The following is a 56,012-nucleotide window of genomic DNA, read 5'->3' on the forward strand; positions in this document are numbered from 1 at the left end:
AATATTCCCGACGCCCCCACCCTTTGAATAATCCGACACCTGGAATGATTGATCGGCATCGACCTGTACTTCCAGCTGAGGGAAGTTGCCCAGTACTTATCGCTTGGAGACACGGAAATATCGGCTGCTGAAGTTTATCGAGACTTTTTAGAAGCGAGTTGAAGATAGGATTGGTTGACCAGATTCGGGCTACCACTAATGGGTACTTGGCGGCTCCCGATTTGCTGCCGAAATTGAAGCCATGATTGGGCGCCGAGCTCGGCGGGGACGCCCGGGCAGGCCGAAAAAGAATTCTACTTCTTAGATAGAAAACGTGGTTTTCCCCATTTTTACTAGGGGTTTTACTTGTCGTTAAGCCTTGTTCCTACGCACTTCCCTGGTTTTTCCAGCGATTCCCTTAGTGAACAAATTTCCTATGCGATTGTCGGGCGCAAGACGCAAAAACTGTGTATGGTTCGCGCCAAAATCTGTAGGACATTTCGCTATGTCCGTTACTCTCACTTAAAGGAATTAAGTATGCGATTTTTTCGCGTGGCTTCAGTGTTGTCGTTGTGGGCGGCGGCGTTTTCGGTGCAGGCTGAACAACTGCCGATCGAAGTGCTGAGTGCGGTGGTCAAGGACCAGAAGATCGCCGACGCCGAGCTGCTGTTGCAGCGCAACGGCGCGCAAAACGTGGTGGGTCGCACCAATGCTCAGGGCCAGGTCAGCCTGACCACCGAGTTTGCCGATGATGCCGGCAACCTGCTGATCATCAAGAAGCCCGGCTACTCCAATCTGGTGGTCAAGTGCCCGTGCAAGGGCATGACCTATGCCATCAGTCCGGTGATGCAGAACCTCGACGGTCTGCGTGTGGTGCTGACCTGGGGTGCGACCCCGTCGGACCTCGACTCCCACATGATCTTCCCCGGCAACAACATCTATTTCCAAAAACAGCACGGTGACGATGCCAATCTGGATGTCGACGACACCACCAGCTATGGCCCGGAAACCATCACCCTGGAGAAGAAGCACTACGGCGAAAGTTACGTCTACGCCGTGCATGACTACAGCAATAGCGGTGAGCCGGGTTCGCGCGATCTCTCCAACAGCCAGGCCAAGGTGTTCGTGTACATGGGCCAGTCGCTGGTGCGCACCTACTACGTGCCGCAGAACCGCAGCGGCAACCTGTGGACCGTGTTCCGCATGACCGGCAGTGGCGACTTTCAGGATATCAACAGCATTACGGGTGCCCGGGTCGATGCGGCAAACGTGTTGAACGAAGTGTCGCCGTTGCTGGATGACAGCGTTGCCCTGACGGCGGTGGCGATCAGCGCTTCGGCACAGGCCGATGCGAAAGGCCTGAACACCAAAGGCGAAGCGGCCTACAAAACCGGTAACCTGCCGCTGGCAATCGACTTCTTCCGTCAGGCGATCGATCTGAATAACAGCTACGGTCAGGCCTACGGCAACCTGGGCCTGGCGTATCAGAAGGCCGGTAACACCGCCGAGTCGATCTGGGCCAACCGCAAGGCCATTGCCCTGGCCAGCGGCAATTCGGCCGCCACCGTGCGTGCCGGTTCCTACTACAACATTGCCCGTATCTATGAAGCGGCCGGTCAGTTCCCCGACGCCCTGCGTCATTACCAGTTAGCCAAGGCGCAGAAGGCCAACCCGGTATATGACACAGCCATCGAGCGCGTACAAAACCGTTGATCGCCTGGTGTTGATCTGACCCCACAACGCGCCGCACTCCGGCGCGTTGTGCATTCATGGGGAGGTGAAGCCGGGCTCCATCTCCCTATATCAACCCATATTCTTTTCTTCCCGGTCTTTTCTCGACTCGCTGCAGCGTATGCAGATAGAAGAAGGCTTCAGGGATGTAAAAAGCGAGCACTTTGGCGGTGTCCGCGCCGAATCGAAGTGCTTTTACTGATCTCGGCTTTGGCCAACTACATCATTTGTTTAACGGGGTTGCAGGCCCGCGAAGCGGGTCATGAACATAAGGGCAAGATCAAAGGATCGCAGCCTTCGGCAGCACCTACAGACGTACGCTTAAACCTGTGTAGGCGCTGGCGAAGCTTGCGATTTTTTGACGTAAAAAAACCGGACAATGTCCGGTTTTTTATTGGGTCATGAAGCAACCTTACTCAGCAGCCGGCGCTTCCGGCTTGCGGCGCTTGAGCGGGGCCATGCCGTCCTTGCTGACCAGCGACAATGCGTCGGTCTTCGGGCGGTTGGCGATCTTGCGCTTGGTCGGAGCCTTGGCGCCGGTTTTCTTCTTGTCGCCCTTGGCGTCGACCTTTTTCTTCTTCACACCAACGGCTTTGCCCGAGGCCTTGACCTTTTTCGGTCCGCCGTAGGTGCCTTTGACTTCCTTGATGGTGCGACGCTCAAAGCTCTGCTTGAGGTAGCGCTCGACGCTCGACATCAGGTTCCAGTCGCCATGGCAGATCAGCGAGATGGCCAGGCCATCGTTGCCGGCGCGGCCAGTGCGACCGATGCGGTGAACGTATTCGTCGCCGCTGCGCGGCATGTCAAAGTTGATCACCAGGTCCAGGCCTTCCACGTCCAGGCCACGGGCAGCGACGTCGGTGGCCACGAGGATCTTCACGCCGCCCTGCTTCAGGCGGTCGATGGCCAGTTTGCGGTCTTTCTGGTCTTTGTCACCGTGCAGCACGAACGCTTTGTAGTCTTGCGCCACCAGACGGCCATAAATACGGTCGGCCATGGCACGGGTGTTGGTGAACACGATGGCCTTCTGATAGGTCTCGTTGGCCAGCAGCCAGTTCACGATCTGTTCTTTGTGCTGGTTGTGGTCGGCGGTGATGATCTGCTGACGCGTGGTGGCGTTCAGATCGCTGACGTTGTTCAGCTGCAAGTGTTCAGGGTTGTTCAGGACCTTCGCGACCATCTCGCGCAGGCCAGAACCGCCGGTGGTGGCGGAGAACAGCATGGTCTGCTGACGGTTGGTGCACTCTTCCACCAGACGCTGCACGTCTTCGGCAAAGCCCATGTCGAGCATACGGTCGGCTTCGTCGAGCACCAGCACTTCGACTTCCTTGAGGTCGAGGTTGCCGGCGTTCAGTTGCTCGATCATCCGGCCCGGCGTACCGATCAGGATGTCCGGCACCTTGCGCAGCATGGCGGCCTGGACCTTGAAGTCTTCACCGCCAGTGATCAGGCCGGACTTGATGAAGGTGAACTGAGCGAAGCGCTCAACTTCCTTGATGGTCTGCTGGGCCAGCTCGCGGGTCGGCAGCAGGATCAGGGTCTTGATGCTGACGCGGACTTTGGCCGGGCCGATCAAGCGGTTGAGGATCGGCAAAACGAATGCAGCGGTTTTGCCGCTACCGGTTTGCGCTGTCACCCGCAGGTCACGCCCCTGGAGCGCCAGCGGGATAGCCGCTGCTTGCACAGGCGTTGGCTCGACAAATTTAAGCTCGGCCACGGCTTTGAGCAGGCGTTCGTGCAGGGCGAATTGGGAAAACACGGGTGCTACCTCGAAGAAATACAAAAAAACAGCTGCATAGGGTAACGGTTTCGAGCGCGAAGGCCGAGTTTCTTTATACAAACGGCTGCAAACAGTGTTTTTTTTGTTGTCTGTTTTGTCCCAAAACGTCATCCGGAGCGTCTTAAATGCTCTAATCGCCCCGTCGCGTCCTATAGAAGAACCGTTTTCACCCATGGATATCAAACAGCTCTGGCTCAACGCCCAAGACCTCTGGGGTGCTCTCGATAAGCACCCGCTCCTGCATTCCACGCTCGCGCTGATGTTGCTGCTGGTGGTGGCGTTGGTGCTCGGACGAGTGGCGCGCTACCTCATTCTTCACGCGACCAAAATCCTCGGTCGCCAGCCGTCGTTGCACTGGATTAACGATTTTCGCCACAACAAAGTGTTTCATCGCCTGGCGCAGATGACGCCCTCGCTGCTGATCCAGTTCGGCCTGCACCTGGTGCCGGAGTTGGGCAAGACCAGCCTGAACTTCCTCGGCAACGTGGCGCTGGCGTTCACTATTCTGTTCCTGGTGCTGGCCGTCAGCGCATTGCTCAATGCCTTGCTGGACATCTATGCCCGCACCGAGCACGCCCGCACCCGCTCGATCAAAGGCTATGTGCAACTGGCGAAAATGGTGCTGTTCGTGTTTGGCGCGATCATCATCGTCGCCACATTGATCGACCGTTCGCCGCTGTTGCTGCTGTCGGGTCTGGGCGCCATGTCGGCGGTGATTCTGTTGGTCTACAAAGACACCCTGCTGTCATTCGTCGCCAGTGTGCAATTGACCAGCAACGACATGCTGCGGGTCGGCGACTGGATCGAGATGCCACAAGTCGGCGCCGACGGTGACGTGGTGGACATCACCTTGCACACGGTCAAAGTGCAGAATTTCGACAAGACGATTGTGTCGATCCCGACCTGGCGCCTGATGTCCGAGTCGTTCAAGAACTGGCGCGGCATGCAGCAGTCCGGCGGGCGACGGATCAAGCGCAGCCTGTTCATCGACGCCAGTGGCGTAAGGTTTATTCGCGATGACGAAGAACTGAAGCTGTCCCAGGTGCATCTGCTGACCGATTACATCAACCGCAAACAGGCTGAACTCAAGGCCTGGAACGAAGCTCAGGGCAATGTCGCGGCGATGTCGGCCAACCGCCGGCGGATGACCAACATCGGCACCTTCCGCGCCTATGCGCTGGCGTATCTGAAGAGTCACCCGGAGGTCCAACCAAACATGACCTGCATGGTTCGCCAGATGCAGACCACCGCTCAGGGCATCCCGCTGGAGATCTACTGCTTCACCCGCACCACCGCGTGGACTGATTACGAGCGGATTCAGGGGGATATTTTCGATTACCTGCTGGCGGTATTGCCGGAGTTTGGCTTGAGCCTTTATCAGCAGCCGAGCGGTGGTGATTTGCGGTCGGGGTTGCTCCCGGCAGTGTTGGGCGCAAGCCACATTCCCGAGCCCGAAAAACACATCATGTAGCCGCGCCTCTAACCTGTGGGAGCGGGCTTGCCCGCGATGAGGTTTAATATTGCCTGACACAATGCTTTCGCGGGCAAGCCCGCTCCCACAGGTTTCAGTGGATAGCCACAAGTTTGCGTATACCCAACCGACTAATCCACACCGCCATCAAAATCACCATCCCACCAAACAACAACCGCCCCAACTCCTCATGCTGATTCCAGATCAGCAAGTTGATCAGCAACCCCACCGGCACATGCAGGTTGTTCATCACCGCCAGCGTCCCGCCGTTCACCAGGCATGCGCCCTTGTTCCACCAGTACAAACCCAACGCGGTCGAGACCAGGCCGAGGAACAGCAACACGCCCCATTGCAGCGGTGCTTCGGGCAGGAAGTTCTGTTTGCCGAACAGCAGAAACGCCGGCAATGCCACCGCCAACGCGCCCAGGTAAAAGTAGCCGAAGCGTCGGTAATGCGGCAGATCACTCGGATGGCGGGCCACCAGATGTTTGTAGAGCACCTGCCCGGCGGCGTAGGTGAAGTTGGCCAGTTGCAGCAACAAAAAGCCCATGAAAAAGTCCGGGTTGATCCGGTCAAAGCGAATCACTGCCGCGCCCGCCACCGCCACCAGTGCAGCGATCAATGCCCACGGATTGAAGCGCCGGTTAAGCGCGTCTTCGATCAGAGTTACGTGCAGCGGCGTGAGGATGGTGAACAGCAGCACCTCCGGCACCGTCAATACCCGGAAGCTCAGGTACAGGCAGACGTAAGTCACGCCGAACTGCAACGCACCGATCAGCAACATCCCGCGCATGAACGCCGGCTCGACCTGCCGCCAGCGCGTCAGCGGAATGAACACCAACCCCGCCAGCAACACCCGCACCAGCACCGCGAAGTAACTGTCGACATGCCCGGCCAGGTATTCGCCGATCAAGCTGAAGGAAAACGCCTGGATCAGCGTGACAAAAAGTAGATAGCCCATGGTCGCCTCATTTCGAATGGTGGCGACGATAGCGGGTTTTGCCCGTCATCGCGACAGTCAGCAAAACACACAAAACCCTGTGGGAGCGGGCTTGCCCGCGATAGCGGTGGTTCAGGCGACATTGTTGTCGATTGACACTCCGTCATCGCGGGCAAGCCCGCTCCCACAGGTTTATGTTGCGCTCAGAAAATCGCAGGCAAAAAAAAGCCCGATCTCGCTAATGCGTTCAATCGGGCTAGAGCACTCAGGAGCAACAAGTGCAAAGGGAGGTTCGATGCGCGTACAGGCTTGAAGGGTTGCGCCAGGTCACTAGACCATCCAGCGATTATCTGGCGATTAACGGCTCAGGCGACCTGGGAAAGCTTGGCGTTGGCCTGGTTCAGGCCTTTCTCCTGGAAGTCGCCGCCCAGGTTCATGCCTTCGGCGTGAATGAACGTGACGTCGTGGATGCCGATGAAGCCCATGACCTGGCGCAGGTACGGTTCCTGGTGATCCGCGGTGCTGCCGGCGTAGATCCCGCCGCGAGCGGTCAGCACATAAGCACGCTTGCCGTTGAGCAAACCTTGCGGGCCGGTTTCGGTGTACTTGAACGTCACGCCGGCACGCAGCACGTGGTCGAGCCAGGCTTTGAGGGTGCTCGGAATGGCGAAGTTGTACATCGGCGCGGCCATCACCAGCACGTCGGCGGCCAGCAGTTCATCGGTCAGCAGGTTGGAGCGTTCCAGCGAGGCCTGCTCGATGTCGTTGCGTTGTTCGGCAGGTTTCATCCAGCCGCCCAGCAAGTTGATGTCCAGGTGTGGCACCGGGGTGGTGGCCAGGTCACGGACGGTGATCTGGTCGGCCGGGTGTGCGACTTTCCATTGGCTGATGAAGGTCTGGGTCAGTTGGCGGGAAACCGAGTCTTGCTGACGGGCGCTGCTTTCGATGATCAGAACGCGGGACATGGGATGTAGCCTCCATCTGAGAATGCTGTAGGTCGATGGAGTGAAGGTTAAACAGAGTCATATCGATGAAAAAGCGCAAATAACTGCTATAAAGCATCGATAAATTCGTTTATAAGCGGAGCATGCCCTGTGGGAGCGGGTGTGGCGAGGGGGCTTGCCCCCGTTTGAGTGCAACGCACTCACAAGATCTTTGGTATATCAGATTTTTGGGGCTGCTTCGCAGCCCAACGGGGGCAAGCCTCTCGCCACAGCCCGCTCCCACAGGGTTGTAGAGTCATTTCGGGGTGCAGGTCAGGTTGATACGCATCTTGATGATGGTCCGGGTGAACTTGGCGGTGGCGTTTTTGTGTTTACCGGCGGGCACTTCGATTGTGCGGGTGCGCGGCGCTTCCGGGCCATTGTTGAAAACCACCCTGCAGATCGCATCGGTGCTGCCGTAGTTGTTCACTTGAATGGAGGCGATGTCGTTATCCGTGTCGTACGAGTTGTAGTCGATGCTCAAGCCGTTCAATTGCTTTTGAACGTCGATCGGATAAGCAAACGCAGTCAGCGGCAGCATTGCCAACACCGCACAACCCGCCATCACACTACAAAGTTTTTTCATTCAGCAGCCTCCAATAAGGACTGCCAGCTTAGGACAAGAGGAGCTCAACATGAAAGCGCCCCGCGTGACCCTTGATCAATGGCGAACATTGCAGGCCGTGGTCGATCACGGCGGTTTCGCCCAGGCCGCCGAAGCGTTGCACCGCTCGCAATCGTCGGTCAGCTACACCGTAGCGCGCATGCAGGACCAGCTCGGCGTGCCGCTGTTGCGCATCGATGGCCGCAAAGCGGTGCTCACCGAGGCCGGCGGTGTACTGCTGCGCCGCTCCCGGCAACTGGTGAAACAGGCCAGCCAACTGGAAGACCTGGCCCATCACATGGAACAGGGCTGGGAAGCGGAAGTGCGGCTGGTGGTCGACGCCGCTTACCCCAGCGCCCGTCTCGTTCGCGCACTGACTGCGTTTATGCCGCAAAGCCGTGGCTGCCGGGTGCGTCTGCGCGAAGAAGTGTTGTCGGGAGTCGAGGAAGTGTTGCTTGAAGGCGTGGCCGATCTGGCCATCACCGGGTTCAGTATTCCCGGGTATCTGGGCGCGGAATTGAGCGACGTCGAATTCATCGCGGTGGCCCACCCCGAGCATTCCTTGCATCGCTTGAACCGCGAACTGAACTTCCAGGACCTGGAAACCCAGATGCAAGTGGTGATCCGCGATTCCGGTCGCCAGCAGCCGCGAGACGTCGGCTGGCTGGGTGCCGAACAGCGCTGGACCGTCGGTAGCCTGGCCACCGCCGCGACCTTCGTCAGCAGCGGCCTGGGCTTCGCCTGGCTGCCTCGGCACATGATCGAGCGCGAACTCAAGGAAGGTACGCTCAAAGTGCTACCGTTGGATCAGGGCGGCAGCCGCAACCCGAGTTTCTATCTGTATTCGAACAAGGACAAACCCTTGGGCCCGGCCACGCAGATTCTCATCGAACTGCTGCGCACCTTCGATACCGCGCCGCTGGATGCGCCCTTCGCCGCCCCTGAGCAAGCCTGACACGGAGTGTACCCATGGCCTATTTCGAACATGAAGGTTGCAACCTGCACTATGAGGAATATGGCCAGGGCACGCCGTTGCTGCTGGTTCACGGGTTGGGTTCCAGCACCCTGGACTGGGAAATGCAGATCCCGGCGCTCTCGGCCCATCATCGGGTGATTGTCCCGGATGTGCGCGGCCACGGGCGCTCCGACAAGCCCCGCGAGCGCTACAGCATCGCCGGGTTCAGCGCCGACCTGATTGCGTTGATGGAACACTTGAATCTTGGCCCTGCGCATCTTGTCGGGCTTTCGATGGGTGGCATGATCGCTTTTCAACTGGCGGTGGACCAACCGCAGCTGCTCAAGAGCCTGTGCATCGTCAACAGCGCGCCCGAGGTCAAACGGCGCAGCCGCAACGATTACTGGCAGTGGTTCAAGCGCTGGAGTCTGATGCGCGCGCTGAGCATGGGCACCATCGGCAAGGCCCTGGGTGCCAAGCTGTTTCCCAAGCCCGAGCAAGTTTCGCTACGACAAAAAATAGCGGCGCGCTGGGCAAAAAACGACAAACATGCTTATCTCGCCAGCTTCGATGCAATCGTTGGCTGGGGGGTTCAGGAACGACTTTCGAGGGTCTCCTGTCCAACCCTCATCGTCAGCGCCGACCGTGACTACACACCGGTCTCGCTGAAAGAAACCTATGTAAAACTGCTGCCCGATGCGCGGCTGGTGGTGATTGCCGATTCGCGCCACGCCACCCCGCTGGATCAACCCGAAATGTTCAACCAAACGCTGCTCGAGTTTCTCACCGCAGTCGACACCACCACTCAGGATCACTGACCCATGCTGAAAAAAATCGCCCTCGTCGCCGGCTCCGTTCTGTTTGCCGCCAACCTGATGGCCGCCACGCCCGCCAAGGCGCCGCACGTGCTGCTGGAAACCACCAACGGCCAGATCGAAATCGAACTGGACCCGGTCAAGGCACCGATCAGTACCAAGAATTTCCTTGATTACGTCAACAGCGGCTTCTACAACAACACGATTTTTCACCGTGTAATTCCAGGGTTCATGATCCAGGGCGGTGGTTTCACTCAACAAATGCAGCAGAAAGAAACCAAGGCACCGATCAAGAACGAGTCCAAAAACGGTCTGCATAACGTCCGTGGCACGCTGTCCATGGCCCGTACGTCCGCCCCGGACTCGGCCACCAGCCAGTTCTTCGTGAACGTCAAAGACAATGACTTCCTTGACCAGGGCGACGGCTACGCGGTGTTCGGTAAAGTCGTGAAAGGCATGGACGTGGTGGACATCATCGTCAACTCGCCAACCACCACCCGTGGCGGCATGAAAGATGTGCCAGCCGACCCTGTGTTCATCAAGTCGGCCAAAGTCATCGACTAAGCTAAACAGGAAGTCTTGAGCGGCTGCCGGAGTGCGCCGCTCACACTGTTCAAAGGAGAGCCCGTGCGCGGGCGGAGAACTGATGCTTTATCGCCGCTTTGAAAAACTGATCGACATTTTCCGCGATGCACCGACGGCGGCTCCGCCGGATCGGGTTCTCCCCTTCTATACCTATTACCTGAAGCAGGTCTGGCCGAGTTTCGCCGTCCTGCTGATCGTCGGCCTGTTCGGCGCGTTGATCGAAGTGGCGCTGTTCAGCTACCTGAGCCGCATCATCGACCTCGCCCAAGGCACGCCCAACGTCAATTTTTTCAAGGAACACGGCATCGAACTGGCCTGGATGGCGGTGGTTGCGCTGGTCCTGCGCCCGATATTCGTCGGCTTGCATGACTTGCTGGTGCACCAGACCTTGAGCCCCAGCCTGACCAGCCTGATCCGCTGGCAAAACCACAGTTACGTGCTCAAACAGAGCCTCAATTTCTTCCAGAACGATTTCGCCGGGCGCATCGCCCAACGCATCATGCAGACTGGTAACTCGTTGCGCGATTCGGCTGTGCAAGCGGTGGACGCGCTATGGCACGTGCTGATCTACGCGATCAGTTCATTGGTGCTGTTCGCCGAAGCCGACTGGCGCCTGATGATCCCGCTGCTGACCTGGATCGCCGCCTTCATCGGCGCCCTCTACTACTTCGTGCCACGGGTCAAGGAACGCTCGGTGGTGTCATCCGATGCGCGCTCCAAACTGATGGGGCGGATCGTCGATGGCTACACCAACATCACCACCCTGAAGCTGTTCGCCCACACCAACTTCGAGCAGCAATACGCCCGCGAAGCGATCAAGGAACAAACCGAAAAAGCCCAACTGGCCGGCCGTGTGGTCACCAGTATGGACGTGGTCATCACCAGCATGAACGGCCTGCTGATCGTCAGCACCACAGGCCTTGCGCTATGGCTGTGGACGCAATCGCTGATCACGGTGGGCGCCATAGCCCTCGCCACTGGTCTGGTGATCCGCATCGTCAACATGTCGGGCTGGATCATGTGGGTGGTCACTGGCATTTTCGAAAACATCGGCATGGTTCAGGACGGTTTGCAGACCATTTCCCAGCCAGTCAGCATCACCGATCGCGAGCAGGCCAAGCCTTTGAATGTGGCGCGTGGCGAGGTGCGTTTCGATCACGTCGATTTTCACTACGGCAAGAAAAGCGGGATCATCGGCGACCTCAACCTGACCATCAAACCCGGCGAGAAAATCGGCCTGATCGGCCCGTCCGGTGCCGGCAAATCGACGTTGGTCAATCTGCTGCTGCGCCTCTATGACGTGCAGGGCGGGCGGATTCTCATTGACGGCCAGAACATCGCCGAAGTCGGCCAGGAAAGCCTGCGCGAACGCATCGGCATGATCACCCAGGACACCTCGCTGCTGCACCGTTCGATCCGCGACAATTTGCTGTACGGCAAACCCGACGCCACCGACGCCGAACTCTGGGAAGCGGTGCACAAGGCCCGCGCCGACGAATTCATCCCGTTGCTATCGGACTCTGAAGGCCGCACCGGTTTCGATGCTCACGTCGGTGAACGCGGAGTGAAGCTCTCCGGTGGCCAGCGTCAGCGGATTGCCATCGCCCGGGTGCTGCTCAAGGACGCGCCGATCCTGATCATGGACGAAGCCACCTCGGCACTGGACTCGGAAGTCGAAGCGGCGATCCAGGAGAGCCTCGAAACCCTGATGCAGGGCAAGACCGTGATCGCCATCGCCCACCGCCTCTCGACCATCGCGCGGATGGACCGGTTGGTGGTGCTGGAAAACGGCAAGATCGCCGAAACCGGCAGCCACGCCGAACTGCTGGCCCATGGCGGTTTGTATGCGCGGTTGTGGCAGCACCAGACCGGGGGGTTTGTCGGGATCGATTGAGGCTTGTGATCAACGCCGAACCTGTAGGGCTTGCCCCAATGCCGGTAGGTTAAGGACTTGAACACCGCAGCTCCTGTGGGAGCGAGCCTGCTCGCGATAGCGGTGGGTCAACCAACATTGATGCTGAATGTACCGCCGTCATCGCGAGCAGGCTCGCTCCCACAAGTTGCACACCTTAACTGACAGGCATCAGGGCTTGTCCCCACGCTGGATCTGGGCCGGCCGGGGTTACAGCGTCAACACCATCTCATGCCAAGCCATCCCGCCATGGTCGGACGCCGAAGGCTGGATGTAGGCAAAACCAAACCCGGCATACAGCGGAATATGCCGCTCCTTGCACATCAGGTGAATGCTCGCCTTGTTCATGGCGCGCATCCGCTCGATGAACTCGCCCATCAAACACTTCGCCAGGCCCTGCCCTTGGTAGTCCGGATGCACCACCACCGACATGATCACTACGTGCGGGCCCGCCGGGTCGTGGCCGATCAGTTCCTTGAACGCCTCGTCCGACATCTCCACCTCAAACGCCGCACCGGAATTAATGAAACCGGCGACAACGCCATCCACTTCAGCAACGATGAACCCCTCGGGCCAAGTGGCAATGCGGGTGGCGATTTTCTCCCGAGTAGCGGCTTCATCGCCTTCGTAGGCAACGGTTTCGATGGCATAGCAACGGTCCAGGTCAGCGGGGCTGACGTGGCGGATGACGGTGTTCATGGCAGCTCGGAATCGGCGTGGGAAAGGTTGGGGATCATAAATCAGCATCAACACGACATCGAGAGGCGAATCACCGATCCGCCTCTCGACCCGTTCTTTAGGCTTTGAGCGGCAGCCAGATTTCCAACACGCCGGTATTGAGCTTCGGGTTGAAATCGTCGCTGTAGCGTTCGAACTCCGGAGCATCCGCAGCTTCATGACCGGACTTCGGCAGCCAGGTTTTCCAGATGTATTGAAAGGTCTGGGGCAAGGCATCCAGAGAGCCTTTATGTTCGAAGACTGCATACTTCTGAGGCTGAACTTCGATCCAGCGGTACTTCTCGGGAAGATCGTCGAGCTTGCTGATTTCGACACCGGCGATGTATTCGAAACCACCCTTGCCATCCGGATTACAGCAGATGCCGTAGGTTACTTCGCTTTTCTGGCCGGGAATTTTGCCAATCTCGGGAATGAATTTCTCCCACAGGTCGGGGATCGCTTTGGTCGTATCCGCAGTAAATCGTCCACCAAGCCCCGCTATGAGCATGAAGTGCCCGTTTTCGAAGCGTGGCTCGGCCGTTTCGACGCCTGTTTGCTCATCCATGACTCAACTCCTGGTACTGAAAGGTGGGTTCGGCTGGGAGTATAGAAGCCAAACCCGATTCGCCCAATTACAGTGCGTGCAACTGTTCGATGGCGCCTGGACCGATGAACTCGTTATAACCCGATAGGATCACGTAGACCGCGAAATAGCAGAAGATCGCTGCCGATGCCATGTATGAATAACGCAGCAGTTTGTCACCGAGCAATTTGCCGCCATGGCTCGCAGCGAAGCACAGACCGACACACCAGAGCACTCCGGCGCACAAGAATCCGCCGAGAAACAGTGCCGAGCTGAGTGCGCCACCGCCGCCGGAACGGGCAATCAGCGTGCCGCCCACCGCCGCGAACCAGAGAATCGCACTGGGCGATGACATGGCGAGAAAAATCCCGCGAAAAAACTCGCGACGGTGCGAGTTGTGCCCCACCTCCGGGGTTTGCGCCAACAGCGCTTCATGGTGAATCGCCGAATAAATCATCTTCGCCGCGAAATACAGGAGCAACGCCGACCCGCCAATCCACAACACCCAGCGCACGGTCTCGTACTGCAGCAATACGGTCATGCCGGCCAAGGCCAGCACCGCGTAAATCAGGTCGCCGACACACGTCCCCAACCCCAGCGCAAAGCCTTGAAAATAGCCGCGCTGCATCGCCAGCGTGATCATCGCAATATTGGCCACGCCGATGTCCAGGCACAGCGAAAGGCTCAACAAGAAGCCACTGGTAAATTCCATCGACCATATCCTTGGGGAAAATTTATTGATGCACAGGCTAGACAGTTTGCCATGACTGCCCTTACATTCCGCCACAGGCCACCGCAGTGGCCAGCGTCGCTCGGACGGTTCCGGGCGCTTACGTTATTCGAGGCAACAATGGCCGAACAAGGTTCGCCGCGCCGCTTTGCGCGCATAGATCGACTCCCCCCTTACGTTTTCAACATCACTGCCGAGCTGAAGATGGCCGCCCGTCGTCGTGGCGAAGACATTATCGACTTGAGCATGGGCAACCCCGACGGCCCCACGCCGCCGCACATTGTCGAAAAACTCGTCACCGTTGCCCAGCGTGAAGACACCCACGGCTACTCCACGTCCAAAGGGATTCCGCGCCTGCGCCGGGCGATCTCCAATTGGTACAAGGATCGCTACGAAGTCGACATTGACCCGGAAACAGAGGCTATTGTCACCATCGGCTCCAAGGAAGGTCTGGCGCACTTGATGCTGGCCACCCTCGACCAGGGCGACACCGTGCTGGTGCCGAACCCGAGCTACCCGATTCACATCTACGGTGCCGTGATTGCCGGCGCCCAGGTGCGCTCGGTGCCGCTGATCCCTGGCGTGGATTTCTTCGCCGAGCTGGAACGGGCGATTCGCGGCTCGATCCCGAAACCGAAAATGATGATTCTCGGTTTCCCGTCCAATCCCACCGCTCAGTGCGTGGAGCTGGATTTCTTCGAGCGGGTGATTGCCCTCGCCAAACAGTACGACGTTTTGGTGGTGCACGACCTGGCCTATGCCGACATCGTCTACGACGGCTGGAAAGCCCCGTCGATCATGCAAGTGCCCGGCGCCAAGGACATCGCGGTGGAGTTTTTCACCTTGTCCAAGAGCTACAACATGGCCGGCTGGCGCATCGGTTTCATGGTCGGCAACCCGGAGCTGGTCAACGCCCTGGCGCGGATCAAGAGCTACCACGACTACGGCACGTTCACCCCGCTGCAAGTCGCGGCCATTGCGGCGCTGGAAGGCGATCAGCAGTGCGTCAAAGACATTGCCGATCAGTATCGGCAGCGGCGCAACGTGCTGGTCAAAGGCCTGCATGAACTGGGCTGGATGGTCGAAAACCCGAAAGCGTCGATGTACGTCTGGGCCAAGATTCCCGAGGCTTATGCACACATGGGCTCGCTGGAATTCGCCAAGAAACTGCTGGCCGAGGCCAAGGTCTGTGTCTCACCGGGTGTGGGATTTGGCGAGTATGGGGATGATCATGTGCGCTTCGCGCTGATCGAAAACCAGGACCGGATTCGTCAGGCCGTACGCGGGATTCGCGGGATGTTCCGGGCGGATGGGCTAGCGACCAAAACCAACGGCTGACACACAAAACCCGGTGGGAACAAACATCTGTGGCGAGGGAGCTTGCTCCCGCGGGGTCGCGAAGCGGCCCCAAAACCAATCACCGTGTTTTTTCAGATGGACGGATTTACGACTGCTTCGCAGCCGAGCGGGAGCAAGCTCCCTCGCCACAAAAAGCTTGCCCGACATTGGGTTAGATCTCACCCACAAAAAAACCGCATCGCTGCGGTTTTTTTGTGTTTGCCAATCGTGTCAGACGAACAACGACAACAGCAGGATGAAGCCCAGGCCCACCACGGACAGGATGGTTTCCATCGCGGTCCAGGTCTTGAAGGTTTCCGCCACGGTCATGTTGAAGTACTGCTTCACCAGCCAGAAACCGGCGTCGTTGACGTGAGACAGGATCAACGAACCGGCACCGGTGGCCAGCACCAGCAGCTCACGGTTCACCCCCGGAATCATCCCCACCACCGGCACCACGATGCCCGCGCCAGTAATGGTTGCCACGGTTGCCGAACCGGTCGCGATGCGAATCACCGCTGCCACCAGCCAGGCCAGCAGAATCGGCGAGATCTGTGCCGCCACCGCCATGTGACCGATCACATCACCTACACCGCTGGTTACCAACATCTGCTTAAAGCCGCCACCGGCACCGATGATCAGGATGATCGCAGCGGTCGGTGCAAGGCTCGCGTCCAGCCATTTGAGCATCTGTTGCGAACCGATGCCCTGCTTGTAGCCGAAGGTGTACAGCGACAGCAGCAATGCCAGCAGCAGCGCCGAGATCGGGTGACCGATCAGGTCCATGAAGGTGCGGAAGAAGTTGCCGTCCGGCAGCACCACATCGGCAAAGGTCTTGAGCAGCATCAGGAACACGGGCGACAGCACGGTGATCAGAGTGATGCCGAAGCTAGGCAGATCGCCTGCATCCTCATCGCGCACCAGTTGATCCACCAGTTCCTGATTCGGATGGCCGGGGATGTGTTTGGCAATGAACGTACCGAAAATCGGGCCGGCAATGATGGCCGTTGGCAGCGCAACGATCAGGCCGTACAGAATGGTTTTACCGATGTCGGCACCGAACACACCGATGGCCAGCAGCGGCCCCGGGTGCGGTGGCACCAGACCATGCACGGCGGACAGACCGGCCAGCAGCGGGATACCGATCTTGATGATCGACACACCGGTACGACGGGCGACGATGAACACCAGCGGGATCAGCAACACGAAGCCGATTTCGAAGAACAGCGGGATGCCGACCAGGAAGGCCGCGAACATCATGGCCCACTGCACCTTGTCCTTGCCGAAGGCGCGAATCAGGGTCTGGGCGATCTGGTCCGCCCCGCCCGACTCGGCCATCATTTTGCCGAGCATGGTGCCCAGCGCCAGGATGATCCCGACGAAACCGAGCACCCCACCGAAGCCGTCCTGGAACGCCTTGATGATGGTGCCGATCGGCATACCGGAGGTCAGCCCGAGAAAGGCTGCGGCGATGATCAGGGCGATGAAGGGGTGCAACTTGAATTTGGTGATCAGGACGATAAGTCCGATCACTGTGACCACTGCGTCTAGCAGCAGGAATGACTCGTGGGACATGCCAAACATGGGGGTGTCTCCGTTGTTTGTTGTTGTTATGAAAGCAATTATTCAAATGCCGTCAGGACAGCGCTATCTCTTGGAGTAAAACTCAACTGGCGAGTTTCAAGCCATGATCGAGCCACCAACGGTGGGCCAGAGCGGCCAATTCATCGACACTGTGACTTGAAGCATCCAGCGCCAGGGTCAGGGGCTCACCAACGGGCGATTCAAGTGTGGCGAACTGGCTGTCGATCAAGGTCGACGGCATGAAGTGGCCCGGCCGATGAGACACACGATCGGCGGCGACTTCGGGGGTCAGCTCAAGGAAAACGAAGCCCAGGCCCGGCAAGGCACTGCGCAAGCGTTCGCGGTAACTGTGTTTGAGGGCCGAGCAAGTCAGCACCGGGCGCTCGCCCTTGGCATCGACGCGGCGCAGTTCATCGCACAGGCTGTCGAGCCAGCCGGCACGGTCTTCATCGTTCAGGGGGATACCCGCGCTCATCTTTTCGATATTGGCGGCAGGGTGGAAAGTGTCGCCTTCAATGGCGGTCGCGCCGCTAAGCTGGCACAGGGACTGGCTGACGCACGTCTTGCCGCAACCGGCAACGCCCATGATGACCAGGGCGGTGATGGGATGATTCATGTAACACCTCAGCGCGCAGACAGCGCTACCTTTGCTACGTAAGACTCTAGTGCAAAAGCAGAAGTTGCCGACGCCTTCTTGTCATTTTTGTGGGTTGCAGCATGTTCGTTCTCGATGCCAAAAAGCGAGGATCAGGCAAACCCCGCTCATGCATTTGCAGCCGCCTCGAGACAGCGCTACCTTAGTACCTTGAATTTTGTTTGGCAAGCCGTCCGATGATTACCCCTAAAAACGATAAAAATACTCGCACCACTGGCCGCCCTACCCTCAACGAAGTCGCGCGCCTGGCCGGTGTCAGCCCGATTACCGCATCCCGCGCCCTGCGCGGCGTCAGCACCGTGGCCACCGAACTGGTGGAAAAAGTCCAGAAAGCAGCCCTCGACCTGAATTACGTGGTCAACCCTGCCGCCCGCGCGTTAGCCTCGGCCCAGAGCCATTCCGTGGTGGTTTTGGTGCCGTCGCTGTCCAACCTGCTGTTCATCGAAACGCTGGAAGCCATTCATCAGGTTTTGCGACCAAAGGGCTTCGAAGTGCTGATCGGCAACTTTCATTACTCCCGTGATGAAGAAGAAAACCTGCTGCGCAACTACATGGCCTATCAGCCTCGCGGCTTGCTGCTGACCGGTTTCGACCGCACCGAAAGTTCGCGACGGATGATCGAGGCCAGCAACATTCCCTGCGTCTACATGATGGAGCTGGACAGTGCGGCCGGGCTCAATTGCGTCGGTTTTTCTCAAGTCGCCGCCGGCGAAACCGCGGCCGAGCATTTGCTGTCACGCGGTCGCAAGCGTCTGGCTTACATCGGTGCACAACTGGACCAGCGCACGCTGCTGCGCGGCGAAGGTTTCCGCCGCGCGCTGCAAAAGGTCGGCTTGTACGATCCGGATCTGGAAGTGCTGACGCCGCGAGCCTCCTCCGTCGGCTTGGGGGGCGAGCTGTTCCTGCAACTGCTCGCCAGCCATCCCGATGTCGATGCGATCTTCTTCGGCAACGACGACCTGGCGCAGGGTGCGCTGCTCGAAGCATTGCGCAATGGCATCAAGATCCCCGAACAAGTGGCGATCCTCGGCTTCAACGACCTGCCGGCCTCGGCCCACATGGTCCCGCGCCTGAGCAGCATCAGCACGCCCCGAGAAGCCATCGGCCGTCGTTCGGCAGAGCTGATGCTGACGTTGATGGCCGGCAATTCAGTGACCAGACCGGTGCAAGATATGGGGTTTGAATTGAAGGTGCGCGAGAGCACCTGACGCACGACCATTCCCACGCTCCGCGTGCTAGATTCCGATACCTGGAACAGCAAACGGAGAAGCTCAATGGGACATACGCTGAAGATTTTGGGTCGGGCCTCGTCAATCAACGTCAGAAAAGTCCTGTGGACCTGCGACGAACTGGGCGTTTCATACGAACGCGAAGACTGGGGTAGCGGTTTCGCATCGACCCAGAGCCCGGAATTTCTCCAGTTCAACCCCAACGCACAGGTGCCGGTCCTCATCGACGAAGCCGGCGTGCTGTGGGAGTCCAATACCATTTGCCGGTACCTGGCCGGCAAACACCAAAACACTGACCTATTGCCCATCGAACCGGCTGCGCGCGCTCGCGTGGAGCAGTGGATGGACTGGCAAGCCACCGAACTCAATCCTTCCTGGGGCTACGCATTTTTTGCGCTGGTCCGGCAACTGCCGAACTTTCAGGACTCGCAGCGGATTGCTGATGGCGTTCGCGGCTGGAACGCGAAAATGGGCATCCTCGAACAGCAACTCGCGGCAACCGGTGCGTATGTTGCCGGACCACGCTTCACACTGGCCGATATTCTCATCGGGCTGTCGGTCAACCGCTGGCGCATGACACCGATGGAGCGCCCGGACTACCCCGCCGTCGACGCCTATTGCCAACGACTGGCGCTGCGGCCGGGGTTCATGGAACACGCCTGCAATGGTGTGCCATAACGCCAAATCCGCCCCCTCTGCCTCCCATAAAAAGAGAACCTCATGAACGGACTCAACGTACTGCTGACCGGCGCCTGCGGCAGAATAGGCAAAACCTTTTTCGAAGCTTCGCAGGACCGCTACACCTTCGTGCTGACGGATCGCATCGAGCCCGACTTCAATGTCGATGCACCGCACCGCTTTGTACGCCAGGACCTGTCCGACCTCACCGCCATAAGCGAAGTGCTGGAAGGCATCGACGTCATCGTGCATCTGGCCGGCATCCCTCACGCCACCGCCTCTTTCGATGAGTTACTGCCCAACAATATTCTGGCCACCACTTACCTGTTCGAAGCCGCCGTGGCGGCGGGTTGTAAACGGTTGGTGTTCGCCAGCAGCGCGCAGACCATCGAGGGTTATCCGGTGGACCGGCAGATCACACCGGGCATGCAGGTGATGCCGGCCAATCTGTATGGCGTCAGCAAGTGTTATGGCGAAGCCTTGTGTGCGTTCTACGCTGCCAAACACAACCTCTCGAGTATCGCCATACGCATCGGCGCTTTCGAGTTTCCGGACCGTCACGAATTGACCAACGCTCGCGACCTGAGCGCATGGCTCAGCCCTCGTGATGCAGTGCAGTTGCTGCAACTCTCGGTAGAGGTTAAAGGTGTACAACACCTGATCGCCCACGGTATTTCCAATAACCGTTTCAAACGCCTGGACCTCAGTGAGACTACCCGGGTGTTGGGTTATAAGCCGGTGGATGATGCGTTTCAGGAATTCGACATTCCCATTGGGTTTCCTTGACGGTGCTTCTCCAGAATCCGGGCAACGTGGTGCTTGCGTGGCAACCCGAGGGTGTGCGGTCGACCTCTGCCGCTCGGCGGCGTTCCGACGACAGCGGTGTATCAGACGACATCGATGTTGATTGTGCCGCCGTCTTCGCGAGCAAGCCCGCTCCCACATGGATTGCTCTGAACTGACTGGCATTACCCGTCAATGGACCTCTTTCGGTTCCCTGGCTAGTCAGCCGAAAACTGATGATCTTCGAGCATGCCCAACAACGCCCGCACCGCCGCCGAAGGTTCTTTGTTGGGCGCGACTACCAACGCAAATTCGCGATCGATACGTGGCGTCACAGGCACTATGCGCAAGCCTTGGCGATGGGTCGGCAAGGTCATTTCCGGCACGAGGGTAACGCCGATGTTTTCCCTCACGAGGGTGAATGCACTGCTCCACTCTCGCACCTCGGCCCGCACATCCAGCAGTTGCAGCCCGGCATCGGCGGCCAGGCTGCGGGCATTGGTCGAACAGCCGCCGGTGGCCAGCACGAAGGGTTGCTCCGCCAGTTCCGCCAATGAGACGCCCTCTTCATTCGAACGGCGCGCCAAGGGGTGGCCACCGGGCAGAACCGCCACCCAGGCATCACGTCCCAAACGACCGGCATTGCGCGCGGGCGCCGGGTTCAACACCACGCCGACATCCACCAGCCCGTCACTGAGCAACGTTTCCACTTCATCGTCGCTGACCTCCAGCGCCACCACTTGGATGCCGGGGTACAGCCGATTGAACTGGCGCAGCAGCGGCGGCAGAAAGGTCGTCAGCACCAACGGGAAACTGGCCAGGCGAATTGTCCCGCGCTGGATATCTTTAGTGGCGTCGACGGTACTGCGAATGTTTTCGAGAGCACCGAGCATGGTTCGCGCCTGTTCGATCACAGGCAAGCCGATGGCGGTTGGCAAGGTCTGACGGTTTTCCCGGCTGAACAGCTGGACGCCCAGGGTTTCTTCGATCAGTGCCAGCGCCTGACTGGCACCGGACTGGGTCATTCCGACCCGCTCGGCGGCCCGGGTAATGTTGCCGGTATCGGCCACCGCCACCACCATTCGCCAGTGCATCAGGTTCATCATGGCAGTAGCTTTCCTAATGGCAGTGTTCTGAAAGATTAATTTTACCGAGCGTGCCGCGCACTATGACACTGGCACAAACCCGCAACCAGAGCCCTGCCCATGAAGTTGTATTACGCCCCGCAAGCCTGCTCATTGGCGCCGCACATTGTGCTGCGCGAACTGGATTTACCATTCGAGTTGACCCGCGTCGACAACAGCACCAAGAAAACCGTCACCGGCGAGGACTTCCTCGCCATTAATCCCAAAGGCTACGTCGCCGCATTGCAGCTGGAAAATGGTGATGTGCTGACCGAAGGCCCGGCGATTCTGCAGTACCTGGCGGATCTACGGCCCGAGGCAAACTTCGCACCGGCGAACGGGACGTTCGAGCGGGTGCGTTTGCAGGAATGGCTGAACTTCATTTCGACCGAGATTCATGGCGGGCTGGGTTGGCTGTTTAATTCGCAGTTTCCGGATGACGTGAAGGTGCTCATCAAAGAGAAGCTGTTCAAGCGTTTTGTCGTGTTGAGTCAGACGCTGGAGAAACAGGACTATTTGCTGGCCGGTGGATTTGGTATTGCTGATGCGTATCTGTTTACGGTGTTGCGCTGGACGCAGGTGTTTGGCATCGATTTGAATCAGTGGCCGGCGTTGGCGCGGTTTCAAGCCAGGGTTGATTTGCGGCCAAGCGTGAAAGCAGCGTTGGCTGCGGAATTGGTGTAAGGCGTTAGATCAATCGCGAGCAGGCTCGCTCCCACAGTGGATCGGCTGTGAACACAGTATTTGTGAACACCGACAATCAAAATGTGGGAGCGGCGGTGCGACGATTCGACTTGCTCGAGAAAGCGGTAATTCAGACACTAAAAAACATAAGACAGAAACTACAAACTCCCACTCACCTTCGTGGCCACCTCCCCCGGCACCCAGCCCTTCCACACCTGCGGCTGATCGCGCAAAAACGCTTCGGCGACTTGACGCGGTGGCTGGCGTTTTTCGCTCATTTGCCCGAGGGTCTGGTTCAGCAGATCGATCGGCAAATCGACCTTTTCGAAGAACGCCACCAGGTCCGGGTACTGCGCCTTGAACGGTGCTGACACGCCGATGGCCAGGCTGGCCGGCATCGAGCGCGTGCCCTTGGGGTTCGGATTGTTGGCATCGGCCAGGGTCTTCCAGGCTTGCGCGTCGAACGGCGGTTCTTCGAGTTTCACCAGTTTGAAGCGGCCCAACAGAGGCGTCGGCGACCAATAGTAAAACAGCACCGGCTTGCCACGGCGGATCGATGAAGCGACCTCGGCATCCAGTGCCGCGCCGGAACCGGTGCGGAAGTTGACGTAGCTGGCAGTCAGGTCATAAGCCTTGAGTTTCTGGCTGTTGACGATCTCCGACGTCCAACCGGTCGGGCTATTGAGGAAGCGTCCGCGGCTTGGGTCTTCCGGGTCGCGGAACACGTCCTTGTAGCGCGCCAGGTCGGCGACGGATTTCAGCTCCGGCGCCAAAGGTTTAATACCGCGTTCCGGGTCGCCCTTGATCACATATTCCGGCACCCACCAACCTTCGGTGGCGCCTTTGACCGTGTCGCCCAAACCAAACACTTTGCCCTCCGATGCCGCCTTCACCCAGGCCGGACTGCGCCCCGCCCACTCTTCGCCGATCACTTGAATATCGTTCTTCGCCAAGGCTGCTTCGAGGCTGACGGTACTGCCCGGCAAAGTATCGGTCGGGTAGCCGTAACCTTTCTCGACGATCAACCGCAGGATCTCGGTGATCAGGCTGCCGCTTTCCCAGGTGATGTCGCCGAAGTGGATGGGGGCGTTTTTTTCTGCGGCCGGAACGTGGCCAGCCACAAGGCTCAGAGCCAGCAGCGAACTGCCGAGCAGGGTTTTGATCGATCTCATGCGGACCTCTGGGTCAAGTGTGGTCGGTTCAAGGGTTCATTGGCGCTGTGCTGGGCGCACAGTGCTTGGGAGCGGGTCATGTAAACGCTGACCGAGCGCTGGGAAATGCCCAGTTCGGCGGCGATTTGTGGGTAGGTCAGGCCGTCGACTCTCGACAGCAGGAAAGTTGCCCTGACCTTGCCCGGAAGGCGGTCGAGGGTTTGATCAAGGTGTGTCAGGGCCTGGGAAAACTGCGCCAGATCTTCAGGCGATGGTCCGCCGAGCGGGTCAATCGGCGGTAGCTGATCGAGGTGTTGGCGTTCCAGATCGCGACGACGCCACAGCTGATAAATCAACCGATGGGCAATGGTGGTGAGCAAGGCGCGAGGTTCGCGAATTGGCGTCAGGCCTGGTGATTCGAGCAACTGCACGAAGGTCTCGGCAGCAATGTCTTCGACGCTGGGATTGGCTCCCAGGTATCGGCGCAGCCGTGCGCACAGCCAGGCGTAGTGAGCGCGGAACAATCCGCCCACGTCGTTGCGATGGGAAAAGTCGGCGCCGGACATAGAGGCTCCATGGGTTAGGGGTCGCTGAATGTCCGGTGATCCGGTGGCGCGATCCTAGCAAGGAGCCTTATTCATTAATAATACTTAAAACGAATTTTTATATTCCATAAATGAATTTAAGTAAGCGGCGCCTGATACATCGCTATCGCGGGCAAGCCACGCGCCCACAAGTCCACCGAAATCCTGTGGGAGCGTGGCTTGCCCGCGATTGATGGAACTGTCGGCACAAGTCTCAAGCCTCATCGCAACCGCCCGTACCCCAGCGCTTCGGCCTCCTGCTGATAATCGAGAATGACTTGATAGTCGCTTTCGGTGGCCGGCAGCACTTCCTGCAGGCCGAGGATTTGCGAGACATCGGGCAACTCACGCAATGACGTGTTCATCACCCGTCGAAGCTGTTCAGCCTGTTCATCAGTGGTGCCAACCGCCGCGATGTACGGCAACGTCGGACTGAACGCTGTGCGCGCCAACACGCGCAGGCCTTCGACCTCTGCCTGGGCATGCTGGGCCAGATAGGCGAATGTCACGCTGTCGATGGCGGCCAGGTCCGCCCGGTCATCACGCAACCAACGCAGGCTTTCGCGGTGGCTGCCGCTGGTGGCGACACTGGCAAAAAATTCTCCATCGCGCTGCAACGGTGCCAATCGGTGGCGCAACAGGTTCATGCCACTGTTGGAGTCTTCACCGTTGATCACACAGCGACTGCCCCGCAAGGCCGACAAGGTTCTTCGAGGATCATCGGCGCGCGTCAGTAACAGGCTGCAATGGTTACCGCCGTTGCTGTCCGGAAGTTCGTAACGAGGACGACCGATAACCCGGACGCGACCGCGCAAGGCAGTCATCAAGGGATAGCCGCAGGTTTGGGTCAGCAGCAGGTGCGGGGACAGCCAAAGGTCCATCAGCGACAGCCCTTCGGCATCGAGGCGAATGCTGCCAAGCCGTTCGACGATCTGCGCCAGCCAACGCTCGTTAGCCTGGCGGATCGGCTCCGGGGCGACGTACATCTGTAATTCCGCGAGGTGTTGTGTCATTGAAATCATCTATCCAACGTAATTCTAATTGTGGGAGCGAGCCTGCTCGCGAAGGGGCCGGTACATTCAACATTGATGTTGCCTGAGGCACCGCTTTCGCGAGCAGGCTCGCTCCCACAGGGGAACTAATTCGCAATCAGTGGAATGGGTGCCTGGGGCTGTCGATGGCCTTCACCCCGTTCTGGCGCCACAACTGAGCATAACCCTGCACCACAAACCCGCCACTGCGCGCCAGCCATTGCTCGCGACGAGCGTGATAGACCCGTGGCAGGTCGTACCAGGACAGACCCGGCAAGTCGTGATGCACCAGGTGCAGATTGAGGTTCAGGAACAGCCAGCGCCACGGCCATGCAGCTTCGTTGATGACGGTGCGTTGCTCGGGTTGCACGTGGGGACGGTGTTCATAGTAGGAGCGGATCATCGCAATCGACAGCGCCGGCACGCTGATCAGCAACAGGTAATGCCAGACCGGCAACACGCTGTAGCGCGCGATGAACGTCAGCATCAACAGCGTCAGCGCACCGTGGGTCAGCCACATCAACCAGGCTTGGCGCTCACCCGTTTTTAGCCGTTGCAGCTCTTCCCGGGCCAGCGCCAGCAAGGCCAGTGGCGCACCGAGGACAAAGCGCCCGAACACAGTTTTGTTCAGCCAGTGCAGGCCCTGTTCGAACAACGAACTGCGCTGCCATTGTTCAGCACTCAGGTAACGGCTTTCCGGATCGCGACCGGGTAGGGTCAGGTCCTCGTCGCGGTGGTGCCGCAAATGACTGTCGCGGTACAGAGTGTAGGGATACCAGACCGCGAATGGCGCATAGCCGAGGACTTTGTTCAGCGTTTGCCAACGGGTGGGATGGCCGTGCAGCAATTCGTGCTGCACCGACAACCACAACACCAACAGTGGAATCAGCAACAACGTGCTCCACCACAAACCCAATCGGTCACTGCCCAGGACAATGCTGAACCAGCCGACGTACACGCCGACCAACAGCAGCCAGGTCGGCCACTCGGTGCGAGCGGTCAAGCGTTGGCGCAGGGTTTCGATTTCTTCACGGTGGACAGCGTCAAAGTAATGGGGCATGGCTTTGCTCAGAATGGGAACCTATCCCTCTCTGTGCAATGGCGCAGGGGTTTCTTGCAGATTGTCTGGTTATTTCGATAGACGTAAAAAGCAGGAGCCCGAGGACTCGGGCTCCGTTGACGCGGGATCAGTGGCCGAACACACCCACCTTCTTGGCCTTCTTGTCCGAACGTTTTTCATCGGCGGTTTTCGCCGGCTTCTTCTTTGCCGCTTTCTTTGAATCCATACCTTTGGACATGATACGTACTCCACTCATAGGGGATGTGAGATCAGGTATACACCTATCTCTGAGCCGGCGTTCTTTTATAATCACCCACTTTGCACACTGACAGTCCAGGCCATGCCCAACACCCAGTACACCTTGCTCGACGAGCCGTTATGGCCGTTGATGAACAAGTTTTACCGCGCCCACCAATCGTCGATGAAAGCAGTCCGCGACGCTCGGCTGTGGGTCGCAAAACGCGATGAAATCATTGCGGCGTTATGTTTGCGGCCAGTGGCCGGCGGGCATTGGCTGACCGGGCTGTTCGTCGACCCGCGTTGTCGCGAGCAAGGGATCGCCGCGGCGTTGATCGACCATGCCGTCAAGTATCTCGAAGAGCCGGTCTGGTTGTTCTGTCATCCGGATTTACGTGGCTTTTATGAGCGCCGAGGTTTTACGTTCGACCCGCCCCTGCCCTACGCGATGGCTGAACGGTTGAGCCGTTACGCGCGCAGCAAACCGATGATTGCGATGGGGCTGGAACCGCGCGCCCTCTGAAACGACACAATACCTGTGGGAGCGGCGGTGCGGCGATCCGACTTGCCCGCGATGCAATCTGCCTGACAACATTGATACCGGATGTGCCGGCCCCTTCGCGGGCAAGCCCGCTCCCACAGTGTTTTGTGTTGGATTGGAAGGACGGTGTCAGTCATCCGCCGCAGGGTCGAGGTCCGGGAACATCACCTCGGTAAACCCGAACTTGCTGAAATCACTGATGCGCGAAGGGTATAGCCGGCCGATCAGGTGATCGCATTCATGCTGCACCACCCGCGCGTGAAATCCCGAGGCGATGCGCACGATCGGCTCGCCCTTGGGATCGAAACCTTCATAACGAATCTGCTGATAACGATCCACCGCACCACGCAGGCCCGGCACCGACAGGCAGCCTTCGAAACCCTCTTCGAGGGTCGGGCTCAATGGCGTGATCAGCGGGTTGATCAGAATCGTCTGCGGCACCGCTTCGGCGTCCGGATAGCGTTCGCTGTGTTCAAAACCAAAGATCACCAGTTGCAGGTCGACACCGATCTGCGGCGCGGCCAAGCCGACTCCGCCGACACTTTCCATGGTCTGGAACATGTCGTCGATCAGTTGCCACAACTCAGGGCTGTCGAACATTTCTGCCGGCACCGGTGGGGCAATACGCAGCAGGCGTTCATCGCCCATTTTCAGAATTTCACGGATCATTTTATGGCTTCGTCAGTGGTCGGCTTGATTGAGTGGTCCCGTCCCAGTCCCGAAACGTGGTGTTTGGGTTCTTCGGGCACGTTTTCGCCGTGTTTCTTGTTTTCGGATGACATGTGCTCGATCACCGCGTTCATTTCCGCGCCGAGCAACAGCACCGCTGCGGAAATATAGAAGTACAGGAGCAACACGATGATCGCGCCGATACTCCCATACATGGCGTTGTAGTTGGCGAAGGTTTTGACGTAGAGACCGAAGCCCAGCGAAGCGATGATCCAGACCACCACGGACAACACCGCACCCGGGGTGATGAAGCGAAACTCTTGTTTGACGTCGGGCATGACGTAGTAAATCAGCGCCACCGCCATCATCAGCAGAATCACCACCACCGGCCAGCGAACGATGGTCCAGACAGTCACGATGAAATCTTCAAGGCCGACTTGCGCGGCGATCCAGCCCATCACCTGCGGCCCGAGTACCATCAGCGCGGCAGCCATCAGCAGCATGCCGGCGATGCCGATGGTGTAGAAAATCGACAGCGGAAAACGTTTCCAGACCGGACGACGCTCGACCACGTCGTACGCGGCATTCATCGCGCTCATCATCAGCCGCACCCCGGCGGATGCGGTCCACAGGGCGATCACGATACCTACCGACAATAACCCCCCCTTCGATTGCTGGAGCTGGTCGATCACCGGGTTCACCTGCTCCAGCGCCTGGGGTGGTAGAACCAGTTCCGATTGCAGGCGCAGCCAGGAGAAGAAGTCCGGCAAATGCAGGAAGCCGATCAGGGCGATCAGGAACAAAATGAAAGGGAACAGCGAGAACAGCATCTGATAGGCCAGCGCCGAGGCATAGGTCGACATCTCGTCGGCAACGAACTCGGTAACCGTGCGCATCATCACGCGATGCAGGGGCAAACCTTTCATGGTCGGAAAAAACATTCGCGTCTCCTTTCGCCGCAAAAAGGTTGAAGTCATGGCGACTCAGGGGCCGTTTTCTACAACAAAGTAGCCTACTTGGCGACTTTGAAACAATTTCCTTGCTCAAGTTCAAGCTGACACAGAAACGGCCATCCGCGGATGGCCGTTTCTATTACTCGTCAAAACCCGGATTACGCCTTGTCGATGCCTTTTTTAAGAGCATCCTTGGCTTTGCCGACCGCTTGCTGGGCTTCGCCTTTCCTCTCCTGCGCGACGCCTTCGGCGCGCAGTCTGTCGTTGCCGGTGGCCTTGCCGACGCCTTGCTTGACGTTGCCGGCCGCTTCGTTTGCCATGCCTTTAACTTTATCGCCAGTGCTGCTCATGGTATTTCTCCTGTGAACATTTCAACGGGGAAAGTGGTTACACAAGGATTGACCGGGGGCCTTTGCGCGGAGTTTCATTTATTTATTAACCGGACATTTCGCAGATCAGGCTTTATGTTTGCAGGCTTTGCCCCGAGAATGCGCAACGTATTCAGGCCATGGCGCTGAAGATCCAATCCCGTAGGAACGTTATGAAACTCGATAAAAAACTGGCCATTGCCCGCAGAAACCAGGAACTCGGCGGTGCTGTGCTTGGCGTCAACAACTGCCATTTCACCGAATTGAACCGCAACCGCAATATCTTCTGGTTCGATATTCCGGTCGCGCGCCTGGCCGTTGGTCAGTACGAATGGATTCACTTGCTGATGCACACCCCGGATACCGACGAACTGCTGCACCTGAAAGTGCCGACGGTGTTCCTGCGCGAGAAACTGGAAGGCCTGGTGGTGCGCAACCAGGGCAAGCGTAAAGCTGCCTTGAGCCTGGAACTGAGCGCCGACAAGGACTCCTACCTGCAGGACATGCGCCCGGCCGGTACCAACGTTGATTTCGCGCAGTTCCGTCAGTAACCACCCGTCTGTACTGAGGACTACTGTGGCGAGGGAGCTTGCTCCCGCTGGGGTGCGCAGCGCCCCCAAATCAGTCACCTTGATTCATCTGATCAGGCCGGTGGCAGCTTTTACGACTGCTGCGCAGCCGAGCGGGAGCAAGCTCCCTCGCCACAAAAGCGTTCTCGATCAGTCAGGCAACAAAAAGCCCCGCACTGCGGGGCTTTTGTTTGGCTAGGCGCCTACTTTCTTCGCACCCAGTTTCTTCAGCTCTTCGTCGCGCAGTTCGCGGCGCAGGATCTTGCCGACGTTGGTCGTCGGCAGCGCGTCGCGGAACTCCACGGCTTTCGGTACTTTGTAGCCGGTGACGTTGGCGCGCATGTGCTCCATCACCTGCTCCTTGGTCAAGGTCACGCCCGGTTTGGCGACGATGAAGATCTTGATCGCCTCCCCCGACTTCTCGTCCGGCACTCCGATGGCCGCGCATTGCAGTACGCCCGGCAGGGTCGCCAGCACGTCTTCAAGCTCATTGGGGTACACGTTGAAACCGGAGACCAGGATCATGTCTTTCTTGCGATCGACAATACGCATGTAGCCGTCAGGCTGGATCAGCGCGATGTCACCGGTCTTCAACCAGCCTTCGCTGTCGAGTATTTCATCGGTGGCTTCCTGGCGCTGCCAGTAGCCCTTCATCACCTGCGGACCTTTCACACACAGCTCACCGATGGCGCCCAACGGCTGTTCAACACCGGCATCGTCAATGACTTTGCACAGGGTCGATGGCACCGGAATACCGATGGTGCCGATCTGGATATTCTGGCTCGGGTTCACCGTAGCCACCGGGCTGGTTTCGGTCATGCCGTAACCTTCGCAGATCGGGCAACCGGTCACCGCTTTCCAGCGCTCGGCCGCGGCCAGTTGCAAGGCCATGCCACCGGACAGGGTGATTTTCAGGCTGGAAAAATCCAGCTTGCGGAACGCTTCGTTGTTGCACAGCGCAACGAACAGCGTGTTAAGGCCGACGAAACCGCTGAACTTCCACTTCGACAGTTCCTTGACCATCGCCGTCAGGTCGCGCGGGTTGCTGATCAGGATGTTGTGGTTGCCGATCAGCATCATCGCCATGCAATGAAAGGTGAAGGCATAGATGTGGTACAGCGGCAGCGGGGTGATCAGGATCTCGCAACCTTCGTTGAGGTTGGAGCCCATCAGCGCCTTGCACTGCAGCATGTTCGCCACCAGGTTGCGGTGGGTCAGCATCGCGCCCTTGGCCACGCCGGTGGTGCCACCGGTGTATTGCAGCACGGCAACGTCGCTGCTGGCCGGGTTGGCTTCAGCCACTGGCTGGCCATGGCCCTTGCTCAGCACGTCATTGAATTTGATGGCCTTGGGCAAGTGATACGCCGGGACCATCTTCTTCACGTACTTGATGACGCTGTTGACCAGAAGACGCTTGAGCGGCGGCAGCAGGTCGGCCACTTCAGTGACGATCACGTGCTTGACGCCGGTTTTCGGCACGACGATCTGGGCCAGATGCGCCATATTGGCCAGGCAGACCAGGGCTTTGGCACCGGAGTCGTTGAATTGGTGTTCCATTTCCCGCGCGGTGTACAACGGGTTGGTGTTGACCACGATCAGCCCGGCGCGGATGGCACCGAAAACGGCGACCGGGTATTGCAACACGTTGGGCAGTTGCACGGCGATTCGATCGCCTGGCTGCAAATCGGTATGCTGTTGCAGGTAAGCAGCAAAGGCACCGGACAATTCGTACAGTTCACCGTAGGTGATTGTCTTGCCCAGGTTGCTGAATGCCGGTTTGTCAGCGAAGCGTTGGCAGGATTGCTTCAACACTGCCTGAATATTCGGATACTCGTCTGGATTGATCTCGGCAGCAATTCCAGCTGGGTACTTATCCTTCCAAAAGTCTTCGATCATGGAAGCCCACTCCTCAGCAACGCGAATTCTTCACCGCATTTGATGCGATTATTATTGGTGTGTGTTTTATTGGTGAATCTGGCTTTTACAAGGCCGAGAAGTCACAAAGCGCGCCGAGAGTAGCAGCTTTGCCAAGGGCCGACTAGAGCCTAAAAAGGCCTCTACGGTCACATTTATGACTCTTGAATATTCAATAGTCACTTTTAGAGCAAAAATTCTATAGAGCCTTGAAAGCCCCGGAAACCAGGTGTTCTTCCTCTAAAAGCATCGCGGGCAAGCCCGCTCCCACAGGTTCAGTGTTGTTCACAACGTAAGCGAACAACGCGAAACCTGTGGGAGCGTGGCTTGCCCGCGATCCGCGCAGAGCGCGGCCATTCATCGATCAGGCGATCTCACGCAACTCCCGCCGCAGAATCTTGCCCACCGGCGTCATCGGCAACGACTCACGCAATACGATGTGTTTGGGCACTTTGTACGCCGTGAAGTTTTCTTTGCAGTACGCCTTCAGTTCTTCAAGGCTGACTCCGGATTCACGGGCCACCACAAACAACTTCACCGCCTCTCCCGAACGCTCGTCCGGCACGCCGATCACCGCGCAGCTGGCGACTTTCGGGTGGGCCATCACCACGTCTTCGATCTCGTTCGGGTACACGTTGAAGCCCGAGACGATGATCATGTCTTTTTTACGATCGACGATACGCACGAAACCGTCCGGGTCGATCACCGCAATGTCGCCCGACTTGAACCAGCCGTCGGCGTCCAGCACTTCGTCGGTGGCTTCGGGCTTCTGCCAGTAACCCTTCATGATCTGCGGGCCCTTGATGCACAGTTCGCCACGCTCGCCCAGCGGCTGCTCGACGCCTTCATCGTTGATCACTTTCAGGGTAGTGCCCGGCACTGGCAGGCCGACCGTGCCGATGCGCGACTTGTCGCCGTAAGGGTTGGTGCAGGCCACCGGCGAGGTTTCGGTCAGGCCGTAACCTTCGGTGATCCGGCAACCGGTGAGCTGCTCCCAGCGCTCGGCCGTGGCCTTGACCAGCGCGGTACCGCCGGAATTGGTGAGCTTGAGGCTGGAGAAATCCAGGGTCTTGAAGTCGGGATGGTCCATCAGCGCGACGAACAGCGTGTTAAGCCCCAACAGCGCCGAAAACCGCCAGTTCTTCAGTTCCTTGATGAAGTTACCAATGTCCCGTGGATTGGTGATCAACACGTTGTGGTTGCCGGTCACCATCATGCACATGCAGTTCGCCGTGAACGCATAGATATGGTACAGCGGCAGCGGCGCGATCATTACTTCCTGGCCTTCGCGCAGCAGCGGCTGGCCGTCAGCGCCGAATTGCCCCAGACACGCCCGCGCCTGCTGCATGTTCGCCACCAGGTTGCCGTGGGTCAGCATGGCCCCCTTGGCCAGCCCGGTGGTGCCGCCGGTATATTGCAGCACGGCGATGTCGTCGAGGCCGACGCTCAGCGGTTTGATACCCAGACCTCGGCCCAGACGCAACGCGCTCTTGAAGGCAATCGCCTGCGGCAATGAATAGTCCGGGACCATTTTCTTGACTTTGCTCACCAGGGTATTGACCAGCCAGCCCTTGGCGGTGGGCATCAAGTCGCCCATCTTCGCTTCGATCAGGTACTGAATGTCGGTGTCGGGCAGCACTTCCTGGACCTTCTGTCCGAACACGTTCAGGTAAACCAGCGCCCGGGCACCGGAGTCCTTGAACTGATGACGCATCTCCCGGGCGGTGTATAGCGGGTTGGTGTTGACCACGATTAGCCCGGCGCGCAAGGCACCGAACACGGCAATCGGATAATGCAGGATGTTGGGCATCTGCACCGCGATGCGATCCCCCGGCACCAGGTCGGTGTGGGCTTGCAGGTAACCGGCGAACGCGGCGCTGTAGCGTTCCAGTTCGGCGTAGGTCAGGGTCACGCCCATGTTGCTGAACGCCGGGCGGTCAGCAAATTTCTTGCAGGAACGCTCGAACACCTCGATCACCGACTTATAGGCCCCAAGGTCAATATCCAGGGGCACGCCGGCCGGGCGTTTGTCATTCCAGAAATCAGGTTGCATTATTTTTGTCCTCTTTACCTGAGCCTATCCGGGGGCCGCTTTCTGTTACTTCTGAAAAAGCGGTGCTTCCCGGACACTAGCAGCTATGGTGAATCAGGCAAATATGCGCACGGGCGTCATAGATCGCGTGAATCTTGCTGCCCCGCCGTGGCCTGATCAGACGGTAGACGACGGATGCGCTATACAATGCAGCGGGGCTGTTTTCCACCCAGCAGTCTCATGCAGTCCAACGCAAAGGAATCGCCATGATCCACGACACTTTCTGGCTGACCGCGAGTGACCGCAGCCGCCTCTTCGCCAACCAGTGGCTGCCGTCCGCGCCGCTCAAGGCGGTGATCTTGCTGGCCCACGGCATGGCAGAACACAGCGGTCGCTACGCTCGTCTGGCGCAAGCATGCTGTGATCAGGATTATGGTGTGTACGCTCCGGACCTGCGTGGACATGGCAAAACTGCCGAAAACGGTACGCAGGGCCATTTCGCCGACGATGATGGCTGGTGCAAAGTGGTCGGCGACCTGGCCAGCCTTAACCAACACATCGGCCAACAGCATCCCGGCGTACCGATCGTGTTGCTGGGCCACAGCATGGGCAGCTACATCGCCCAGGCTTATTTGCTGCACCACAGCGCCAGCTTGCACGGGGCGATTCTCAGCGGCTCGAACTTCCAGCCCGTGGCGCTCTATCGCGCAGCGCGACAGATTGCTCGCCTCGAACGCCTGCGCCAAGGCCCCAAGGGGCGCAGCGCGCTGATCGAGTGGCTGTCGTTTGGCTCATTCAACAAAAAATTCAAACCGGCGCGCACGCCGTTCGACTGGCTGAGCCGCGACCCGGCCGAAGTCGACAAATACGCCAATGACCCGCTCTGCGGCTTTCGCTGCACCAATCAACTGTGGATCGATCTGCTCGGTGGCTTGCAGCAAATCAGCAAAGCGTCCAATCTCGCCCAGATCGATCCGGGCCTGCCGCTGCTGATAATTGGCGGTGAATGTGATCCGGTGAGCGAGGGCAAACGTCTGAAAGATCTGGCCCACGCCCTGCGCGACGCTGGCTGCCAGAGCCTGCAGCTGACTGTTTACCCGCAGGCCCGGCATGAACTGTTTAACGAGAGCAACCGCGACGAAGTGACTGCCGATGTGCTGAACTGGATCGCCCAGGCCTTGAGCAACCGTCGGCCACCCAGGGCCGAATAGTTTTTTGTGGATTTATTTAATTCGTCACAGGAATCGAGACAGATGACCCAGGTTACCAACACCCCTTACGAAGCCCTCGAAATCGGCCAGACCGCCAGCTACAGCAAGACCGTCGAAGAGCGCGACATTCAGTTGTTCGCCGCGATGTCCGGCGACCACAACCCGGTGCACCTGGACGCCGAATTCGCCGCCGCCAGCATGTTCAAGGAGCGTATCGCCCACGGCATGTTCAGCGGCGCGTTGATCAGCGCGGCGGTAGCTTGCGAGTTGCCTGGGCCGGGGACTATTTATATCGGTCAGACGATGAGCTTTCAGAAGCCAGTCAAGATTGGCGACACGCTGACTGTACGCCTGGAAATTCTTGAGAAACTGCCGAAGTTTCGTGTGCGCATCGCCACTCGGGTGTTCAACCAGCGCGATGAGTTGGTGGTGGATGGCGAGGCGGAGATTCTGGCGCCGCGCAAGCAACAGACCGTGACGTTGCCTATCCTGCCGGCGATCAGCATCGGCTGATTCACCGCCCAACTGTGGCTGGGCTTTCTGTGGCGAGGGAGCTTGCTCCCGCTGGGGTGCGCAGCGCCCCCTCAATCGGGCACCTCGATTCACCTGATCAGGCGCGGTGGCAGCTTTTACGACTGCTACGCAGCCGAACGGGAGCAAGCTCCCTCGCCACAGACAAGCCCCCTCCCCACAGTGAATGCAGCGTTATCGTTCTCCTACAATCCCGAACACAAAAAAACGCCAGACTGGCTGGCGTTTTGACAGATAACGAACGCTTATGAACGTGCACGAGCCTGGTTACGCAGGGCTTTCACCTGATCGTGGTTGCGTTGTACGCCGTGATACTGGCGTTCAACGATGTCACGTATGCTCACCAGGTTGTCCTTGTTGATTTTTTCCAGTGCGTCCTTGTAAGTCTTCAACGCATGGTCTTCACCGCGTTCGGCTTCGTTCAGCACTGCCTCTTCATCCTTGCCGGTGAACATCGCCTTCACGTCGACCCAGCGACGGTGCAGATCGCCGCTGACGCTGGTGGAGGTTTCCGGATCACCGCCCAGGGAACGCACAGTAGCCTGCAGTTCGGCAGCGGCAGCAGCGCAGTCGGCGGAGCGCTGAATGAACAGGTTTTTAAGTTCTGGATGTTTGATGTCTTCAGCGCAAGTCTTGAACCCTTCCTGACCGTCTTTGCTGGTTTCAATCAGGTCGTTGAGTACAGAGATCGCGTCTTTATTAATGTCGGTCATTTTTCAATTCCTTGCGGTTGATGAAAGATGCAATTAGTAGTTGCATCCTGCATGCCAGCTTTGAATTGACATCTTTTTACTTATATTTCAATCAGTTGGCTTATAAGGCGAAATCTGTATCCGCTTTTTTTGCATGATCTGTCATTTGGCCTGCATGCAGAATGCCTGTATTTTCCAGACTGTTTTGAATCAAGACGACTGATGATGAATCCCGAAAAGCTCGAACTGCTGATTACCCGTGAAATGCCCTTCGGCAAATACAAGGGCCGCATCATCGCCGACCTGCCCGGCCAGTACCTGAACTGGTTCGCTCGCGAAGGTTTCCCCCACGGTGAACTGGGCGGTTTGCTGGCCTTGATGCAGGAAATCGACCACAACGGCTTGTCGGAGCTGCTTGAACCGCTGCGCGCCAAACATGGCAAACCAGCCCCTCGCCACTGATCCGCCTGATCTCACCGAGTAGCTCATGCCCGATAACACCCGCCGTTCCCGCGATGAAGCCTTTTGGCAGACCTTTGCCGACCGCTATGCTGTCGAACCGGGCCCCCTGAACCTGGAGAACGGCTATTTCGGGCGCATGTCGCGCACCGTGGTCGAGGAGTATCAGCGCAACATCGAACTCATCAACCGTGGCAACTCGGTGCATGTGCGCCAGCGCTTCGAACAAGGCGAAAGCGTCAAGATTCGTGCGCAATTGGCCGAGCTGATCGGTGCTCCCGCCGAAGCCATCGCCCTCACCCGCAACGCCTCGGACGGTCTGCAATCGCTGATCCGCAACTACAACCGCCTGGAGCCGGGCGATCAGGTGCTGATATGCGATCTGGAGTACGACACGGTCAAGGGCGCGATGCGTTGGCTGGAGCGCTATCGAGGCGTGGAAGTGATCGAAATCGAACACCGCCACCCCGCCAGTTTCGACAGTTTACTCACCTCTTACCGCGAAGCTTTCGTGCGTTATCCGCGCTTGAAGCTGATGGCCCTGACCCACGTCACCCATCGCACCGGGTTGGTAATGCCGGTACAGGCAATTGCCGCTGCCGCCAGGGAACACGGCATCGACGTAATTCTCGACGGCGCCCATGCCCTCGGTCAGATCGAGTTCAATCTCGATGAACCAGGCATCGCCTTTGCCGGCTACAACCTGCACAAATGGATCGGTGCGCCGCTGACCCTGGGCTTCATTTACATCGCCCCTCATCGACTGGCTGATATCGACCCGGACATGGGCGAGATGCATTTCCCGGTCACCGACATTCGCGCCCGCACGCCGTACAGCACTCCGAACATCCCGGCCCTGCTGACCCTGCCGCTAGTGTTCGAAGAACATCACGCCATGGGCGGTTCCGTCGCCAAGGGCGCACGACTCAACTACTTGCGCAACCGATGGGTCGATGCCGTTCAGGGGTTACCGGGAATCGAAGTCATGACCCCGGATGACCCGCGCCTGTATTGCGGCATCACCTCGATGCGCTTTACCCGGCATGCCGATCAGCAGGTGATGGTCGAGCGACTGCTCAACGACTACAACCTGTTTACCGTGGCGCGCAGCGGTGCGGCGTGTGGCCCATGCATCCGCATTACGCCGGGGCTCACCACCACCGCAGCCGACATGGATCTGCTGGCCCGAGCCCTGACTGAATTGCGCTGAGGTCACACGGTGTATTTGTCGAAGTCTTCGGGCTTGATTTGCGATGACAGCGCAAACGTGTCGACACCGATGGTCATGTGGCCGAAAAAGCCGTCTTCGTTCGAGTCTCGGCCGAGGGTATGCACATTCAGGGTCGAGGCTTCGCCGCCACGGTGTTTATAGTGAAAATCTTCATCGTTGGTCAGCGGTGATACCGTGCGGCCACTGTATTCTCTGGCATTGAGTACCGATCTCGACGCTACCTCGGGAAAGTAAAGCTGCCCGACCCAGGCGACATGCCGCTCTTCCAGATAGTTGTTACCGGCCGTGATGCGTACCGCGACGTGAATGTGCAGAGCGCGGCCGGCATAGAACCCCGGATAAATCGTGGTAAACCGCACGACACCTTTTTTGTCCGTGAATTGCCCACCGCGCAGGTAAGTGTCGTCATCGGTGCGCGGGATCGAACCGATATCACCGACGTCGACTTTCTTGTCCGGATTGACCTTGCTCCAGCCTGAATACGCCCCGCGTGCGTTGCAATGCCAGATATCGACCACAGCCCCGATAACCGGTTGACCGGTCATCGCATCGACGATCGTCAGCCGCAGCACCAGGGGAATGCCATCCATGCCTTCGCTGATGTTTCGTCTGATCAGTTTCGGGTTTCGAAAATACGGACCGGCGATCTGTTCGGGTGACAGTTGATAAACCGGTGGTTGAGATGCAATTGCAGTGTTGTCGTCCATGATGTTCTCTCTTCCATAAGATGAACGCAGGTTAACGCTGGACGAGCGACGAGATGCGGTAACTATGTATCGTTTTTTCAGGCAAAAAAAACGGCGCACCGACCAAGTGCACCGTAAAGCCGTAGAACACACAACGAAGTGTTTGGTAAAAATCCGGTTAATCAGTCCAGCAGGGCCAATGCCTCGGCGGTGCACTCCTGGATGCGGGCCCAGTCGCCGTTCTTGATCCACTCAGGGTCAAGCATCCAGCTACCGCCCACGCACATCACGTTTTTCAACGCCATGTAGCTCTTGATATTGGCCGGGCTGACGCCGCCAGTCGGGCAGAATTTTACTTCGCCGAACGGGCCGCCCAGGGCCTTGATGGCCGCGACGCCGCCGCTGACTTCCGCCGGGAACAGTTTGAAGCGGCGATAACCCAGGCTATAGCCTTCCATGATGCCAGAGGCATTGCTGATGCCCGGCAACAGCGGGATCGGGCTGTCGACACTGGCTTCAAGCAGATCACGGGTGATGCCCGGCGTGACGATGAATTGCGAACCCGCCGCTTCGGCAGCGGCCAGCATGCTGCGATCAAGCACGGTGCCGGCGCCGGTCACCAGCTCCGGACGCTGCTCGCGCAGGATCTGGATCGCCTTGAGGCCGAACTGCGAACGCAGGGTCACTTCCAGCGCCGTCAGGCCACCGGCCGCCAGGGCGTCGGCCAACGGCAGCACGTCCTGCTCACGAGCGATGGTGATCACCGGCAGGATCCGCGCCTTGGCGCAGAGGCTGTCGATCAGGGCAACTTTGTCCGCCATGGAAACGGTCGGGGATGTGTTTGTCATAGCGGCTGATCCTTGGTTCATGGGCACCAGTAAATCTCTAACGTAGGTTGCAGAAACGCCCGAATCGGCATGGCGGCGACATCATCACCGGCCAGCGCGGCATTCAGGGTGGTCAGCTTGGACTGACCGGAAATCGATAGAACGGTGTGCTTTGCCGAGGCCAGCAGCGCGCGACTCATGGTCAGGCGTTGATGGGGCACGGTCGGCGCCAGCATCGGCCAGCAACGACGGGTGCCGTCAACTTTCAAGGCCTCGGCCAGATTCGGGCTGTTGGGGAACAGCGACGCGGTATGACCGTCGTCACCCATACCCAGTACCAGCACGTCGATCGACGGCAACTCGGCGAGCAAGCGATCAGCCTGCTCGGCGGCCTGTTCCAGGTTGGCGGTGGCACTGTAGAGGCTCAGGAACTGGGCCTTGGCCGCCGGGCCTTGCAACAGGTAACGCTTGAGCAGACCGGCATTGCTGTCGGCATGTTCCACCGGTACCCAGCGCTCGTCAGCCAGGCTGACCACCACTTTCGACCAGTCCAGCGCCTGCTTGGCCAGGTGCTGAAAAAACGCCACCGGGCTGCGCCCGCCAGACACCACCAGCGTCGCGGCGCCTTGTGCGGCAATCGCGTCGCTCAGTTGCTTGGCCACCGTCAATGCCAGGCCTTCGGCCAGCAACACCGGGCTTTTGAACTCATGGGCGCTGACGCCCTGAGGCAGTTTCAATTCAGATATCGCCATACCACGACCTCCCGTCCCGTGTAATCAGTGCAATGGAGCTCATCGGCCCCCACGACCCGGCCGCGTACGGCTTGGGCGCATCACCGGATTTTTTCCACCCGGCGATCAACTGGTCACACCACTTCCACGCGGCTTCGATTTCATCTTTACGGACAAACAGGTTCTGATTGCCGCGCATCACTTCCAGCAACAACCGCTCGTAGGCGTCAGGAATCCGCGCGCTGCGATAAGTGTCGGAAAAATTCAGCTGCAACGGACCGCTGCGCAGCTGCATGCCCTTGTCCAGGCCTTGTTCTTTAGTCATCACGCGCAAGGAAATGCCTTCGTCCGGTTGCAGGCGGATGATCAGTTTGTTGCTGATCTGCAAGCGCTGCTCAGGGGCGAAGATGTAGTGCGACGGTTCCTTGAAGTGGATGACGATCTGCGACAGCTTCTGCGGCATGCGCTTGCCGGTGCGCAGGTAAAACGGCACGCCGGCCCAGCGCCAGTTGCGAATATCGGCACGCAGGGCGACGAAGGTTTCAGTGTCGCTCTGGGTGTTGGAGTTCGGCTCCTCCAGATACCCGGGCACCGATTTGCCTTCGCTGTGGCCGGCAATGTACTGGCCGCGCACCACTTGAGTGGTCAGGCCTTCCGGGCTGATCGGCGCCAGTGCCTTGAGGACTTTGACTTTTTCATCGCGAATGCTGTCGGCGGACAGGTCGGCTGGCGGGTCCATGGCGATCAGGCAGAGCAATTGCAGCAGGTGATTCTGGATCATGTCCCGCAGCTGCCCGGCCTTGTCGAAATAGCCCCAACGGCCTTCGATCCCGACCTGCTCGGCCACGGTGATTTCCACGTGGGAGATGTAATTCTGGTTCCACTGGGTTTCGAACAGGCTGTTGGCGAAACGCAGGGCGATCAGGTTTTGTACGGTCTCTTTGCCCAGGTAGTGGTCGATGCGGTAGGTACGGTTCTCCGGGAAGAACTGCGCCACGGCGTCGTTGACCTTGCGCGAGGATTCCAGGTCCGAGCCGATGGGTTTTTCCAGCACCACGCGAGTGTTTTCGCTCAAGCCCACCTTCGACAGGTTCTCGCAGATAGCGCCATAAACCGCCGCCGGCGTAGCGAAGTAGGCAATCACCCGTTGGGCGCTGCCGGCCTGTTCGGCCAGGGCGACATAGTCGTCCGCCTTGAGGAAGTCGACGTGCAGGTAGCTCAAGCGGGCCAGGAAGCGCTCGAGCACGACCTCATCCAGCTCTTTGGCACCGACATAGCGGCGCAGCTCAGCGGCAATGAACGCCAGATGCTGCTGCTCACTGCCGGGTTCACGGGCCAGCCCGATAATGCGCGTATCCTCATGAAGCAGGCCAGCGCCATCGAGTTGATAAAGGGCAGGAAACAGCTTGCGCAGGGCCAGATCGCCGAGAGCGCCAAACAAGGCAAAGGTGCACGGTTCAACCGTAATCGAAGGCATGATGTTTGTTCTTTTATCAAGTTAAGCTACAAATACCTTTTTTCAAGGCATCACTCAAGGGAAAATGTAGTAATAACCACAACATTTTCGCAAAATATAGATTCCGAGTGGTGGTCGGTCGGAGCCATCAGTAGGATAGGCCACCGTCATGGGCCGTATCAAAGGCCCAATTTGCATTAGCCGAACGCTTATTTGCGCTGCTGACCTAAGGAACATGTAATGGACCGCGTGCGAAATTTACTGGAACAGATCCAGAATCGCCTTGAAGACCTGAACAAGGCAGAACGCAAAGTCGCCGAAGTGATCCTGCTCAACCCAGAGCAGGCCACCCGGTTCAGCATCGCCGCCCTCGCCCAGGCCTCTAAGGTCAGCGAGCCGACGGTCAACCGTTTCTGCCGTTCGTTCGGTGTCAGCGGCTACCCGGAACTAAAACTGCAGCTGGCCCAGAGCCTGGCCAGTGGCGCGGCGTATGTCAGCCGGGCGGTTGAAGCCGATGACAATCCGGAAGCGTATACGAAAAAGATTTTCGGCAGCGCCATCGCCTCTTTGGACAGTGCGTTGCAGGCTCTTGACCCGAGCCTGATCAGCCGCGCCGTCGACCTGTTGATCCAGGCCCGGCAGATCCACTTCTTCGGCCTCGGCGCTTCGGCCCCGGTGGCGCTCGATGCGCAGCACAAGTTCTTCCGCTTCAATCTGGCGGTGACCGCCCATGCCGACGTGCTGATGCAGCGCATGATTGCCTCGGTGGCTCATACCGGTGAGTTGTTCGTGATCATTTCCTACACCGGCCGCACCCGCGAACTGGTGGAAGTGGCGCGCATTGCCCGGGAAAACGGCGCCTCGGTGCTGGGCCTGACGGCCGAGGGTTCGCCGTTGGCCAAGGCCAGCACCTTGAGCCTGAACATCCCGTTGCCGGAAGACACTGACATCTATATGCCGATGACGTCGCGGATCATTCAGCTGACCGTGCTCGATGTGCTCGCCACCGGCATGACCCTGCGCCGGGGCGTGGATTTCCAGCCGCATTTGCGCAAGATCAAGGAAAGCCTGAATGCCAGTCGGTATCCAATTGGGGATGAATTCAACTGATCTGGCATCTGCGCTGACTGGCCCGGCCCCTTCGCGGGCAAGCCCGCTCCCACAGTGTCCGTGTCGAGCACAAAACCTGCGAACGTCATTGAACCTGTGGGAGCGGGCTTGCCCGCGATGAGGCACGGCGCAACACCGCAGATTTTGAGCTAAGCCCCAACCCGCGCCTGCAAACTCAAATGCGCCCGCTCCCCGGGCGGCAGGCACAGGCTGTCGGTCCCGCCGCTGGCCGCTTCCACGCAGACAAACTCTAAAACCTCGTTCCAGCTCACGCCCAGCAACGGCCGCGAGCCGGGATGCCAGACCACCGTGTCTGCATGGTCACCGGTGTCGATGCACAACTCGCGCTGCCAGGCGTGGTCCTTGAGCTGCAATTCGCCGTCATGCTGGAACACGCGCTGACAACCGCCGTCGACCCGCAACTCGCCTTCCTGCTGGCAAACCTGGCGGCTCAACTGGTCGTAACCGTGCGCACCGTCGAGCCCAGACAGCGCTACCTCGCCCACATCACCAATACGCCAATAGGCGTGCAACGCCTGGCTCAACTGGCATGGCATGTCGTCCTGATGCTCGGTGCTCAGGTGCAAATCCATGCGTTCACCCAGGTGCGCGTGCAAGTCCACTTGCCAGTCGCACAGCTGTAACTGCCAGTGCAGGTGCACGCCATCGTCGTCACTGCTGCTGTCGAGCAGTTTCCAGTCGAGCAAACGCGCCCAGCCATGGGACGGCCAGGCGTTTTCGCTCGGATGACGGCCATACCACGGCCAACACACCGGCACACCGCCGCGAATCGCACCGACATGCGGCCACTTCGCCGCGCACCACAGCCAGGGTTTCTGACCCTTTGGCTGGAAGTGCAGCAACTGTGCTCCCTGCCGACTGAACACCGCCTGACACAGCGGATGGTCGATCACCAGCACATCGCGCATCTGATAGCGCTCCCACGCAAACACCGGACGTTCGCGCAAGGATTTGAAGAAGCGTTGTAGCGGATGCTCAAGCATGTGCCACGGTCCTGAAAATCATTGGTGTACTCACCATCTCTGAAAACAACAGCGCTTTTGTAGCCAGTGAATTCTCTGTGGCGAGGGAGCTTGCTCCCGCTGGGCTGCGAAGCTGCCCTAAAACCATTCACTGCGGTGCTTCAGCCAAACCGCATTCGCCGCGTTTACGACTGCTTCGCAGCCGAGCGGGAGCAAGCTCCCTCGCCACAATGCATTGGCCAGCAACTTGGCTGATCAGCCCAAAAAAAAGCGGACAGCCTTGGCCGTCCGCAAATATGCGCACATAGAGAGGAGCTTATCGCAACAGCGTTAGAACACCGACTGAATTTTCAGGCCGGCGACCAGCGCGTTATCAACTTCATCCACACCCCCTGGGTGAGTGATGTATTGCAGGTTAGGACGCACGGTCAGCCAGTTGGTAACGTGGAAGCCGTAGTTGATCTCGTAGTTGTACTCGGTGGTACGCAACGGCGAGAACAGCGGATCTTCGTAGTCGGTGACACCATTGGCGGCGTTGACCAACTCGGCGTTTTTCTTCACGTCATCGTTGACATGGATACGGGAGAAACCGATTCCGACGTCGTCTTTTGGACGAGCATCAAACGGGCCTTTGTACACAAACATCAGCGACTGGTAGTTGTCGACGAAGTTGGTGTCCTTGTCGTGGAAGGTGGCGTTGGCCGCGATGTTCAGACCGCGAGACGCGTCGCCATTATGGGTGGTGAGTTGCTGCTGCGCGACGAACCAGTAGCCGTGCTTGCTGTTGTGGCTGCGATAGGCGTTGCCGGTGGTCGCTGCATCATTGCCGTTGTCATCTTTACGGACGTCATCGGCATCGGCCGTGCTCTTGTAGTAACCAACACGGTATTCGCCCGGCAGGTTGTTGACCTTCGGCGACCAGACCAATTCGACCGGCAAGACGGTGCCCTTGGTACCACTGCCGCTGAGCTTGAAGCCGTTACCGTGCTCCAGTTGCGACGGGTTCTGGTTGTACGCGCCGATCTGCGCATAGAACTCAGGCGTGATGTTGTACTTCACGCGAACTGCCGCCTGCATGACCGGCCAGTTGTACCAGATACCGGTCGCCCAGTTACCCGCTTGTGAACCGCAGAACGCCAGGTTCTGGAACTCGCAAGGGAAGGTGTTGAAGTCTTCGCCTTCGCCGAAGTAACCAGCCTTGACGTCCAGTTTACCGTCGAGGAACTGGTGCTTGATCCACAATTGGGTCAAACGGACCATATGGCCACGGCCGTAGACTTCCTGGGAGGAACTCAAGGTGCCGGCACGCGGGTCGCCAACACGGTCATTGGAGATGTTCTGACCGTTACGGTTGGTAAGCTGGATCTTGGCCTGGGTGTTATCCCAGCCCCACAGTTTTTCCAGGTCCAGCGCCACGCCCAAGCCAAACTGGTCGGCGTAACGCGCCGTCTTGTCGTCGTTGTAGCCGCCATGCAGGTTGGCGCCCACTTCACCGACGTAGTCGGCCTTGATGTCGATACCCTGCTCGATCAGCTTGGTCCGCTCGCCGCCCCAATCACCGGTCATCCACTGCGAGTCGGCACTGAACGCGTCAGCCGCGTGTACGCTACCGGCCATAGTCATCACCGCAAGAGCCGACAACTGGCAGATAAGCTGAGCGTTGTTCTTCTTCTTCATCCCTACATCCTCGTCTTTATTGTTATTAACTGTTTTTATCTAACGCGGTTTACATCGATTGCGGCAGATGTCCCCATCTGCCGCGAATCCCCCCTGTGGGAGCGGGCTTGTGTGGGAGCTGGCTTGCCTGCGATGCAGGCGACTCGGTTTAACGTCGAACCGAGTTGATGCCATCGCAGGCAAGCCAGCTCCCACATAGTCCTGCTCCCACATTTGATCTTTATCTGCCTTTGAATTGGGCTACGTTGGCGCTGTGAGCTTCGGTTTTTGGCAGGCCGGCCACCCCCAGGCGCTCACCGGTCTTGGCATCGAACAACAGCACTTTCGATGGATCGAATTGCAGGGTCAGGGTCTCGCCCACGGCCGGCGCGACGTCCGGTGCCAGGCGGCAGCAGACTTTGGTGTCGTTGAGATTGACGAACACCAGGGTGTCGGGACCGGTCGGTTCGGTGACTTGCACTTCGGCACGGATGGTCGGCAATCCGTTCGGCTCGCCGTTCGCCAGCACGATCTGCTCCGGGCGCATGCCGAGGATCACTTCGCGGTCTTCGAGCCCGGCGTCCTGCATGCCCAGCGGCAATTCGCAGCGCGCCTGACCACTGTCGAGCAGCGCTACCAACCGACCTTCCTTACGCTGCAAACGCAAAGGGATGAAGTTCATCGGCGGCGAACCGATGAAGCTCGCCACGAACAGGTTGGCCGGGTTGTTGTAGATGTCTTTCGGCGTGCCGAACTGCTGAATGATCCCGTCCTTCATCACCGCCACTTTGTCGCCCAGAGTCATGGCTTCGATCTGGTCGTGAGTCACGTAGACCGTGGTGGTTTTCAGGCGCTGGTGCATCAGTTTCATTTCGGTGCGCATCTCGACCCGCAGCTTGGCGTCGAGGTTGGATAGCGGTTCGTCGAACAGGTAAATCTTCGGCCGCCGCGCCAGCGCCCGGCCCATGGCCACGCGCTGTTGCTGACCACCGGAGAGCTGACCCGGTTTGCGACTCAGCAGGTGTTCGATTTGCAGCAGCTTGGCCACGCGAGCGACTTCTTCGTCGATTTCAGCGGTGGGCATTTTGCGAATCTTCAGGCCGAACGCGATGTTATCGCGCACGCTCATGGTCGGGTACAGCGCGTAGGACTGGAACACCATGGCGATGTCGCGATCTTTCGGGCTCATGCCGCTGATGTCGGCGTCGTCCACCAGGATCGCCCCGCCGCTGATGTTTTCAAGTCCGGCGATGCAGTTCATCAAGGTGGATTTACCACAGCCCGATGGACCGACCAGGATCAGGAACTCACCGTCATTGATCTTCAGTTCGATGTTTTTCAGGGTGTCCGGCAAACCGGCACCGTAGGTCTTGTTGACGTTGCGTAATTCGAGAGTTGCCATGTTCTACCCCTTGACCGCGCCGGACGTCAGCCCACGCAGGAAATACTTGCCAGCGAATATGTAGACCAGCAGTGTCGGCAGCCCGGCGATCATCGCGGCGGCCATATCAACGTTGTATTCCTTGGCCCCGGTGCTGGTGTTGACCAGGTTGTTCAGGGCCACGGTAATCGGCTGGGCATCGCCACTGGCGAAGACCACGCCGAACAGGAAGTCATTCCAGATTTGCGTGAACTGCCAGATCAGGCAGACCATCACAATCGGGATCGACATCGGCAGCAGGATCTTCCAGAAAATCGTGAAGAAGCCCGCGCCATCCAGCCGCGCCGCCTTGACCAGCGCATCCGGAATGCTCACGTAGTAGTTACGGAAGAACAGCGTGGTGAACGCCAGGCCGTAGACCACGTGCACCAGCACCAGGCCCGTGGTGGTGTTGGCCAAACCGATCTTGCCGAGGGTGAACGAGGCTGGCAGCAGCACGGTCTGGAACGGCAGGAAGCAGCCGAACAACAACAGGCCGAAGAACAGTTGCGAACCACGGAAGCGCCACATCGACAGCACGTAGCCGTTCATGGCACCGATGAACGTAGAGATCAGTACCGCCGGCACGGTAATTTTCACCGAGTTCCAGAAGTAGCTGCCGACACTGTCCCAGGCCTTGATCCAGCCGATGCCATCAATCACTTGCGGCCAGCTCAACAGGTTGCCGGTGCGGATGTCTTCCGGCGATTTGAAACTGGTCAGCAGCATCACCACCAGCGGGACCAAATAGATCGCCGCGGCCAGCAACAAGGTTGCGTAGATCGCGATGCGGCTGAAGCTGATCGCCGGTTTTCCGAGTTGATTACTCATGGCGTTTGCCTCGCAATTCGGAGTACAGGTACGGCACCAGAATCGCCAGGATCGCGCCGAGCATCATCATCGCGCTCGCCGAACCAATGCCCATCTGGCCACGGCTGAAAGTGAAGGAATACATGAACATCGCCGGCAGGTCGGACGAATAGCCCGGGCCACCCGCAGTCATCGCCGCCACCAGGTCGAAGCTCTTGATCGCGATGTGCGCGAGGATCATGAAGGCGCTGAAGAACACCGGGCGCAGGCTCGGCAATACGATCTTCAAGTAGATGGTCGGCAGGCTCGCACCGTCGACTTGCGCCGCGCGGATGATCGATTGATCGACGCCACGCAGGCCGGCCAGGAACATCGCCATCACAAACCCGGAGGCTTGCCATACGGCGGCGATCACCAGGCAATACACCACGCGGTCCTGATCCACCAGCCAGTCGAGACGAAAGCCTTCCCAGCCCCAATCGCGCAGCATCTTGTCCAGACCAAGACCTGGGTTGAGCAGCCATTTCCATGCGGTACCGGTAACGATCATCGAGAGCGCCATCGGGTACAGGTAAACGGTGCGGATGAAGCCTTCCTTGCGAATGCGCTGATCCAGCAGCACGGCGAGGAACACACCCAGCACCAGGCTGATGCCGATGAACATGCCGCCGAACACCGCAAGGTTTTTGCTCGCGACCCACCAGCGATCGTTGTCCATCAAGCGGATGTATTGCTGCAGGCCGACCCACTTGTAGCTCGGCATGAAGCTGGAATTGGTGAAGGACAGAACAAATGTCCAGATGATGTAACCGTAAAAACCAACCAGGACGATCAGCATGCTAGGCGCCAAAACCAGTTTGGGGAGCCAGCGCTGCAATGCGTCGAACGGTGAGGCTTTGCTGAAAACCGCCACAGAGCTCATCGGGATAATCCAGGTGAAGAGGAAAGAAATCGGCACGGCGATCCCTTGTGGAAGCGGGCTTCTGTGGGAGCTGGCTTGCCTGCGATGACATCAACTCGGTTTGAAGTTAAACCGAGTCGCCTGCATCGCGGGCAAGCCCGACTCCCACATAAACCCATTCCCACAGGGGTTACGCGGTGTCAGGAGTTACTGGGCAGCTTTGACGGCCGACGCCAGTTGCTTGCTGGCCGTCGCCGGATCAGCGTTCTTATCGTTCATGAAGTTGGTCACTACATCAAAGATCGCGCCCTGCACGGCCAGGGACGTGGCCATGTTGTGCGCCATGCTCGGTTGCAGGCCGCCAGTCTTCTCGTCAGCCAGGAAGTCCTTTGCGGACGCTTGAGCGCAAGAATCGAAGCCCAGCGCGCTCATGTCGTTAAGCATGTCGGTACGCACCGGGATCGAGCCTTTGTTGATGCTGAAGACTTTCTGGAAGTCTTTGCCCAGAGCAACCTTGGCCAGGTCTTGCTGGGCGGCGATGTCGCCTTTGCGATCGGCCTTGAGCTTGAACACGGCCATCGAGTCGATGTTGTAGGTGAAGGCTTTTTCAGTGCCCGGGAACGGCACGCACTGGTAATCCTTGCCCGCGACTTTCTTCGCGGCGGTCCATTCACTCTTGGCCCAGTCGCCCATCATCTGCATGCCGGCCTTGCCGTTGATGACGTCGGCGGCCGCGATGTTCCAGTCACGACCGGCGCGGTTCGGGTCCATGTAGCCGGTGATTTTTTTCAGCTCGGCGAAGGCCTTGGCCATCTCCGGCCCGGAGAGGGTTTTCTGATCCAGATCGACCAGCGCTTTCTTGTAACCGTCTGCGCCCATGACCGAGAGCACCACGTCTTCAAACACGGTGCTGTCCTGCCAAGGCTGGCCACCGTGAGCGAGCGCGATGAAGCCGGCGGCTTTCAGTTTGTCGCCAGCGGCATAGAATTCTTCGAGGGTGGTTGGCGCTTTTTCGATCCCGGCTTTCTTGAAGACTTCCGGGTTGATCCACAGCCAGTTGACGCGGTGAATGTTCACCGGCACGGCGACGTAATCGCCTTCGTATTTCACAGTGTCGGAGACTTTCTTGATCAGCAGGTTATCCCAGCCTTCGGACTTGGAAACCTCTTTGAGGGTGTCGGTGCTGAGCAGGCCTGTGCTGCCCCACTCCTGGATGTCCGGCCCCTTGATCTGGGCAACGCCCGGCGGGTTACCGGCCACGGCGCGGCTTTTGAGTACGGTCATGGCTGTGGAGCCGCCACCGCCGGCGACTGCGCCATCTTTCCAGGTGAAGCCGTCTTTTTCGACTTGGGCCTTGAGCACATCGACGGCCGCTTTTTCACCACCAGACGTCCACCAGTGAACGACTTCCACCGAACCTTTGGCATCGGCGGCAAGGGCACTGACGGGGAATGCAGCAACGGGAAGCAGTGAAGCGAGAGAAATGACAGTAGCGAGGCGAGAAATCGCATTCATCTAGTAGTACCTTTCTTGTTGTTATGCATGCAAGTCTGGTGCTTGCGCTGCATAGGATTCTAAACAGGGGATGCCCCTTCGCAGGTAACGAAGGGACGCGCGAATGTCACCACATGGTTACACAGGAATGCTCTGGGACAATTGCGCGAGCGCAGTGGCCATGCTCGGCGCCAGCGGCAGGCGCGGGATCAAAACGGCTTGCCAGGCGTGATACAGATCGGGTTTGCCAGCCCAGATATCGGCGCTCGGACGGTTCAGCGGATCGAGTTCGTGATGCCAGCTGCCATCGCAGCGATCAATGAAGTGACTGTCACAAAATTCCCAGAACAGTCGGTACCAGTGCTCGTATTGCTCGTCACCGGTGCGTTTGAGCAGTGCACTGGCGGCGGCGCTGGCTTCGCAATGAGTCCAGTGCAAACGATGGCGAACCACTGCGCGATTATCCCAGTCGAGGGTGTAGACAATGCCCGGCGCACCGTCGACGTCCCAGCCGTGACGGCAATTGTGGTCGAACAGTTTTTGCGCATCGGTGGCGAGCCATCCCGGAGTGAGTATCCCGGCCTGCACCCGCGCCGCTTCAAGATGCAGCAACAGCCGCGCCCATTCGAAACCATGGCCCGGCGTAGTGCCGTAAGGGCGGAATCCGTCAGCCGGGTTGTCGTGGTTGTAGTCGCGCAGCGGCTGCCAGTCGCGGTCGAAATGCTCGACCACCAGATAATCGTTGGCCGCGGCGTGATCATGAATGACGCGCTCGACGATGCGCTGGGCGCGAATCAGCCAGCGGTTGTCCTCGGTGACATCGGCCAGGGCGAGAAAGGCTTCGGTGGCGTGCATGTTGCTGTTCGCGCCGCGATAGGCTTCTTCGCAACTGAAGTCGCGGTTGAAGGATTCGCGCATGGCGCCCTCCTCCTCGCACCAGAAATGCGTGTCGATGATATGGATCGCATCGTCGAGCAAGGCTTGTGCACCGGGGCGTTGAGCGACCACCGCAGAACTCGCGGCCAACGCCACGAACGCATGCAGGTAAGCGGCTTTGGCGGTATTGCCGTCGCGGTGTTCGGGCGTGGCGAACCAGCCGCCGTGTTTGGCATCACGTAGCGGCCCGCTTAGGGCCTGGATGCCGTGATCCACCAGCTCGGCAAAACCCGGCAGACCCTGGATGTGGGCCATGGCGAAGCTGTGGGTCATGCGCGCGGTGTTCATGGTTTCAGCTTGCGCGTTGGCCGGCAGGCGACCCTTCTCATCGAGATTGCCGAAGCCTTCGGCAAGCTTTGAAGCCTTGGCGAATCCCAGCAGGCGCAGGCCTTCAGCGGCGAGCCATTGCTGGTGGGCAGGCGCGTTCAGCCAACTGCTGAAGGCGGGTTGGAAGGTGTCCATGGGAGTACCTTTTTTGTTGTTATGACTGGAGGCAGTCTAAACAACGGGCGGTGGCAGGCAGGTAACGAAGGGGGCGAGTTATGTCACCGGATTGTGACATTTGCCTTGGAGAATGCGTTGATTGATCTGACGCCATCGCGGGCAAGCCCGCTCCCACAAGGTTATGCACATACCTTGAAAATGCAGGTAATCCTGTGGGAGCGGGCTTGCCCGCGATGAACGATAACGCGGTCTTTAGTCAACACTGCGCGGCAACTGCAACGTCACCCGCAACCCGCCTTCACGCAGGTTTTGCAGGCTGACTTCACCGCCATGACTATGGGCAATGTTGCGCGCAATCCCCAGCCCCAAGCCATAGCCCTGCTGCTGCCCGGCCAAGCGAAAGTGCGGTTCGAACACTTGCTCCAGCCGCTGCTCCGGCACGCCCGGCCCTTCATCGTCGACATGCAGGACGAACGCGCTTTCGTCGTCATCGATGTGCAGATGCGCGTTCTGCCCATACTTCAAGGCGTTGTCGATCAGGTTGCCGATGCAACGCTTGAGCGCCAATGGTTTACCCGGATACGGCGCCAGCGCCCGCCCCTGCTGGGTCACGCGGCCATTGCCGTTGGGCGCCAGATACGGCTCCACCAAGCAGTCGAGCACATGGTTGAGGTCCACCGGCTCGATGTTTTCATGGATGTCGGTGTCTTTCACGCATTGCAACGCGCCCTTGACCAGCAACTCCAGCTCATCCAGATCACGACCAAACTTGGCTTGCAGCTTTTCGTCTTCAAGCAATTCGACCCGCAGTCGCAGCCGGGTAATCGGTGTGCGCAAGTCATGGGAAATCGCGCTGAACAATTGGCTGCGTTCGGTCAGGTAACGGCTGATACGTTCGCGCATCGCATTGAAGGCGCGCCCCACTTCCACCACTTCACTGCCGCCGCCCTCGGCCACCGGCTCGACTTCGGCACCGAGAGACATATCCCGCGCCGCCCGCGCCAATCGCTTGAGCGGTCGACTCTGCCAGTGCACCAACAGGCCGATGAACAGCAGCAGGAAACCGCTGGTGAGCACGATGAACCAGACCTGCTGCGCCGGCAGGCCTTGTTCTTCAAGACTGGTGTAGGGTTCGGGCAACAGGGAAGCGATGTACAGCCATTCGCCCGGTGCCATCTGGATTTGCGTGACCAGCACCGGCGGGTTCACCGGTTCCAGGGTCAACGCGTAATGCGCCCAGGAGCGCGGCAACTCATCGAGCTTCAAGCCGCCGTTGAAAATCCGCAGGTCTTCGGGGCTGACGAAGGTCACCGAGATATCGGTGTCCTGCCCCAGCGACTGGCGCAGCACTTCGTCCACTGCCTTGAGCACCGCCTCTTTGCGCGGGGTGATTGGCAGCACTTCCATCCCTAAAGGTTTGTCGTTGAGCGTCACCACGAACCGGGTGCCGCCCATGCTGCGTAACTGATCGAGCACCAGCGGCCTGAACGCCACCGGCAACGAGCGGAAATAACTGACGCTGGCCGTCATCGAATGGGCCAGGCTGCGGGCACTGGTGACCAGGCCTTCAAGCTGCGTGGCGCGCAATTGCGAAACCCAGATCACGCTCGACAGCGCCTGGGCGAACAGCACCGCCAGCAGGGTCAGCAGCAACATACGCCCGAGCAGCGAGCGTGGCACCGGCACCCGCCCGGCGAGCTTGCGCAGAAAATCAGTGACCATTGCTGGCAACCACGTTGGCTGCCAGTTGGTAGCCACTGCCGCGTACGGTACGGATCAGCCTCGGTGGTTTTTCGGTATCGCGAAGGCGCTGCCGCAAACGGCTGACGGCCATGTCGACGATGCGATCGAGCGGCATCAGGTCACGGCCACGGGTGGCGTTGCCGATGGTGTCGCGGTCGAGGATTTCCTGGGGGTGATCGAGGAACAGTTTCAGCAGCGCAAAATCGGCGCCCGAGAGAATCACTTCCTCGCCGTCGATGTGGAACAGTCGATGGCTGACCATGTCCAGCCGCCAATCATCGAAGGCCAGCACTTCACTGCCGGAACGCTCCTGACCAAACTGCGCACGGCGCAACAAGGCTTTGATGCGCGCCTGCAATTCACGGGGGCTGAAGGGTTTGCCGAGGTAGTCGTCGGCACCCAGTTCCAGGCCGATGACGCGGTCGGCCTCGTCGGAGCTGGCGGTGAGCATGATGATCGGCACCTGGGCCTGACGCGGGTGCTGGCGGATCCAGCGACAGAGGCTGAAACCGTCTTCGTCCGGCAGCATCACGTCGAGAATCACCAGATCGCTCGGTGCCTCATTCAAGGCCTGACGAAAACCTGCACCATCAGGCGTGGTACGGACCTGGAAACCGGCGCGGGTCAGGTAGGTGTCCAGCAACTCGCGTATCTCTTGATCGTCATCGACCAACAAAATCGACTTGTTGACTGAGCTCACGGGGCGGCGTCCTTGTTGTTTGTATTGGGGAGGATTATGCCTGATCGATCAAAGATCTATGTTGTCTGTGAGGGCCTCATCGCGGGCAAGCCCGCTCCCACAAGGTTATGCGCACATTTTCAGAATGTAGGTAAACCTGTGGGAGCGTGGCTTGCCCGCGATGAAGGCGACGCGGTTTCAAGCCTGATCCAGTGCCACACCCGCACCCACCAACCCGGAATACGGCGCCGTCACCAACCACACCGGAATGCCTTTGAAGTAATCGCTCATGCAACCCTTGTCGGCGAAGCACCGGGCGAAACCACTTTCAATGAAGAAATCGGCAAACCGCGGAATCACGCCGCCAACGATGTACACACCACCCCGCGCTCCGGTGGTCAGCACATTGTTGCCGGCCACTCGACCGAGCCAGCAGCAGAACTGCTCGAGCACTTCCAGAGCAATCGGATCGCCCGCCAGCCCGGCCTTTGTGATCGCCTCAGGCGTGTCGAGCACAGGCGTGTGACCGTCCACCGCGCAGATCGCCCGGTAGACCCGCGGCAAACCACTGCCGCTCAACGCGGTTTCAGCGCTGACATGGCCGATCTCGTTGAAGATGTGCTGCCACAGTTGGGTTTCCCGCGGGCTGCTCAGCGGCAGATCGACGTGACCGCCCTCCCCCGGCATCGGGGCAAAACGGCCCTCGCCCAGATCGAGCAACGTGCCCACGCCCAAGCCAGTGCCCGGGCCGATCACCACCGCCGGCCGCAACGGTTCCGGTGTGCCTTCGCAGACCACCCGAAATTCGCCCGGTTGCAAGCGGGTCATGCCCAGGGCCATGGCCGAGAAGTCGTTGACCAACAGCAGTTGATCCACCTGCAAGGCCTTGCAGAAACCCTTGCGACTGAGTCGCCAGTGATTGTTGGTGAACTTGAATTCATCGCCGCTCACGGGGCCTGCCACCGACAGGCACACCGATCCGATCGAACCCGGCGCCAGACCGAGCCCGCTCAGGTAGAGCGCAATGGCCTCTTCCGGGCTGGCGTGGTCTGCCGTCGCCAGCACCTGGACCGATTCCAGCTGCTGGTTTTTCCACAACGCGAAACGTGCGTTGGTCCCACCGATGTCACCGACCAAAGCCAGTTTCAATTAAGCGTCTCCAGGGCAGAAGTAAAGGCGCTGGCGCCCTGCTCTGCGGAGCTGAAGGCCATGCGCATGAAACCAAACAGTTCGCGACCGCTGCCGATGTTGTTGCCCAACAGACCCTTGGCAGGTTCGCGCGCTGCGAATTCTTCGGCGTCCACCTTAAGCTCCAGGGTGCCTTTGACGCCATCGACGCAGATGATATCGCCCTCTTGCACTCGCGCCAAAGCGCCGCCTACATAAGCTTCCGGACTGACGTGGATCGCCGCCGGGATTTTCCCCGAGGCGCCAGACATACGCCCGTCAGTCACCAACGCGACTTTGAAGCCGCGATCCTGCAGCACGCCGAGGAACGGCGTCATCTTGTGCAGCTCCGGCATGCCGTTGGAACGCGGGCCCTGGAAGCGCATCACCGCGACGAAATCCTTCTCCAGCAGACCAGCCTTGAATGCATCGGCCAGATCCTGCTGATCCTGGAACACCATCGCTGGTGCTTCGACGACCTGGTTTTCCAAAGCGACGGCGGATACTTTCATCACACCACGGCCGAGGTTGCCTTCCATCACCCGCAAGCCACCCTCTGGCGAGAATGCGCGAGCGACCGGACGCAGGATGGTTTCGTCGAGGCTTTCGATCGGGCCTTCGCGCCAGACCAGTTCGCCGTTTTCGAGGAACGGCTCCATGGTGTAGCGGCTCAGGCCGTGGCCGAGCACGGTGTTGACGTTTTCGTGAAGCAGGCCGGCTTCCAGCAGTTCGCGGATCAGGAACGACATGCCGCCCGCTGCCTGGAAGTGGTTGATGTCGGCTTTGCCGTTCGGGTACACGTGGCTCAGGGTCGGCACCACCTCGGAGAGGTCGGCCATGTCCTGCCAAGTCAACTGGATGCCCGCAGCCATGGCAATGGCCGGCATGTGCAGCGTGTGGTTGGTCGAACCGCCCGTTGCGTGCAGGGCTACGATGGAGTTGACCAGCGAACGCTCGTCGACGATTTCGCCGATCGGCATGAAGTCGCCGTTCTGCTTGGTCAGGCGGGTGACCTGGTGCGCCGCTTCGCGGGTCAGGGCATCGCGCAACGGGGTGTTCGGGTTGACGAAAGAGGCGCCCGGCAAGTGCAGGCCCATGACTTCCATCAACAACTGGTTGGTGTTGGCGGTGCCGTAGAAGGTGCAGGTGCCAGGGCTGTGATAGGACTTCATCTCCGATTCCAGCAACTCTTCGCGCGTCGCCTTGCCTTCGGCGTAGCGCTGACGCACATCGGCTTTCTGCTTGTTGGAAATGCCCGAAACCATCGGCCCGCCCGGTACGAAAATCGTCGGCAGATGACCGAACCGCAACGCGCCCATCATCAGGCCCGGCACGATCTTGTCGCAGATGCCGAGCATCAGCGCGCCGTCGAACATGTTGTGGGAAAGCGCTACCGCAGTGGACAGCGCGATCACTTCGCGGCTCGGCAGGCTCAGCTCCATGCCCGGCTCGCCCTGGGTCACGCCATCGCACATCGCAGGGGTGCCACCGGCGAACTGGCCGACGGAGCCGATTTCGCGCAGGGCTTTTTTGATCTGTTCCGGGAAGACTTCGTACGGCTGGTGCGCCGAGAGCATGTCGTTATATGACGAAACTATTGCGATGTTGGCGGAGTTCATCATCCGCAGGCTGTGCTTGTCGTCGCTGCCACACCCGGCCACGCCATGGGCGAAGTTGGCGCATTGCAGCTTGCCGCGCATCGGGCCGTCGCTGGCGGCGCCGCGGATCAATGCAAGGTAAGCCTCACGCGTGGTGCGGCTGCGGGCGATAAGCCGTTCGGTGACCTCAAGGACGCGGGGATGCATGTGTAGAACTCCAGGCTAACGGATGTGGCGACCTGATTGTCTATGCTGATCAAGCACCGCTGTGATTGGGA

53 protein-coding genes and 2 pseudogenes (1 of these 55 running past the window's edge) are annotated in these 56,012 nt (G+C 59.1%); 19 read left to right on the top strand and 36 right to left on the bottom strand.

The window, feature by feature from the left end; genetic code table 11:
* A pseudogene (locus ACZ3HH_RS07330) lies at positions 1-93 on the bottom strand (hypothetical protein) (its annotated part extends 204 nt beyond the left edge of the window); the annotation flags it as partial.
* Between the two features lie 423 nt (positions 94-516).
* On the opposite strand from ACZ3HH_RS07330, the gene ACZ3HH_RS07335 reads away from it, so the two are divergent.
* The gene (locus ACZ3HH_RS07335; RefSeq protein WP_465803715.1) at positions 517-1,692 is read left to right on the top strand and encodes a tetratricopeptide repeat protein; all 1,176 of its coding nucleotides are present in this window, start codon (positions 517-519) and stop codon (positions 1,690-1,692) included.
* Between the two features lie 133 nt (positions 1,693-1,825).
* A pseudogene (locus tag ACZ3HH_RS07340) lies at positions 1,826-1,977 on the top strand (IS4 family transposase); the annotation flags it as partial.
* Between the two features lie 145 nt (positions 1,978-2,122).
* Here the strand turns inward: ACZ3HH_RS07340 and ACZ3HH_RS07345 are convergent.
* Positions 2,123-3,469 (bottom strand): DEAD/DEAH box helicase, encoded by a 1,347-nt coding sequence (locus tag ACZ3HH_RS07345; RefSeq protein ID WP_090181378.1) that lies wholly within the window; start codon positions 3,467-3,469, stop codon positions 2,123-2,125.
* A gap of 193 nt (positions 3,470-3,662) precedes the next feature.
* Between ACZ3HH_RS07345 and ACZ3HH_RS07350 the strand changes: the two genes are divergently transcribed.
* On the top strand, positions 3,663-4,961 hold the full coding sequence (locus ACZ3HH_RS07350) for a mechanosensitive ion channel family protein (RefSeq protein WP_465803717.1): 1,299 nt from the start codon (positions 3,663-3,665) through the stop codon (positions 4,959-4,961).
* Between the two features lie 94 nt (positions 4,962-5,055).
* Here ACZ3HH_RS07350 and ACZ3HH_RS07355 read toward each other — a convergent pair whose 3' ends face one another.
* The 3 genes from ACZ3HH_RS07355 to ACZ3HH_RS07365 form a co-directional block, all read right to left on the bottom strand.
* Positions 5,056-5,922 (bottom strand): carboxylate/amino acid/amine transporter, encoded by an 867-nt coding sequence (locus ACZ3HH_RS07355; protein WP_465803719.1) that lies wholly within the window; start codon positions 5,920-5,922, stop codon positions 5,056-5,058.
* Positions 5,923-6,266: 344 nt separating this feature from the next.
* Entirely contained in the window at positions 6,267-6,866 is a 600-nt protein-coding gene (locus ACZ3HH_RS07360) for an FMN-dependent NADH-azoreductase (RefSeq protein ID WP_465803722.1), read from the bottom strand.
* Positions 6,867-7,140: 274 nt separating this feature from the next.
* The gene (locus ACZ3HH_RS07365; RefSeq protein WP_465803724.1) at positions 7,141-7,470 is read right to left on the bottom strand and encodes a 3-phosphoglycerate kinase; all 330 of its coding nucleotides are present in this window, start codon (positions 7,468-7,470) and stop codon (positions 7,141-7,143) included.
* A 49-nt stretch (positions 7,471-7,519) separates the two neighbouring features.
* Between ACZ3HH_RS07365 and ACZ3HH_RS07370 the strand changes: the two genes are divergently transcribed.
* The 4 genes from ACZ3HH_RS07370 to ACZ3HH_RS07385 all read left to right on the top strand — a co-directional run bounded on the left by ACZ3HH_RS07370 (position 7,520) and on the right by ACZ3HH_RS07385 (position 11,737).
* Positions 7,520-8,443: a LysR family transcriptional regulator gene (locus ACZ3HH_RS07370; RefSeq protein WP_465803726.1), complete on the top strand. Its 924-nt coding sequence runs from the start codon at positions 7,520-7,522 to the stop codon at positions 8,441-8,443.
* A 14-nt stretch (positions 8,444-8,457) separates the two neighbouring features.
* Positions 8,458-9,261, top strand: a complete 804-nt coding sequence (locus tag ACZ3HH_RS07375; protein WP_465803728.1) for an alpha/beta fold hydrolase — start codon at positions 8,458-8,460, stop codon at positions 9,259-9,261.
* Between the two features lie 3 nt (positions 9,262-9,264).
* Entirely contained in the window at positions 9,265-9,822 is a 558-nt protein-coding gene (locus ACZ3HH_RS07380) for a peptidylprolyl isomerase (protein ID WP_465803730.1), read from the top strand.
* Between the two features lie 82 nt (positions 9,823-9,904).
* Positions 9,905-11,737, top strand: a complete 1,833-nt coding sequence (locus ACZ3HH_RS07385; protein ID WP_465803732.1) for an ABC transporter ATP-binding protein — start codon at positions 9,905-9,907, stop codon at positions 11,735-11,737.
* A 228-nt stretch (positions 11,738-11,965) separates the two neighbouring features.
* On the opposite strand, the gene ACZ3HH_RS07390 is transcribed toward ACZ3HH_RS07385, so the two are convergent.
* From ACZ3HH_RS07390 to ACZ3HH_RS07400, 3 genes are all read right to left on the bottom strand, one after another.
* Entirely contained in the window at positions 11,966-12,454 is a 489-nt protein-coding gene (locus ACZ3HH_RS07390; protein WP_465803734.1) for a GNAT family N-acetyltransferase, read from the bottom strand.
* Between the two features lie 97 nt (positions 12,455-12,551).
* Entirely contained in the window at positions 12,552-13,037 is a 486-nt protein-coding gene (locus ACZ3HH_RS07395) for a GyrI-like domain-containing protein (RefSeq protein ID WP_052964939.1), read from the bottom strand.
* A 67-nt stretch (positions 13,038-13,104) separates the two neighbouring features.
* Positions 13,105-13,767: a LysE family translocator gene (locus tag ACZ3HH_RS07400; protein ID WP_367372629.1), complete on the bottom strand. Its 663-nt coding sequence runs from the start codon at positions 13,765-13,767 to the stop codon at positions 13,105-13,107.
* 138 nt (positions 13,768-13,905) lie between these two features.
* On the opposite strand from ACZ3HH_RS07400, the gene alaC reads away from it, so the two are divergent.
* Entirely contained in the window at positions 13,906-15,123 is a 1,218-nt protein-coding gene (alaC, locus tag ACZ3HH_RS07405) for an alanine transaminase (RefSeq protein WP_465803736.1), read from the top strand.
* Positions 15,124-15,354: 231 nt separating this feature from the next.
* On the opposite strand, the gene ACZ3HH_RS07410 is transcribed toward alaC, so the two are convergent.
* Together ACZ3HH_RS07410 and ACZ3HH_RS07415 are read right to left on the bottom strand one after the other, a co-directional pair.
* Positions 15,355-16,707, bottom strand: coding sequence for a GntP family permease (locus ACZ3HH_RS07410; RefSeq protein WP_465803738.1), 1,353 nt, complete (start codon positions 16,705-16,707; stop codon positions 15,355-15,357).
* Positions 16,708-16,789: 82 nt separating this feature from the next.
* Positions 16,790-17,323 carry a gluconokinase gene (locus ACZ3HH_RS07415; RefSeq protein ID WP_367372632.1) on the bottom strand — a complete coding sequence of 178 codons (534 nt, stop codon included), beginning with the start codon at positions 17,321-17,323 and terminating at the stop codon, positions 16,790-16,792.
* Positions 17,324-17,538: 215 nt separating this feature from the next.
* On the opposite strand from ACZ3HH_RS07415, the gene gntR reads away from it, so the two are divergent.
* The 3 genes from gntR (at position 17,539) to ACZ3HH_RS07430 (ending at position 20,055) form a co-directional block, all read left to right on the top strand.
* Entirely contained in the window at positions 17,539-18,570 is a 1,032-nt protein-coding gene (gene gntR, locus ACZ3HH_RS07420; protein WP_465803740.1) for an HTH-type transcriptional regulator GntR, read from the top strand.
* A 66-nt stretch (positions 18,571-18,636) separates the two neighbouring features.
* Positions 18,637-19,269, top strand: a complete 633-nt coding sequence (locus ACZ3HH_RS07425; RefSeq protein ID WP_465803742.1) for a glutathione S-transferase family protein — start codon at positions 18,637-18,639, stop codon at positions 19,267-19,269.
* A 42-nt stretch (positions 19,270-19,311) separates the two neighbouring features.
* Complete coding sequence (locus tag ACZ3HH_RS07430) at positions 19,312-20,055, top strand: NAD-dependent epimerase/dehydratase family protein (protein ID WP_465803745.1); 744 nt, start codon at positions 19,312-19,314, stop codon at positions 20,053-20,055.
* A gap of 215 nt (positions 20,056-20,270) precedes the next feature.
* On the opposite strand, the gene ACZ3HH_RS07435 is transcribed toward ACZ3HH_RS07430, so the two are convergent.
* On the bottom strand, positions 20,271-21,158 hold the full coding sequence (locus ACZ3HH_RS07435; protein WP_465803747.1) for a LysR family transcriptional regulator: 888 nt from the start codon (positions 21,156-21,158) through the stop codon (positions 20,271-20,273).
* Between the two features lie 99 nt (positions 21,159-21,257).
* Here ACZ3HH_RS07435 and gstA point away from each other — a divergent pair, with 99 nt between their 5' ends.
* Positions 21,258-21,860, top strand: a complete 603-nt coding sequence (gstA, locus tag ACZ3HH_RS07440; RefSeq protein ID WP_465803749.1) for a glutathione transferase GstA — start codon at positions 21,258-21,260, stop codon at positions 21,858-21,860.
* Between the two features lie 158 nt (positions 21,861-22,018).
* Here the strand turns inward: gstA and ACZ3HH_RS07445 are convergent, their stop codons facing one another.
* The 4 genes from ACZ3HH_RS07445 to ACZ3HH_RS07460 all read right to left on the bottom strand — a co-directional run bounded on the left by ACZ3HH_RS07445 (position 22,019) and on the right by ACZ3HH_RS07460 (position 25,686).
* A complete protein-coding gene (locus tag ACZ3HH_RS07445) occupies positions 22,019-23,032 on the bottom strand; it encodes an ABC transporter substrate-binding protein (protein WP_465803751.1) in 1,014 nt (337 codons plus the stop codon).
* Positions 23,029-23,577: a sigma-70 family RNA polymerase sigma factor gene (locus ACZ3HH_RS07450; RefSeq protein WP_465803752.1), complete on the bottom strand. Its 549-nt coding sequence runs from the start codon at positions 23,575-23,577 to the stop codon at positions 23,029-23,031. Before ACZ3HH_RS07450 ends, ACZ3HH_RS07445 begins: the two co-directional genes overlap by 4 nt.
* A 239-nt stretch (positions 23,578-23,816) precedes the next feature.
* Positions 23,817-24,608 carry a phosphate/phosphite/phosphonate ABC transporter substrate-binding protein gene (locus ACZ3HH_RS07455; RefSeq protein WP_465803753.1) on the bottom strand — a complete coding sequence of 264 codons (792 nt, stop codon included), beginning with the start codon at positions 24,606-24,608 and terminating at the stop codon, positions 23,817-23,819.
* 136 nt (positions 24,609-24,744) lie between these two features.
* Entirely contained in the window at positions 24,745-25,686 is a 942-nt protein-coding gene (locus ACZ3HH_RS07460; protein ID WP_465803755.1) for a fatty acid desaturase, read from the bottom strand.
* Positions 25,687-26,026: 340 nt separating this feature from the next.
* Between ACZ3HH_RS07460 and ACZ3HH_RS07465 the strand changes: the two genes are divergently transcribed.
* Positions 26,027-26,446 (top strand): GNAT family N-acetyltransferase, encoded by a 420-nt coding sequence (locus ACZ3HH_RS07465; RefSeq protein WP_465803757.1) that lies wholly within the window; start codon positions 26,027-26,029, stop codon positions 26,444-26,446.
* Between the two features lie 147 nt (positions 26,447-26,593).
* Here ACZ3HH_RS07465 and def read toward each other — a convergent pair whose 3' ends face one another.
* The 3 genes from def to ACZ3HH_RS07480 form a co-directional block, all read right to left on the bottom strand.
* Entirely contained in the window at positions 26,594-27,133 is a 540-nt protein-coding gene (gene def / locus ACZ3HH_RS07470; protein ID WP_008009487.1) for a peptide deformylase, read from the bottom strand.
* Positions 27,130-28,074, bottom strand: a complete 945-nt coding sequence (locus tag ACZ3HH_RS07475) for a YihY/virulence factor BrkB family protein (protein WP_465803758.1) — start codon at positions 28,072-28,074, stop codon at positions 27,130-27,132. Before ACZ3HH_RS07475 ends, def begins: the two co-directional genes overlap by 4 nt.
* Positions 28,075-28,244: 170 nt before the next feature.
* The gene (locus tag ACZ3HH_RS07480) at positions 28,245-28,436 is read right to left on the bottom strand and encodes a CsbD family protein (RefSeq protein ID WP_465803759.1); all 192 of its coding nucleotides are present in this window, start codon (positions 28,434-28,436) and stop codon (positions 28,245-28,247) included.
* A gap of 191 nt (positions 28,437-28,627) precedes the next feature.
* On the opposite strand from ACZ3HH_RS07480, the gene ACZ3HH_RS07485 reads away from it, so the two are divergent.
* The gene (locus ACZ3HH_RS07485; RefSeq protein WP_095054314.1) at positions 28,628-29,005 is read left to right on the top strand and encodes a hypothetical protein; all 378 of its coding nucleotides are present in this window, start codon (positions 28,628-28,630) and stop codon (positions 29,003-29,005) included.
* Between the two features lie 213 nt (positions 29,006-29,218).
* On the opposite strand, the gene fadD1 is transcribed toward ACZ3HH_RS07485, so the two are convergent.
* Complete coding sequence (gene fadD1, locus ACZ3HH_RS07490; RefSeq protein ID WP_465803760.1) at positions 29,219-30,919, bottom strand: long-chain-fatty-acid--CoA ligase FadD1; 1,701 nt, start codon at positions 30,917-30,919, stop codon at positions 29,219-29,221.
* 382 nt (positions 30,920-31,301) lie between these two features.
* The gene (gene fadD2, locus ACZ3HH_RS07495) at positions 31,302-32,990 is read right to left on the bottom strand and encodes a long-chain-fatty-acid--CoA ligase FadD2 (protein ID WP_465803761.1); all 1,689 of its coding nucleotides are present in this window, start codon (positions 32,988-32,990) and stop codon (positions 31,302-31,304) included.
* A 245-nt stretch (positions 32,991-33,235) separates the two neighbouring features.
* Here fadD2 and ACZ3HH_RS07500 point away from each other — a divergent pair, with 245 nt between their 5' ends.
* Both ACZ3HH_RS07500 and ACZ3HH_RS07505 read left to right on the top strand, forming a co-directional pair.
* Entirely contained in the window at positions 33,236-34,180 is a 945-nt protein-coding gene (locus ACZ3HH_RS07500) for an alpha/beta hydrolase (RefSeq protein WP_465803763.1), read from the top strand.
* Positions 34,181-34,222: 42 nt separating this feature from the next.
* Positions 34,223-34,693 (top strand): MaoC family dehydratase, encoded by a 471-nt coding sequence (locus ACZ3HH_RS07505; RefSeq protein ID WP_465803764.1) that lies wholly within the window; start codon positions 34,223-34,225, stop codon positions 34,691-34,693.
* A gap of 263 nt (positions 34,694-34,956) precedes the next feature.
* On the opposite strand, the gene ACZ3HH_RS07510 is transcribed toward ACZ3HH_RS07505, so the two are convergent.
* Positions 34,957-35,424: a ferritin-like domain-containing protein gene (locus ACZ3HH_RS07510; protein WP_465803765.1), complete on the bottom strand. Its 468-nt coding sequence runs from the start codon at positions 35,422-35,424 to the stop codon at positions 34,957-34,959.
* A 204-nt stretch (positions 35,425-35,628) separates the two neighbouring features.
* Between ACZ3HH_RS07510 and ACZ3HH_RS07515 the strand changes: the two genes are divergently transcribed.
* The gene (locus ACZ3HH_RS07515) at positions 35,629-35,865 is read left to right on the top strand and encodes a DUF3820 family protein (RefSeq protein WP_007949456.1); all 237 of its coding nucleotides are present in this window, start codon (positions 35,629-35,631) and stop codon (positions 35,863-35,865) included.
* Positions 35,866-35,890: 25 nt separating this feature from the next.
* Positions 35,891-37,072: an aminotransferase class V-fold PLP-dependent enzyme gene (locus tag ACZ3HH_RS07520; RefSeq protein ID WP_465803767.1), complete on the top strand. Its 1,182-nt coding sequence runs from the start codon at positions 35,891-35,893 to the stop codon at positions 37,070-37,072.
* 2 nt (positions 37,073-37,074) lie between these two features.
* Here ACZ3HH_RS07520 and ACZ3HH_RS07525 read toward each other — a convergent pair whose 3' ends face one another.
* The 4 genes from ACZ3HH_RS07525 to zwf form a co-directional block, all read right to left on the bottom strand.
* Positions 37,075-37,800, bottom strand: a complete 726-nt coding sequence (locus ACZ3HH_RS07525; protein WP_465803769.1) for an intradiol ring-cleavage dioxygenase — start codon at positions 37,798-37,800, stop codon at positions 37,075-37,077.
* 161 nt (positions 37,801-37,961) lie between these two features.
* Positions 37,962-38,627, bottom strand: coding sequence for a bifunctional 4-hydroxy-2-oxoglutarate aldolase/2-dehydro-3-deoxy-phosphogluconate aldolase (locus tag ACZ3HH_RS07530; RefSeq protein ID WP_123719260.1), 666 nt, complete (start codon positions 38,625-38,627; stop codon positions 37,962-37,964).
* Positions 38,628-38,644: 17 nt separating this feature from the next.
* Positions 38,645-39,358 (bottom strand): 6-phosphogluconolactonase, encoded by a 714-nt coding sequence (gene pgl, locus ACZ3HH_RS07535; protein WP_367372651.1) that lies wholly within the window; start codon positions 39,356-39,358, stop codon positions 38,645-38,647.
* Positions 39,345-40,814: a glucose-6-phosphate dehydrogenase gene (gene zwf / locus ACZ3HH_RS07540; RefSeq protein WP_465803771.1), complete on the bottom strand. Its 1,470-nt coding sequence runs from the start codon at positions 40,812-40,814 to the stop codon at positions 39,345-39,347. The genes pgl and zwf overlap by 14 nt, the downstream gene beginning before the upstream one ends.
* Before the next feature lie 228 nt (positions 40,815-41,042).
* Here zwf and ACZ3HH_RS07545 point away from each other — a divergent pair, with 228 nt between their 5' ends.
* The gene (locus ACZ3HH_RS07545; RefSeq protein ID WP_177319492.1) at positions 41,043-41,903 is read left to right on the top strand and encodes a MurR/RpiR family transcriptional regulator; all 861 of its coding nucleotides are present in this window, start codon (positions 41,043-41,045) and stop codon (positions 41,901-41,903) included.
* Positions 41,904-42,052: 149 nt separating this feature from the next.
* Here ACZ3HH_RS07545 and ACZ3HH_RS07550 read toward each other — a convergent pair whose 3' ends face one another.
* The 11 genes from ACZ3HH_RS07550 to edd form a co-directional block, all read right to left on the bottom strand.
* Positions 42,053-42,907 carry a D-hexose-6-phosphate mutarotase gene (locus tag ACZ3HH_RS07550; RefSeq protein ID WP_460144918.1) on the bottom strand — a complete coding sequence of 285 codons (855 nt, stop codon included), beginning with the start codon at positions 42,905-42,907 and terminating at the stop codon, positions 42,053-42,055.
* A 309-nt stretch (positions 42,908-43,216) separates the two neighbouring features.
* Positions 43,217-44,563: a carbohydrate porin gene (locus tag ACZ3HH_RS07555; protein WP_465803773.1), complete on the bottom strand. Its 1,347-nt coding sequence runs from the start codon at positions 44,561-44,563 to the stop codon at positions 43,217-43,219.
* A 220-nt stretch (positions 44,564-44,783) separates the two neighbouring features.
* Positions 44,784-45,944, bottom strand: a complete 1,161-nt coding sequence (locus ACZ3HH_RS07560) for an ABC transporter ATP-binding protein (RefSeq protein WP_192343888.1) — start codon at positions 45,942-45,944, stop codon at positions 44,784-44,786.
* A 3-nt stretch (positions 45,945-45,947) separates the two neighbouring features.
* A complete protein-coding gene (locus ACZ3HH_RS07565; protein ID WP_030131859.1) occupies positions 45,948-46,793 on the bottom strand; it encodes a carbohydrate ABC transporter permease in 846 nt (281 codons plus the stop codon).
* On the bottom strand, positions 46,786-47,694 hold the full coding sequence (locus tag ACZ3HH_RS07570) for a carbohydrate ABC transporter permease (RefSeq protein WP_007902369.1): 909 nt from the start codon (positions 47,692-47,694) through the stop codon (positions 46,786-46,788). The genes ACZ3HH_RS07565 and ACZ3HH_RS07570 overlap by 8 nt, the downstream gene beginning before the upstream one ends.
* Before the next feature lie 186 nt (positions 47,695-47,880).
* Positions 47,881-49,188: an ABC transporter substrate-binding protein gene (locus ACZ3HH_RS07575; protein WP_465803776.1), complete on the bottom strand. Its 1,308-nt coding sequence runs from the start codon at positions 49,186-49,188 to the stop codon at positions 47,881-47,883.
* Between the two features lie 117 nt (positions 49,189-49,305).
* A complete protein-coding gene (locus tag ACZ3HH_RS07580; RefSeq protein ID WP_465803778.1) occupies positions 49,306-50,565 on the bottom strand; it encodes a D-mannose isomerase in 1,260 nt (419 codons plus the stop codon).
* Positions 50,566-50,799: 234 nt separating this feature from the next.
* Positions 50,800-52,227 (bottom strand): ATP-binding protein, encoded by a 1,428-nt coding sequence (locus ACZ3HH_RS07585; RefSeq protein WP_465804035.1) that lies wholly within the window; start codon positions 52,225-52,227, stop codon positions 50,800-50,802.
* Positions 52,228-52,258: 31 nt separating this feature from the next.
* Complete coding sequence (locus ACZ3HH_RS07590) at positions 52,259-52,990, bottom strand: response regulator (protein WP_007903365.1); 732 nt, start codon at positions 52,988-52,990, stop codon at positions 52,259-52,261.
* Between the two features lie 177 nt (positions 52,991-53,167).
* Positions 53,168-54,118: a glucokinase gene (locus ACZ3HH_RS07595; protein WP_465803780.1), complete on the bottom strand. Its 951-nt coding sequence runs from the start codon at positions 54,116-54,118 to the stop codon at positions 53,168-53,170.
* Positions 54,115-55,941 (bottom strand): phosphogluconate dehydratase, encoded by a 1,827-nt coding sequence (edd, locus tag ACZ3HH_RS07600; RefSeq protein WP_465803782.1) that lies wholly within the window; start codon positions 55,939-55,941, stop codon positions 54,115-54,117. Before edd ends, ACZ3HH_RS07595 begins: the two co-directional genes overlap by 4 nt.
* Positions 55,942-56,012: the final 71 nt, after the last annotated feature.

This window comes from Pseudomonas sp. PME37.24/025 (genome assembly GCF_055556615.1).

Coding starts and splice junctions, on each gene's coding strand:
- ACZ3HH_RS07335 (WP_465803715.1), top strand. CDS start 517: ATGCGATTTTTTCGCGTGGCTTCAGTGTTGTCGTTGTGGGCGGCGGCG.
- ACZ3HH_RS07350 (WP_465803717.1), top strand. CDS start 3,663: ATGGATATCAAACAGCTCTGGCTCAACGCCCAAGACCTCTGGGGTGCT.
- ACZ3HH_RS07355 (WP_465803719.1), bottom strand. CDS start 5,922: ATGGGCTATCTACTTTTTGTCACGCTGATCCAGGCGTTTTCCTTCAGC.
- ACZ3HH_RS07360 (WP_465803722.1), bottom strand. CDS start 6,866: ATGTCCCGCGTTCTGATCATCGAAAGCAGCGCCCGTCAGCAAGACTCG.
- ACZ3HH_RS07365 (WP_465803724.1), bottom strand. CDS start 7,470: ATGAAAAAACTTTGTAGTGTGATGGCGGGTTGTGCGGTGTTGGCAATG.
- ACZ3HH_RS07370 (WP_465803726.1), top strand. CDS start 7,520: ATGAAAGCGCCCCGCGTGACCCTTGATCAATGGCGAACATTGCAGGCC.
- ACZ3HH_RS07375 (WP_465803728.1), top strand. CDS start 8,458: ATGGCCTATTTCGAACATGAAGGTTGCAACCTGCACTATGAGGAATAT.
- ACZ3HH_RS07380 (WP_465803730.1), top strand. CDS start 9,265: ATGCTGAAAAAAATCGCCCTCGTCGCCGGCTCCGTTCTGTTTGCCGCC.
- ACZ3HH_RS07385 (WP_465803732.1), top strand. CDS start 9,905: ATGCTTTATCGCCGCTTTGAAAAACTGATCGACATTTTCCGCGATGCA.
- ACZ3HH_RS07390 (WP_465803734.1), bottom strand. CDS start 12,454: ATGAACACCGTCATCCGCCACGTCAGCCCCGCTGACCTGGACCGTTGC.
- ACZ3HH_RS07395 (WP_052964939.1), bottom strand. CDS start 13,037: ATGGATGAGCAAACAGGCGTCGAAACGGCCGAGCCACGCTTCGAAAAC.
- ACZ3HH_RS07400 (WP_367372629.1), bottom strand. CDS start 13,767: ATGGAATTTACCAGTGGCTTCTTGTTGAGCCTTTCGCTGTGCCTGGAC.
- alaC (WP_465803736.1), top strand. CDS start 13,906: ATGGCCGAACAAGGTTCGCCGCGCCGCTTTGCGCGCATAGATCGACTC.
- ACZ3HH_RS07410 (WP_465803738.1), bottom strand. CDS start 16,707: ATGTTTGGCATGTCCCACGAGTCATTCCTGCTGCTAGACGCAGTGGTC.
- ACZ3HH_RS07415 (WP_367372632.1), bottom strand. CDS start 17,323: ATGAATCATCCCATCACCGCCCTGGTCATCATGGGCGTTGCCGGTTGC.
- gntR (WP_465803740.1), top strand. CDS start 17,539: ATGATTACCCCTAAAAACGATAAAAATACTCGCACCACTGGCCGCCCT.
- ACZ3HH_RS07425 (WP_465803742.1), top strand. CDS start 18,637: ATGGGACATACGCTGAAGATTTTGGGTCGGGCCTCGTCAATCAACGTC.
- ACZ3HH_RS07430 (WP_465803745.1), top strand. CDS start 19,312: ATGAACGGACTCAACGTACTGCTGACCGGCGCCTGCGGCAGAATAGGC.
- ACZ3HH_RS07435 (WP_465803747.1), bottom strand. CDS start 21,158: ATGATGAACCTGATGCACTGGCGAATGGTGGTGGCGGTGGCCGATACC.
- gstA (WP_465803749.1), top strand. CDS start 21,258: ATGAAGTTGTATTACGCCCCGCAAGCCTGCTCATTGGCGCCGCACATT.
- ACZ3HH_RS07445 (WP_465803751.1), bottom strand. CDS start 23,032: ATGAGATCGATCAAAACCCTGCTCGGCAGTTCGCTGCTGGCTCTGAGC.
- ACZ3HH_RS07450 (WP_465803752.1), bottom strand. CDS start 23,577: ATGTCCGGCGCCGACTTTTCCCATCGCAACGACGTGGGCGGATTGTTC.
- ACZ3HH_RS07455 (WP_465803753.1), bottom strand. CDS start 24,608: ATGACACAACACCTCGCGGAATTACAGATGTACGTCGCCCCGGAGCCG.
- ACZ3HH_RS07460 (WP_465803755.1), bottom strand. CDS start 25,686: ATGCCCCATTACTTTGACGCTGTCCACCGTGAAGAAATCGAAACCCTG.
- ACZ3HH_RS07465 (WP_465803757.1), top strand. CDS start 26,027: ATGCCCAACACCCAGTACACCTTGCTCGACGAGCCGTTATGGCCGTTG.
- def (WP_008009487.1), bottom strand. CDS start 27,133: ATGATCCGTGAAATTCTGAAAATGGGCGATGAACGCCTGCTGCGTATT.
- ACZ3HH_RS07475 (WP_465803758.1), bottom strand. CDS start 28,074: ATGTTTTTTCCGACCATGAAAGGTTTGCCCCTGCATCGCGTGATGATG.
- ACZ3HH_RS07480 (WP_465803759.1), bottom strand. CDS start 28,436: ATGAGCAGCACTGGCGATAAAGTTAAAGGCATGGCAAACGAAGCGGCC.
- ACZ3HH_RS07485 (WP_095054314.1), top strand. CDS start 28,628: ATGAAACTCGATAAAAAACTGGCCATTGCCCGCAGAAACCAGGAACTC.
- fadD1 (WP_465803760.1), bottom strand. CDS start 30,919: ATGATCGAAGACTTTTGGAAGGATAAGTACCCAGCTGGAATTGCTGCC.
- fadD2 (WP_465803761.1), bottom strand. CDS start 32,990: ATGCAACCTGATTTCTGGAATGACAAACGCCCGGCCGGCGTGCCCCTG.
- ACZ3HH_RS07500 (WP_465803763.1), top strand. CDS start 33,236: ATGATCCACGACACTTTCTGGCTGACCGCGAGTGACCGCAGCCGCCTC.
- ACZ3HH_RS07505 (WP_465803764.1), top strand. CDS start 34,223: ATGACCCAGGTTACCAACACCCCTTACGAAGCCCTCGAAATCGGCCAG.
- ACZ3HH_RS07510 (WP_465803765.1), bottom strand. CDS start 35,424: ATGACCGACATTAATAAAGACGCGATCTCTGTACTCAACGACCTGATT.
- ACZ3HH_RS07515 (WP_007949456.1), top strand. CDS start 35,629: ATGAATCCCGAAAAGCTCGAACTGCTGATTACCCGTGAAATGCCCTTC.
- ACZ3HH_RS07520 (WP_465803767.1), top strand. CDS start 35,891: ATGCCCGATAACACCCGCCGTTCCCGCGATGAAGCCTTTTGGCAGACC.
- ACZ3HH_RS07525 (WP_465803769.1), bottom strand. CDS start 37,800: ATGGACGACAACACTGCAATTGCATCTCAACCACCGGTTTATCAACTG.
- ACZ3HH_RS07530 (WP_123719260.1), bottom strand. CDS start 38,627: ATGACAAACACATCCCCGACCGTTTCCATGGCGGACAAAGTTGCCCTG.
- pgl (WP_367372651.1), bottom strand. CDS start 39,358: ATGGCGATATCTGAATTGAAACTGCCTCAGGGCGTCAGCGCCCATGAG.
- zwf (WP_465803771.1), bottom strand. CDS start 40,814: ATGCCTTCGATTACGGTTGAACCGTGCACCTTTGCCTTGTTTGGCGCT.
- ACZ3HH_RS07550 (WP_460144918.1), bottom strand. CDS start 42,907: ATGCTTGAGCATCCGCTACAACGCTTCTTCAAATCCTTGCGCGAACGT.
- ACZ3HH_RS07555 (WP_465803773.1), bottom strand. CDS start 44,563: ATGAAGAAGAAGAACAACGCTCAGCTTATCTGCCAGTTGTCGGCTCTT.
- ACZ3HH_RS07560 (WP_192343888.1), bottom strand. CDS start 45,944: ATGGCAACTCTCGAATTACGCAACGTCAACAAGACCTACGGTGCCGGT.
- ACZ3HH_RS07565 (WP_030131859.1), bottom strand. CDS start 46,793: ATGAGTAATCAACTCGGAAAACCGGCGATCAGCTTCAGCCGCATCGCG.
- ACZ3HH_RS07570 (WP_007902369.1), bottom strand. CDS start 47,694: ATGAGCTCTGTGGCGGTTTTCAGCAAAGCCTCACCGTTCGACGCATTG.
- ACZ3HH_RS07575 (WP_465803776.1), bottom strand. CDS start 49,188: ATGAATGCGATTTCTCGCCTCGCTACTGTCATTTCTCTCGCTTCACTG.
- ACZ3HH_RS07580 (WP_465803778.1), bottom strand. CDS start 50,565: ATGGACACCTTCCAACCCGCCTTCAGCAGTTGGCTGAACGCGCCTGCC.
- edd (WP_465803782.1), bottom strand. CDS start 55,941: ATGCATCCCCGCGTCCTTGAGGTCACCGAACGGCTTATCGCCCGCAGC.